Annotated in this window: 62 protein-coding genes, 1 tRNA gene and 1 pseudogene (1 of these 64 cut by a window edge); 36 read left to right on the forward strand and 28 right to left on the reverse strand. The window is 56.3% G+C overall.

All coding sequences use genetic code 11. The features are described 5' to 3' along the window. Positions 1-116 precede the first annotated feature (116 nt). From EXR70_05655 to EXR70_05665, 3 genes are read right to left on the reverse strand one after another with little or no spacing between them, the layout of a single operon-like run. Complete coding sequence (locus tag EXR70_05655; GenBank protein MSP37958.1) at positions 117-1079, reverse strand: hypothetical protein; 963 nt, start codon at positions 1077-1079, stop codon at positions 117-119. A 10-nt stretch (positions 1080-1089) separates the two neighbouring features. After that, positions 1090-1605: a chemotaxis protein CheD gene (locus EXR70_05660; GenBank protein MSP37959.1), complete on the reverse strand. Its 516-nt coding sequence runs from the start codon at positions 1603-1605 to the stop codon at positions 1090-1092. Between the two features lie 19 nt (positions 1606-1624). Further along, a complete protein-coding gene (locus EXR70_05665; GenBank protein ID MSP37960.1) occupies positions 1625-1996 on the reverse strand; it encodes a response regulator in 372 nt (123 codons plus the stop codon). A 580-nt stretch (positions 1997-2576) separates the two neighbouring features. Between EXR70_05665 and EXR70_05670 the strand changes: the two genes are divergently transcribed. Then, on the forward strand, positions 2577-4448 hold the full coding sequence (locus tag EXR70_05670) for a hypothetical protein (protein ID MSP37961.1): 1872 nt from the start codon (positions 2577-2579) through the stop codon (positions 4446-4448). A 53-nt stretch (positions 4449-4501) separates the two neighbouring features. Next, a complete protein-coding gene (locus EXR70_05675) occupies positions 4502-5185 on the forward strand; it encodes a hypothetical protein (GenBank protein MSP37962.1) in 684 nt (227 codons plus the stop codon). A 14-nt stretch (positions 5186-5199) separates the two neighbouring features. Here EXR70_05675 and EXR70_05680 read toward each other — a convergent pair whose 3' ends face one another. The 5 genes from EXR70_05680 to EXR70_05700 all read right to left on the reverse strand — a co-directional run bounded on the left by EXR70_05680 (position 5200) and on the right by EXR70_05700 (position 10065). Beyond that, positions 5200-5538: a YbjQ family protein gene (locus tag EXR70_05680; GenBank protein MSP37963.1), complete on the reverse strand. Its 339-nt coding sequence runs from the start codon at positions 5536-5538 to the stop codon at positions 5200-5202. 38 nt (positions 5539-5576) lie between these two features. After that, a complete protein-coding gene (locus tag EXR70_05685; GenBank protein MSP37964.1) occupies positions 5577-6635 on the reverse strand; it encodes a hypothetical protein in 1059 nt (352 codons plus the stop codon). Positions 6636-6719: 84 nt separating this feature from the next. Next, positions 6720-7169, reverse strand: coding sequence for an RNA-binding protein (locus tag EXR70_05690; protein ID MSP37965.1), 450 nt, complete (start codon positions 7167-7169; stop codon positions 6720-6722). Beyond that, positions 7135-7884 carry a 5'/3'-nucleotidase SurE gene (gene surE, locus EXR70_05695; protein MSP37966.1) on the reverse strand — a complete coding sequence of 250 codons (750 nt, stop codon included), beginning with the start codon at positions 7882-7884 and terminating at the stop codon, positions 7135-7137. Before surE ends, EXR70_05690 begins: the two co-directional genes overlap by 35 nt. 135 nt (positions 7885-8019) lie before the next feature. Beyond that, on the reverse strand, positions 8020-10065 hold the full coding sequence (locus EXR70_05700) for a tRNA guanosine(34) transglycosylase Tgt (protein ID MSP37967.1): 2046 nt from the start codon (positions 10063-10065) through the stop codon (positions 8020-8022). Between the two features lie 150 nt (positions 10066-10215). On the opposite strand from EXR70_05700, the gene EXR70_05705 reads away from it, so the two are divergent. Further along, the gene (locus tag EXR70_05705; GenBank protein ID MSP37968.1) at positions 10216-11466 is read left to right on the forward strand and encodes a CinA family nicotinamide mononucleotide deamidase-related protein; all 1251 of its coding nucleotides are present in this window, start codon (positions 10216-10218) and stop codon (positions 11464-11466) included. A 16-nt stretch (positions 11467-11482) separates the two neighbouring features. Here EXR70_05705 and EXR70_05710 read toward each other — a convergent pair whose 3' ends face one another. The 10 genes from EXR70_05710 to EXR70_05755 form a co-directional block, all read right to left on the reverse strand. Further along, complete coding sequence (locus EXR70_05710) at positions 11483-13285, reverse strand: hypothetical protein (protein ID MSP37969.1); 1803 nt, start codon at positions 13283-13285, stop codon at positions 11483-11485. A gap of 58 nt (positions 13286-13343) precedes the next feature. Further along, complete coding sequence (locus EXR70_05715) at positions 13344-14321, reverse strand: ornithine cyclodeaminase family protein (protein ID MSP37970.1); 978 nt, start codon at positions 14319-14321, stop codon at positions 13344-13346. A gap of 286 nt (positions 14322-14607) precedes the next feature. Next, a complete protein-coding gene (locus EXR70_05720) occupies positions 14608-14811 on the reverse strand; it encodes a hypothetical protein (protein ID MSP37971.1) in 204 nt (67 codons plus the stop codon). Next, positions 14808-15422 carry a threonylcarbamoyl-AMP synthase gene (locus tag EXR70_05725; GenBank protein MSP37972.1) on the reverse strand — a complete coding sequence of 205 codons (615 nt, stop codon included), beginning with the start codon at positions 15420-15422 and terminating at the stop codon, positions 14808-14810. Before EXR70_05725 ends, EXR70_05720 begins: the two co-directional genes overlap by 4 nt. 103 nt (positions 15423-15525) lie before the next feature. Beyond that, on the reverse strand, positions 15526-16041 hold the full coding sequence (gene purE / locus EXR70_05730) for a 5-(carboxyamino)imidazole ribonucleotide mutase (protein MSP37973.1): 516 nt from the start codon (positions 16039-16041) through the stop codon (positions 15526-15528). Positions 16042-16087: 46 nt separating this feature from the next. Beyond that, complete coding sequence (purD, locus tag EXR70_05735) at positions 16088-17356, reverse strand: phosphoribosylamine--glycine ligase (protein MSP37974.1); 1269 nt, start codon at positions 17354-17356, stop codon at positions 16088-16090. A gap of 82 nt (positions 17357-17438) precedes the next feature. Beyond that, positions 17439-19013: a bifunctional phosphoribosylaminoimidazolecarboxamide formyltransferase/IMP cyclohydrolase gene (gene purH, locus EXR70_05740; GenBank protein ID MSP37975.1), complete on the reverse strand. Its 1575-nt coding sequence runs from the start codon at positions 19011-19013 to the stop codon at positions 17439-17441. 14 nt (positions 19014-19027) lie between these two features. Next, on the reverse strand, positions 19028-20161 hold the full coding sequence (alr, locus tag EXR70_05745) for an alanine racemase (protein MSP37976.1): 1134 nt from the start codon (positions 20159-20161) through the stop codon (positions 19028-19030). 31 nt (positions 20162-20192) lie between these two features. Further along, complete coding sequence (metG, locus tag EXR70_05750; GenBank protein MSP37977.1) at positions 20193-20537, reverse strand: methionine--tRNA ligase subunit beta; 345 nt, start codon at positions 20535-20537, stop codon at positions 20193-20195. 311 nt (positions 20538-20848) lie between these two features. Further along, the gene (locus EXR70_05755) at positions 20849-22072 is read right to left on the reverse strand and encodes a class I SAM-dependent methyltransferase (protein ID MSP37978.1); all 1224 of its coding nucleotides are present in this window, start codon (positions 22070-22072) and stop codon (positions 20849-20851) included. A gap of 1621 nt (positions 22073-23693) precedes the next feature. On the opposite strand from EXR70_05755, the gene EXR70_05760 reads away from it, so the two are divergent. From EXR70_05760 to EXR70_05785, 6 genes are all read left to right on the forward strand, one after another. Beyond that, positions 23694-24119 (forward strand): rubrerythrin, encoded by a 426-nt coding sequence (locus EXR70_05760; protein MSP37979.1) that lies wholly within the window; start codon positions 23694-23696, stop codon positions 24117-24119. Continuing rightward, entirely contained in the window at positions 24016-24777 is a 762-nt protein-coding gene (locus EXR70_05765; GenBank protein ID MSP37980.1) for a DUF3501 family protein, read from the forward strand. The genes EXR70_05760 and EXR70_05765 overlap by 104 nt, the downstream gene beginning before the upstream one ends. A gap of 131 nt (positions 24778-24908) precedes the next feature. Next, positions 24909-25718, forward strand: a complete 810-nt coding sequence (locus EXR70_05770; GenBank protein MSP37981.1) for a hypothetical protein — start codon at positions 24909-24911, stop codon at positions 25716-25718. A 107-nt stretch (positions 25719-25825) separates the two neighbouring features. Further along, positions 25826-26191, forward strand: a complete 366-nt coding sequence (gene dksA / locus EXR70_05775; GenBank protein MSP37982.1) for an RNA polymerase-binding protein DksA — start codon at positions 25826-25828, stop codon at positions 26189-26191. A gap of 18 nt (positions 26192-26209) precedes the next feature. Next, a complete protein-coding gene (gene galU / locus EXR70_05780) occupies positions 26210-27085 on the forward strand; it encodes a UTP--glucose-1-phosphate uridylyltransferase GalU (protein MSP37983.1) in 876 nt (291 codons plus the stop codon). Further along, positions 27076-27151: transfer RNA gene (locus EXR70_05785), tRNA-Ala, on the forward strand. Before galU ends, EXR70_05785 begins: the two co-directional genes overlap by 10 nt. A gap of 263 nt (positions 27152-27414) precedes the next feature. On the opposite strand, the gene EXR70_05790 is transcribed toward EXR70_05785, so the two are convergent. Genes EXR70_05790 through EXR70_05800 form a run of 3 tightly spaced genes read right to left on the reverse strand, consistent with a single transcriptional unit; the run spans position 27415 to position 28414 of the window. Then, on the reverse strand, positions 27415-27633 hold the full coding sequence (locus EXR70_05790; protein MSP37984.1) for a hypothetical protein: 219 nt from the start codon (positions 27631-27633) through the stop codon (positions 27415-27417). A 32-nt stretch (positions 27634-27665) separates the two neighbouring features. Further along, on the reverse strand, positions 27666-27950 hold the full coding sequence (locus EXR70_05795) for a PqqD family protein (GenBank protein ID MSP37985.1): 285 nt from the start codon (positions 27948-27950) through the stop codon (positions 27666-27668). After that, a complete protein-coding gene (locus tag EXR70_05800; GenBank protein MSP37986.1) occupies positions 27950-28414 on the reverse strand; it encodes a lasso peptide biosynthesis B2 protein in 465 nt (154 codons plus the stop codon). The genes EXR70_05795 and EXR70_05800 overlap by 1 nt, the downstream gene beginning before the upstream one ends. Positions 28415-28692: 278 nt before the next feature. Here EXR70_05800 and EXR70_05805 point away from each other — a divergent pair, with 278 nt between their 5' ends. Together EXR70_05805 and EXR70_05810 are read left to right on the forward strand one after the other, a co-directional pair. Next, positions 28693-28941 (forward strand): hypothetical protein, encoded by a 249-nt coding sequence (locus EXR70_05805; protein MSP37987.1) that lies wholly within the window; start codon positions 28693-28695, stop codon positions 28939-28941. 28 nt (positions 28942-28969) lie between these two features. Beyond that, positions 28970-29287 (forward strand): DUF1232 domain-containing protein, encoded by a 318-nt coding sequence (locus EXR70_05810; protein ID MSP37988.1) that lies wholly within the window; start codon positions 28970-28972, stop codon positions 29285-29287. Here EXR70_05810 and EXR70_05815 read toward each other — a convergent pair. Beyond that, the gene (locus tag EXR70_05815) at positions 29284-29496 is read right to left on the reverse strand and encodes a hypothetical protein (protein ID MSP37989.1); all 213 of its coding nucleotides are present in this window, start codon (positions 29494-29496) and stop codon (positions 29284-29286) included. The genes EXR70_05810 and EXR70_05815 overlap by 4 nt on opposite strands. A 180-nt stretch (positions 29497-29676) precedes the next feature. On the opposite strand from EXR70_05815, the gene EXR70_05820 reads away from it, so the two are divergent. The 6 genes and pseudogenes from EXR70_05820 (at position 29677) to EXR70_05845 (ending at position 35241) form a co-directional block, all read left to right on the forward strand. Then, on the forward strand, positions 29677-30276 hold the full coding sequence (locus EXR70_05820; protein MSP37990.1) for a glutathione S-transferase family protein: 600 nt from the start codon (positions 29677-29679) through the stop codon (positions 30274-30276). A gap of 9 nt (positions 30277-30285) precedes the next feature. Beyond that, entirely contained in the window at positions 30286-30528 is a 243-nt protein-coding gene (locus EXR70_05825; protein ID MSP37991.1) for a hypothetical protein, read from the forward strand. 124 nt (positions 30529-30652) lie between these two features. Continuing rightward, positions 30653-32434 carry a hypothetical protein gene (locus EXR70_05830; protein MSP37992.1) on the forward strand — a complete coding sequence of 594 codons (1782 nt, stop codon included), beginning with the start codon at positions 30653-30655 and terminating at the stop codon, positions 32432-32434. Further along, positions 32427-33313, forward strand: a pseudogene (locus EXR70_05835) (glycosyltransferase family 2 protein). The gene EXR70_05830 and the pseudogene EXR70_05835 overlap by 8 nt, the downstream one beginning before the upstream one ends. 45 nt (positions 33314-33358) lie before the next feature. Further along, positions 33359-34084 (forward strand): class I SAM-dependent methyltransferase, encoded by a 726-nt coding sequence (locus EXR70_05840; GenBank protein ID MSP37993.1) that lies wholly within the window; start codon positions 33359-33361, stop codon positions 34082-34084. Beyond that, positions 33964-35241 carry a glycosyltransferase family 1 protein gene (locus EXR70_05845; protein ID MSP37994.1) on the forward strand — a complete coding sequence of 426 codons (1278 nt, stop codon included), beginning with the start codon at positions 33964-33966 and terminating at the stop codon, positions 35239-35241. The genes EXR70_05840 and EXR70_05845 overlap by 121 nt, the downstream gene beginning before the upstream one ends. A 73-nt stretch (positions 35242-35314) precedes the next feature. On the opposite strand, the gene EXR70_05850 is transcribed toward EXR70_05845, so the two are convergent. After that, positions 35315-35599, reverse strand: coding sequence for a hypothetical protein (locus EXR70_05850; GenBank protein ID MSP37995.1), 285 nt, complete (start codon positions 35597-35599; stop codon positions 35315-35317). Between EXR70_05850 and EXR70_05855 the strand changes: the two genes are divergently transcribed. The 9 genes from EXR70_05855 to EXR70_05895 all read left to right on the forward strand — a co-directional run bounded on the left by EXR70_05855 (position 35591) and on the right by EXR70_05895 (position 43684). Continuing rightward, complete coding sequence (locus EXR70_05855; protein MSP37996.1) at positions 35591-36436, forward strand: glycosyltransferase family 1 protein; 846 nt, start codon at positions 35591-35593, stop codon at positions 36434-36436. The two genes, EXR70_05850 and EXR70_05855, sit on opposite strands and share 9 nt — an antisense overlap. Positions 36437-36604: 168 nt before the next feature. Further along, entirely contained in the window at positions 36605-37435 is an 831-nt protein-coding gene (locus tag EXR70_05860; protein MSP37997.1) for an ABC transporter permease, read from the forward strand. Positions 37436-37438: 3 nt separating this feature from the next. After that, entirely contained in the window at positions 37439-38746 is a 1308-nt protein-coding gene (locus EXR70_05865) for an ABC transporter ATP-binding protein (GenBank protein ID MSP37998.1), read from the forward strand. A 63-nt stretch (positions 38747-38809) separates the two neighbouring features. Next, positions 38810-39967, forward strand: a complete 1158-nt coding sequence (locus tag EXR70_05870; GenBank protein MSP37999.1) for a glycosyltransferase family 1 protein — start codon at positions 38810-38812, stop codon at positions 39965-39967. Positions 39968-39999: 32 nt separating this feature from the next. Further along, on the forward strand, positions 40000-40791 hold the full coding sequence (locus EXR70_05875) for a prepilin peptidase (GenBank protein ID MSP38000.1): 792 nt from the start codon (positions 40000-40002) through the stop codon (positions 40789-40791). Between the two features lie 211 nt (positions 40792-41002). Continuing rightward, positions 41003-41449 (forward strand): type II secretion system protein, encoded by a 447-nt coding sequence (locus EXR70_05880; GenBank protein MSP38001.1) that lies wholly within the window; start codon positions 41003-41005, stop codon positions 41447-41449. An 11-nt stretch (positions 41450-41460) separates the two neighbouring features. Continuing rightward, positions 41461-41865, forward strand: coding sequence for a prepilin-type N-terminal cleavage/methylation domain-containing protein (locus EXR70_05885; GenBank protein MSP38002.1), 405 nt, complete (start codon positions 41461-41463; stop codon positions 41863-41865). A gap of 5 nt (positions 41866-41870) precedes the next feature. Next, complete coding sequence (locus tag EXR70_05890; GenBank protein ID MSP38003.1) at positions 41871-42476, forward strand: prepilin-type N-terminal cleavage/methylation domain-containing protein; 606 nt, start codon at positions 41871-41873, stop codon at positions 42474-42476. Positions 42477-42493: 17 nt separating this feature from the next. Further along, the gene (locus EXR70_05895) at positions 42494-43684 is read left to right on the forward strand and encodes a hypothetical protein (GenBank protein ID MSP38004.1); all 1191 of its coding nucleotides are present in this window, start codon (positions 42494-42496) and stop codon (positions 43682-43684) included. On the opposite strand, the gene EXR70_05900 is transcribed toward EXR70_05895, so the two are convergent. Next, positions 43681-44238: a hypothetical protein gene (locus EXR70_05900; protein MSP38005.1), complete on the reverse strand. Its 558-nt coding sequence runs from the start codon at positions 44236-44238 to the stop codon at positions 43681-43683. The genes EXR70_05895 and EXR70_05900 overlap by 4 nt on opposite strands. 118 nt (positions 44239-44356) lie before the next feature. Here EXR70_05900 and EXR70_05905 point away from each other — a divergent pair, with 118 nt between their 5' ends. The 9 genes from EXR70_05905 to EXR70_05945 all read left to right on the forward strand — a co-directional run bounded on the left by EXR70_05905 (position 44357) and on the right by EXR70_05945 (position 51667). Further along, positions 44357-44833, forward strand: a complete 477-nt coding sequence (locus tag EXR70_05905; protein ID MSP38006.1) for a prepilin-type N-terminal cleavage/methylation domain-containing protein — start codon at positions 44357-44359, stop codon at positions 44831-44833. A 68-nt stretch (positions 44834-44901) separates the two neighbouring features. Then, positions 44902-45246, forward strand: coding sequence for a hypothetical protein (locus tag EXR70_05910; protein MSP38007.1), 345 nt, complete (start codon positions 44902-44904; stop codon positions 45244-45246). 38 nt (positions 45247-45284) lie between these two features. Next, positions 45285-45899, forward strand: a complete 615-nt coding sequence (locus tag EXR70_05915; protein MSP38008.1) for a hypothetical protein — start codon at positions 45285-45287, stop codon at positions 45897-45899. Between the two features lie 11 nt (positions 45900-45910). Then, the gene (locus tag EXR70_05920) at positions 45911-47077 is read left to right on the forward strand and encodes a hypothetical protein (GenBank protein ID MSP38009.1); all 1167 of its coding nucleotides are present in this window, start codon (positions 45911-45913) and stop codon (positions 47075-47077) included. A gap of 169 nt (positions 47078-47246) precedes the next feature. After that, positions 47247-47633, forward strand: coding sequence for a response regulator (locus EXR70_05925; protein MSP38010.1), 387 nt, complete (start codon positions 47247-47249; stop codon positions 47631-47633). 92 nt (positions 47634-47725) lie between these two features. Continuing rightward, positions 47726-48361: a dTMP kinase gene (locus EXR70_05930; GenBank protein MSP38011.1), complete on the forward strand. Its 636-nt coding sequence runs from the start codon at positions 47726-47728 to the stop codon at positions 48359-48361. After that, on the forward strand, positions 48361-49347 hold the full coding sequence (gene holB / locus EXR70_05935) for a DNA polymerase III subunit delta' (GenBank protein MSP38012.1): 987 nt from the start codon (positions 48361-48363) through the stop codon (positions 49345-49347). Before EXR70_05930 ends, holB begins: the two co-directional genes overlap by 1 nt. After that, on the forward strand, positions 49347-50879 hold the full coding sequence (metG, locus tag EXR70_05940; GenBank protein MSP38013.1) for a methionine--tRNA ligase: 1533 nt from the start codon (positions 49347-49349) through the stop codon (positions 50877-50879). Before holB ends, metG (EXR70_05940) begins: the two co-directional genes overlap by 1 nt. A gap of 14 nt (positions 50880-50893) precedes the next feature. Next, positions 50894-51667 carry a TatD family deoxyribonuclease gene (locus EXR70_05945; protein ID MSP38014.1) on the forward strand — a complete coding sequence of 258 codons (774 nt, stop codon included), beginning with the start codon at positions 50894-50896 and terminating at the stop codon, positions 51665-51667. Here the strand turns inward: EXR70_05945 and EXR70_05950 are convergent. From EXR70_05950 to EXR70_05960, 3 genes are all read right to left on the reverse strand, one after another. Next, positions 51660-52349 (reverse strand): DUF4198 domain-containing protein, encoded by a 690-nt coding sequence (locus tag EXR70_05950; GenBank protein MSP38015.1) that lies wholly within the window; start codon positions 52347-52349, stop codon positions 51660-51662. The genes EXR70_05945 and EXR70_05950 overlap by 8 nt on opposite strands. A 132-nt stretch (positions 52350-52481) precedes the next feature. Beyond that, the gene (locus EXR70_05955) at positions 52482-52673 is read right to left on the reverse strand and encodes a hypothetical protein (protein ID MSP38016.1); all 192 of its coding nucleotides are present in this window, start codon (positions 52671-52673) and stop codon (positions 52482-52484) included. A gap of 1 nt (position 52674) precedes the next feature. Continuing rightward, positions 52675-54654, reverse strand: coding sequence for a c-type cytochrome (locus EXR70_05960; protein MSP38017.1), 1980 nt, complete (start codon positions 54652-54654; stop codon positions 52675-52677). A 197-nt stretch (positions 54655-54851) separates the two neighbouring features. Between EXR70_05960 and EXR70_05965 the strand changes: the two genes are divergently transcribed. Beyond that, positions 54852-55517, forward strand: a complete 666-nt coding sequence (locus EXR70_05965) for a metal-dependent transcriptional regulator (GenBank protein ID MSP38018.1) — start codon at positions 54852-54854, stop codon at positions 55515-55517. Between the two features lie 23 nt (positions 55518-55540). On the opposite strand, the gene EXR70_05970 is transcribed toward EXR70_05965, so the two are convergent. Then, positions 55541-55600: the 3' end of a hypothetical protein gene (locus tag EXR70_05970; GenBank protein ID MSP38019.1), read on the reverse strand. 216 nt of this gene lie beyond the right edge of the window; only the last 60 of its 276 coding nucleotides appear in the window; its start codon lies beyond the right edge, outside the window — the gene reads right to left on this strand; it ends in the stop codon at positions 55541-55543.

Genomic DNA, 55600 nt, shown 5'->3' on the forward strand with positions numbered 1-55600 from the left:
CATAAAGCTCCACTGTGAACATCCTTCCAGCCTCCCGATGCCATTCAATAACATCGAGACAGCCTACAGGACCGGTACACTTTTGACCCGCCATTTTCTGCCAGATCTTTGCCGGTTCAGTGGTACACTTTACGCCCGCGATTTATAACTTCAATGACGATGCTGCCGCCTTCGTGGCGCGCCTGGAGCTTTAATACGCCGCAGGGATTTTTGCCGCGAGCTTGCCGCGCCTGCGGCGTTTCGATGCCGTGATCCAGGGCGTTTCGGATCATGTGCGTGAGCGGGTCTTTTAGGTGCTCGATGATGCTCATGTCGACTTCGACGTCGTCGCCCTGGGTTTCCAAACGCACGAGTTTCTTTTCGCCCTGCGCCAGGTCGCGGACCTTGCGCAGGTACTGGCGGAACGTCGGCCCCACCGGCACCATGCGCACGCGCATGATTTGTTCTTGCAGTTCTAGGGACAGACGCTCGACTTGGTCATGGGCTTCGAGGGCTTCGCTGGTGCTCTGGCCGCGCGCCGTCAGCGTTTGGCGCAAACGGCCCTGGGCGATGGCGATTTCGCCGGCGAGATTGAGCATGCGATTGAGCTTTTCGGTATCGACGCGGATGGTTGTGGCGTAATCGACGACGGCGTCGGCGACGGCGCCGCGCTTAGTTGGAACCGGCGCGGGATTCGGATTCTCCATCGGCTCAGCGGCGTCGCCGTCGGTCAGTTGTTGCTGGAGCTTTACATGCTCGGGCTTTACTTCCTCGGCGCCGGCCACTTCCGCGGCAATCATTTCGCGCAGCGCGTCCAACGAGCGCAGCAATAGGGTGATGCGCTGCGAGGTCACCGGGATGGAATGATTGCGAAAACGTTGTAACAGATCCTCGAAAGCATGAGCGAAGCCGGCGACTTTGGGAAAGCCCAAACTACCGGCGTTGCCCTTGATGGTATGCGCGCCGCGAAAGATCGCTTCTAAAAAACCGTCGTTGTGAGGATCGGCTTCCAAGGTGACCAGGGCTTCTTCCATGGCGGCGAGGCGCTCGTCGCATTCGGCGATGTAGGTTTTGAGAATCGCTTCGAAGTCGATTTCCATGTCTTAGGCCCTATAACCGCTTCACCCACGCCGAACCGTCGTCGGTGTGGAAAATTAATTTACGGCCTTTGTCGCCGCCAATATCTTGGCCGATGACCGGGATATCTTCGCGCTCGAGGATTTTTTCGGCGGTCTGGACATTTTCCCAGCCGAGGTGGGTGGCGCGGTTGCGAAACGCGGCGATCACACAGGCGCCGCCGAAGAGCTTCGCTTGCAGATCCCGTTTGCGGCAGCCGAGCGCCGTCAGTTGTTCGATCAGTTCGGCGATGGCGACGTTGCCAAAGCGCGGCGAAGCGACGCCGTCGCCGGTGAAAGCCGGTAGCAGATAGTGGTTGATGCCGCCGATCTTTTTCACCGCGTCCCACAGGCAGACCGCGACGCAGGAGCCGAGAATGGTCGTCACGGCATGGCTTTGGCGCGAGGCAAACAGCTGCCCCGGATGGAGATAAAGTTTTTCATGGGCGGCGTTCTTGACCTCAAGAACGGCCTCGCTCTGGTTTGGGTTTGGCTTTGCCGCTGAATGCATCGCTACACAATTTCTAATTTCAATCGCCGAGCAGGTTTCTTACCTTGGTGATGAGCTCCAGACTGTCGATCGGTTTAATGACGTAATCGTTGCAGCCGCTCTCGTAGCCGCATTCCATCGCGGTGGCTTCCGATTTGGTGGTCACCATGACGATCGGCACCTCGCGGGTCAGGGCATTTTCCCGCAGCCGTTTCACGGCGGCGAAACCGTCCATCTTGGGCATCACGACGTCCATCAGGATCAGATCGGGTAGGGTGGCCAACGCCTTCGCTACGCCTTCTTCGCCATCCCGGGCGATCATCAGCTCGTAGCTATCGCGCTGGAGAATCATTTGCTCCATTTGCAAAATGGTTTCGGAATTGTCGACCAGCAGGATTTTTCGCGATGCCACAGGTTTGAATCCTTTCTTCTGGTTTGCCCGTCCGTGCGACGCGTCAATTATCGCAGCTTGCTGCCGTCGGCCCGGACTCAAATGGATTTACTCAAAGCAAGACACCGGCCATTCGTAATCATTTAGAAACTGCCAATACATTCCGAAAAATTGACAAATCGCGTCGGCCGTTCACAAATTTGTGCAGAAAACCCTAGAAAGTTGACCGAGAGCGAACGAACGGAGGGCGTGAGCGCTGAAGCAAATTTTTGGGGTTCAAGCGCCGATAAGAATTTAATCGCCAGTAGTTTTTCTCTTTGTTCTCAATCGCTGCTCAAACGTCGCGAGTGAAAAATTCGTTTGCGGCGGCCGATGATGACGCATCATTACCAAGAGTGGAGCGTTCCCACCTTTAACTGTCCAACCCTGTTCAATAAGGGCCATAACTGACCAATCGGTGCGCTGAGGTTTTTGCTAACGTTGGGTTTTCCTGCAAGTTTGTCTAGCCGACAAGATGGCACATAATTGGCTTTACATGGTGGAGTTAATATCTTGTCTGGCGCGAAACTTCGGCCGAGTTTGAAACCAAGGAGTGATTGCAGTGGCACTACCCGACGAATCAAATGAGATTACCGCACCTCAGAGTGCGACCCATCTCGGCCCCGGGACCGATGTCTTGTATGGCTGGCTCGTCGACCGAGCGGCGGCGGATCTTGGCTTGGCGCAAACCTTGGCGGCCAACGAGGCGCAGCGCCGCGAACAGATCAAAGCCCTCGAGGAGAGTTTCCAGGCGCAGATTCGCGAACTGCGTGAGCGTTCAGTCGTCAGCGGCGTTGAGCCGAGCGGTACGACAGCGATCGAGCCGCTCAAGCAGGAGCTGGAACGATTCGGCGCACACCAAGCGCAGATCGAAGCCGCGTTTAACAGCAAACTCGGCGAGTTCGCTTCACAGTTACAACAGCAAACAGCAACTAGCTCTTCTGCTAATAGCGAAGATATAAAATTCGAAGTCAAACTTATAGCTGACCGCATTGCCCGGGTAGAATTTGCCAGCCAGCGGGCGCAAGCCCAGGCGCTGAGCGAAAGCCAACGGCTTGAAAATACGCTCGTCGAGCGGGTTCAGGCTTTGGTCGCGAACGAAGCGGCAAGCAACAAAGTCCAACTACTTGCCGAACTCCAAGCTCATGGCGCGGTAGCTGAAGTTTCAAACCAATGGCAAGAACAGCTCAGCGATCTAACGCAGCGAATCGGCGGTCTGGAAAATTCCTCTAGTGCGCTGACCGAACAGCAGCAGCGTTGGAGTGATGGCGCGGACAGGCGCATGAGCGCGCTGGTGGACGAGGTCGGCGCGCAGCTGCGAGTTCTGGGCAGCGCCAATGTCGATCATGAAACTCATGAAGCGGCGCGGGCGGCGCTGATCGCGCGGCTCGGCCGATTGGAACAGAGCGCGTCACTCGGTGTCGCGGAACTCAAAGCCGAGATCGGTGCAATTAAATTTCGCCTCGACGAGCCGTTACGTGCGGCACCGATCGACGACGTCGCCGTGCAGCGTTTGGACGAAATCCTCAGCGCTCGAATCGCCGAGCTCCAGGAAAAATTGGCCACAGCCTTGAACCTTGCCGCTCAGCGCGATGGCGAGCTAGTGGCGCTCCAAGGACGCATGAGCGCTTTGTCCGTTAACCTCACGGCGCTATCCGAGCGCGTCGTCGATCACGATCAAATCGCCGCGCTCAAAGCGGAACTCGGCCATGGTGAAGCACAAGCAATGCAGACGGCGCGATCATTGATGCGCCAAGTCGAAGCCAACCTCGGTGCCAAACTGAACCAACTCGAAAGCGAACTCGGCGGCGCACTGGAACGGAGCCAGAGCCGCGACGGCGGGTTCGACGAGATACGCGGGGAGATCGAGCAGCTGGCGCAACGTTGGCTACAGAGCGAGAGCAACACCCAGCAGACCCACGGTTTGATCGCCAATGAACTGGCTCATGCCGCGCAACTGCGCGACGGCGTGATTGGCGAACTGAGCGCGTTGCAAAGTCAGTTCAGCGAACGCCAGGAGCGCGATCAGCGCATCGACAATCTCGCTGCCGATCTCAACGCCCGCTTGTTCGATGTCCAGAACCAGCTCAGTCAGAATTTGTCTTTACTGGTCAGCCGCGACGCGGAAATCTCGGCGCTCAAGCTGCAAGTCGAACATTTGATCCAAATGGCCGCGGCGAAACCTGTCATGCCGCCGCTGGCGCCGACCCGATTGCACACGGCGGCCGCGCTCGGCGGCTTGAAACCGCTGTCTGAAGCGCAGCCGGTGTTGAAGCCGGCGGCGGCGCAAGAGCCGGCGAGCTTGTTGCAGAGTTATGATGCCGATCCTGCTGCTGGGGCGAAACAGGATAAAAGACAATTGCAGGAAAAGATTTCCGCCGACATCGAGCGGGTCAGAGCGGAGCTGAGAAAACGCGCCGGAGTCAGCCGTTAAGTGGCGCAGGCGGATTATTTATCGCGATTGCGGCGGCAACGATTTGACGATTTATGAGCGGTAAACGAATTCCCACCGGCATTCCCGAGCTCGACGCGCTGCTTGAAGGCGGCCTGCGGGAAGGCAAAACCTATCTTGTGGTGGGACAGCCCGGCACTGGCAAGTTGGTCTTCAGCTTGCAGTTTCTCGTCCGCGGCTTGCTCGAAAAAGAAAAATGTCTGTACGTCGCCATCGACGAGAAACCCGCCGATGTCATCGAGCAGGCGACTTCGCTGGGGTGGGATTTGGCGCCGTTCATCGAGTCCAAAGAGTTTCTCATTCTCGATGCCTCAGCCTATTTCGGCGGGCGCGCCGGCGATCCCGCCAAGGGCGTCGACGTGCAGCAGGTGGCCGCCGATCTCAATAATTATATCGTGCGCATGGGCGCGGTCCGAGTGGTGATCGATCCGGTGGGGCCGCTGCTGTCGGCGCGCAACTCGGAGCAGGCGCGGCTGTTGATCTACGCGCTCCAGGCGAACACCAACACGACCCATTTGCTCACGACTTACGCCGCCGAAAAGCCGCCGCGCGGCGTGGAAGAATATTTAGTCGCGGGAACCATCGTCCTGGAAATGAATCGAGTCGAAGGCCGCTATCAACGCAAATTGACCATTGAAAAAATGCGCGCCACGGCGTTGGAACCGGCGCAGTACGACTTCAACATCGTCGCCGACCGCGGCATCGTGTTCAAAACCTAATTGCCCTTTCCCATCTAGCCGCGAAAAACTTCAGCGTTGACCGCCGTGCCGTAGGCCAGCACTTCGGTGACGCCGGCGGCGATTTCCGTCGCGTCGTAGCGCACGCCGATGATGGCGTTGGCGCCGAGCTGGCCGGCATGCTCGATCATCAAACGATGGGCGTCGTCGCGCGCCCGCTCGCAAAGTTCGGTGTAGATGGTGATGTTGCCGCCAAACAGCGTCTGCAAGCTGGCACCGATGTTACCGAGGAGGCTGCGCGAACGGACGATAATGCCGCGCACGACGCCTACGTTTCGCGCAATCCGGTAGCCGGGGATTTCCTGCGCCGTGGTGATGAGCTTGCTGTCAATCATGGGCAATTCTTTCTCCTTTGGGTTTACCGCATCCGCAATCAACGCGCTGGCAGCGGGTCGGCGCCGGCGATTCTGTTGAAAAGTGAGATCACTTCGGTGTCGCGCGGAATGTCTTTGATCGCTTTGTCCTGGGCCTCCGGGGTCAGCGGCGTGGCGTCGTCGGCGGACAGCCGTTTGAAGTCTTTGAGAAACGCCGGGTCTCTAAAAGTCTTGCGCATCGCCTCGCGCCAGTGATTGACCGCTTCCCCCGGCGTGCCGGGCGGCAGAATGTACGGTGAGCCGACCAGCCGGAAGGTGCGGAACATGGTTAGGATCTTGCGCTCACGATCATTCTTCCCAAACGTTTCTAGCTCCGGCAGCTTGTTGAACGCGGCATGGAGATGACGATCGTCCTTAGGAATCTGGATGATCGCGTGGAAGTTTTGCAACTTTTTCTCGACGAATTCGGGATTGCGCTGCAATACAGTGTCGGGAATATTGGCACGGGCGTCGAGCTCGCCACGCTCCATCGCTACATCGAGCTCAAGTCCGGAATAGCCGGTGACGAATTTTGGTTCTTTCAAACCCAATATCCAGGAAAACAGCCGGCCGTTGATGTAAATGTCATGGCCGACGGTCTGGGCGCCGACGCGAATGCCGGGACGGGCGCGCAGCTTTTCCAAATTGTCCAGGCCGAGTTTAGCCACGGTGCCGAAAACATATTGCGCCGTGCTGTTGGAGGCGCCGAGATAGATGAGCTTATCGATATCGTATTCGACTCCGGTGGAGCCGAGCACGGCGTTGGCGACTAGACCTGAGCCGACATTGCCGAGGGTCAAGCCATCCGGCCTGGCGTTGCGCGCGATGTAATTGGTCGCCTTTCTACCGCCGCCGCCGGGCATGAACTGGGTGACGATGATCGGCTCGCCGGGCAAATATTTTTTGAGAAACGGTATAGCCGCCTGGACGCGCAGGGCGCCGGTGCCGCCGGGCTCGCGGCCTTGGACCAGTAAGATGGTTTTACCCTGGAAGTAGGGTGTGGATTGAGCGAACAGCGGTGCGTTAACCGCGCTTGTGACGCCTGCGATGATAACGGCTAGGATCAAATTTGCCAGCATCAGTTCTCCGTGAAGTTCTCGGTGTTAACTAAATACGTTTGATTGTAATTCCATCAAAGTAGCATGCTGCGCTGGCGCTGCAAGTTACCAACCGCGCTTGGTGAACTTAGCGATATCGCGCCGGTCGCGCTTCGATGGGCGACCCGGCGAATCAAATTCCACGCCGCGCTCGAATTTCATTTGGGCCGCGACGGCTTGCCGTTTGGCGACGCTTTCAGTGGTTTCTTCATAGAGGCCTTGCGCCTGTGGCGCCGGACCGCGCAGGCGGGAAACCGCTTTGACGACGATCGCCCATTCAATAGGGCCGCGGCGAATATTCAGTTTGTCGCCGATCCGAACCACGCGGCTCGGTTTCGCACGGGCGCCGTCGATGTCAATTTTACCGCCACCGATGGCTTCGGCGGCAAGCGCGCGGGTCTTGAAAAACCGCGCGGCCCAGAGCCATTTGTCTAGTCTGATCGCTTCGTTGTCTGTGTCGTCGCGTATGTTTCGCTGGTGTTTACGGCCAAGGAAAGTGACCCAGCGGAGCTTCATTCAAAAGCTTGTGGTCGGTAAGATCGACTTGCAACGGAGTGACCGAGACGAATCCTTCGTGCACGGCGACGCAATCGGTGCCGTCGTCATGGGCGAAGCCCAAGTCGTCGCCGCCGATCCAGTAATATTTGCCGCCGCGCGGGTCGACGCGCTCGACGATGTTTTCGCTGTAGTGGCGCTTGCCCATGCGCGTCAACTTCCAGCCTTTGAGCTGCGCCTTGGGTAAATTGGGCACGTTGACGTTGAGCAAGGTGCCCGCGGGGATGCCCGGCTGTTGGATGCGCTCGATCAAGGTCGCGGTGAATTCTGCCGCGATGTGAAAATCGAAATTGCTAAACGTGACCAGAGAAACCGCGATGGCGGGAATTCCCAACAGCGTGGCCTCGATGGCGGCGGACACCGTTCCCGAATAAATAATGTCGTCGCCGAGATTGGGCCCTTTGTTGATTCCGGAGACGACCAGATCGGGTTTGACCGGCAACAGTCCGGTAAGCGCGAGCTTGACGCAATCCACCGGCGTGCCGTCCACTGACAGGCGCCGCGGGCCGATTTCGTGCACGCGCAGCGGCCGGTGCAGCGTCAAGGCGTGGCTCATGGAACTCTGCGCCCGGTCCGGCGCCACGGTGTAGATCTCGCCAAGTTTTGCCAAGCTCTTTTCTAGTGCCGTCAGTCCTTCGGATTGAATGCCGTCGTCGTTGGAAAGCAGGATGATCATGGGCGTATTGTCGCAAAGAAGATGGCGGTGGACAAGTGCGCGGTTAAGAGGAATTCACCACAGAGAACACAGAGTTCGGAAGAGATTTGCAGTAATAAATTTTTACGCTGCGCCGCGCTGGAAAAGGCGCAATTCTCACAAGCCAGCGGAAAATTGCCGGTGGTTTTCGATCATTGCGGCAAACTGCGGTTTGTCGTTTTCATGGACCGTCGCGGGAAACTTGGCCTCGCTGCGGCGCCAGCGCGCCAGCCATTTGTGATCGAGCAGTTGCGGCGCCAGGGGATGGCGCGTCACGCTTTTGGCTTGGGTGAAGGCCAGCGTGGTTTCGATTTTCGGTCCGCTGCCAATCCCTTGGGCGACAAAAAAGCCGGCGCTCAAGAGCGCCACGCGCACGGCGGTGGACGCCGAATAGGTGTAGAGTTCCGCCGGTTTGCCCGCGCAGCGGCGAAAAATCCGCGCGAAGATTTCGCCGGTCCACAGTTCAATATCGATTTTGAACGAGAAGGGGTCGTAAAAAATTAGCTCGGGAGTTGGCGCCGCATCGAGGTGAACGCGAAAGTCGCCGTTGAGCAGTTGCCAATGGAGCAGTCCCGACGGGTGCTGCCAGTTGCCAGTGGCGAGAATCTTTGTTGGCGCGCCGTGGCGCAGGTGCGGCAACTCGCCGGGATATTTGGCGGCGAGGATGAGCGGGTCGAGGTCGCGCTCGAAGCTGATCACGCGCAGGGGCCGCAGCGCGTTGTTAAACGCGTAGCATTTCTCGAAGCAGTGAATCGCCGTCATGGCATTGGTGGCGGCGCCGAGGCCGACGTCCCAGATCACCAACTCGTTGCTGTTACTTTGATTCAATCGTTCGGCGAGGGCCGATTGTTCGATGTAAAGTTTGTTGGCTTCCTCAATGGGCGCGATTACCGAGTGCATGATTTCGCCGGAACTGATTTGGCGAATGCTCGAGAAACCTTGAGCAGAACGGAAAATCTCGTAATCGCCCAAACGGGCGGGCTGGCTCGACTTCGCCTTACGTGGTGCGTGGGACGGATGATCTTCGTCGCTGCGCGCCAATTCGATTCGTTTCTCGCGATAGTAAGCGGCGAATCTGCCGGCTAAAATCTGCTCGCGCATTTCGAGCATCAGTCGATGATAGAAGGCCAGATTGTGCATGCCCAAGAGATGCCAACCCAACACCTCGCCTGATTTGATCAAATGATGCAGATAGGCGCGCGAGTATTGCCGGCAACATTGGCAGTCGCAAGCGGTGTCCACTGCGTCGTCATTCAATTTATAGGCGGTGCGGCGCAATTGTAGTTTACCCAGCGAGGTAAACACCACGCCGCGTTGCGCCAATTGGGTCGGAATGATGCAATCGAACATGTCGACGCCGCGATGGACCGCTTCGAGAATATCGATCGGTGTGCCTACTCCCATCAGATAACGCGGCAGATTTATCGGCAACAGCTCGGTGACCAGTTCGGTGAGATCGTAGCGTTCGGCGTGGGTTTCGCCGACTGCGAGACCGCCGATGGCCAAGCCGTCGAAGGGCAGTTCGCGCAAGAATACCACGCTCTGCTTACGCAGTTCAGTATGGGCGGCGCCCTGGACGATACCGAACAACGCAGCCGCGGAATCGCCGTGGGCAGCGATCGCACGTAGCGCCCAGCGGTGGGTGAGTTCCATCGCTTCACGGGCTTCATCGTAAGCGGCGGTGGACGGGATGCACTGATCGAGCACCATCCTGATGTCGCTGCCGATGGCCTGCTGCATTTCGATGCTCGATTCCGGTGAAAGCAAAAATGTCTTGCCGTCGACGTAGCTATTGAAGCGCGCGCCGCTTTCGTTTATCGCCCGCGAATGCGGCAGCGAAAAAATCTGAAACCCGCCGGAGTCGGTGAGCACCGGGCCGTCCCAGTTCATGAAGCGGTGAATGCCTGAGAATTTTTTGAAAACTTCCGGCCCCGGCCGCAGCAATAGATGATAGGTATTGGCCAACAACAGCCGCGCGCCGGTGGCGCGCAAACTTTCCGCGCTCTGCGCCTTGACAGTCGCTTGGGTGCCGACCGGCATGAAGATCGGCGTTTCCACTGGGCCGTGAAGAGTTTGAAATGTTGTCGCACGGGCGCGGGAACCGTTTGCTTCGGCTTCTAACGTAAACTGCAAGCGACTATTAACGCACGCTGAATCTAGCATTGACCGTCACACTATCATCGCTGGGAGCACTTCGAAACATTAGCGGATCGCTTGGCAGGCGGGGTTGCTACAACAAAGCGTGGTTGCGATCTTGTGTCCACTACGCCGCCTGGGGTATAAATTTTATTCGTTGCAAGGAGAACTTTTCCCATGGCAAACGCGGAAATCGTCGCGATCGGTTCGGAATTACTGCTCGGACAAATCGTCGATACCAATTCGGCTTGGATGGCGCAGCGGCTGACCGCGCTGGGTGTGAATCTCTATTTCAAATCGGTGGTCGGCGATAATCCAGCGCGTATGAAAGAAGTGATCGCGCGGGCGATCGAGCGCGCCGACATCGTCATCACCAGCGGCGGCATCGGCCCGACCCAAGACGATCTGACCCGCGACATCGTCGCCGAAGTTACCGGCCGTAAGCTGATTCAAGACGCCGGCATGTTGGAGCAGGTCGAAAGCCACTTTCGCCGGCGCGGCCGGCCTATGACGCCGAACAATTTGCGACAATCCTATATGCCCGAGGGCGCGATCCCGGTGAAAAATCCCAACGGCACCGCGCCGTCGTTTGTCGTCGAAGACCCGCGTGGAATTATCTTCTCCTTGCCCGGCGTGCCGGTGGAGATGAAGTGGCTGTTCGAAAACGAAGTCGAACCCTACCTGATCAAGAAATTCAATCTCGCCGAAGTGATTCACTACCGCGTGCTCAAGATCGTCGGCATCGGTGAGAGCGCGGTGGACGACAAGGTCGGCCACTTGATCGCCAACTCGAGCAATCCCACCGTCGGCGTCTTGGCGCTGCCCGGACAGGTCGACGTACGCATTGCCGCTAAGGCGGCCAACCGCGATGAGGCGATGAAGATGATCGCGCCGGTGGAAGCGGAGGTGCGCGGCTTGCTCGGCACGGCGATCTTCGCCGCCGACGATGAAACCATGGAGTTGGTCACGGGCAAACTGCTGCGTGAAAAAAAACAGACGGTGGCGGCGTGCGAAGATTTAACCTGCGGCCAGCTGGCGGAAAGGTTGCAGACCGCGAGCAACGAAAATTTCGGCGCCGGTTTTATCTGCAATGGCGAGGCGGCGCTTCGCTCATTGCTAAAAAATTCTCAAGCCGCGAGCCGGATCGATGAAGTTCTCAAGGATCCACTGGCGTTGACCGATGCCATGGCCCAGGCGGCGCGCCAGCAGTCGGGCTGCGACTTTGGCCTGGCGCTCCACGCCGTCGCCGATCCCAACAGCAAGATTCAAAATCTCGCCGGCGGCGAGACTTATGTGTCGCTCACCGACGGCAAAACCTTTTTGCGCCGCGAAAGCACCAGCGCCGGGCGCGGCGCCTATGACCGCTCGCGCATGACGCTCAACGCGATTGATTTGCTCAGGACGGCGTTGTTGGAGGGGATGAATTGAAAATAGTTTTTAGTGTTTAGTTTTGAGTTTTTAGTTTCGCAAGTAGCGCCTGCAATTGGCTGAGCGGCGCTTCCAAGCTGCGGATCGCTTCACTCCAGAATTCGGTTTTCTCGATATCTCTGCCGATGGTTTGTTTGACGACGTTTTCCGCCGTGTCGCTGCCGGCGCGGCGCAGGAACTCTTCGTACTTGGGCAGGAATGAATTGCCTTCGGCTTTGAACATGGCGTAGAGCGCGCGGCTCAAAAGATAGCCGAAGGTGTAAGGGAAGTTATAAAAAGTGATGCCGGTGATATAAAAATGCAGCTTCGATGCCCAGAAGTAGGGATCCTCGCCGCCCGGTTCTAGAACGTCGCCGATAATTCTTCGCTGAGTTTCGACCATCAATTCTTTCAAACGGCTGACGCTCAACGGTCCCTTCATTCGTTCTTCATAAAAAGATTTTTCAAATTCGTAGCGCACTGGGATGTCCAAGAGATAGACCGCGCCGTGGCCGATCTCGATGTCGAGAATCATCGCCTTTTGCCGGTCGCTGACTTGCGGGTCGTCGAGGATGCCGTTCATCAAGACGTTCTCGCCGAATGTCGACGCGGTTTCGGCCAAGGTCATTGGATAGCCGCGCGCGTAGGGACGCATGTCGCGCATCATGGCGCCGTGATAGGCGTGGCCGGATTCATGGGCGAGGGTGAGCATGTCGCCCAGGGATTCGTTGTAGGTCATGAAAATGCGCGACTCTTTGCTGAGCATGGAACTGGTGCAGTAACCGCCGGGCCGCTTGCCGGCGCGGGGCTCCCAGTCGACCCAGTTCTTGGCGATCACTTGGCGCTCGAAAAAACTTCCCAGCGCGGGATAAGCATGATTGAACGATGTGGCGATCATCGTTCGCGCACTGTTCCAGGAAAGTTTTTCTTGATCGGCTAAATCGAGGGGCGCGCCGAGGTCGAACCAAGCGGCTTGATCACGTCCCATTAGTTTGGCTTTGAGTTGGAGAGCGCGCCGGGGCATTTCCAAGTTCGCCAAGAGCGCTTCGAGCATGGCGTCGAGAGTTTTGCCCGTGATCGCGGCTTGAAACAGCGCGATGTCGAGAAAGTGATCGACGCCACGATGGCGGTTCAAGGTCAGCCGCGTGCCGGCGATGGCGTTGAGCGCCGCGGCGGCGCTGTCTTCGATGCTCTGCCAAGCGGCGTTGCCACCCTCGAAGGCGGCCTGGCGCACGCGCCGATCGGGATCGTCCAGCAGAGAGCGGCGCTGGGACGCCGGCAAGCGCATGCGCCGGCCGTCGGGATAGACCATGTCGAACTCAAGTTTCGCCGAAAGCGTATCGTAGAGCCGGCCCCAGGCTTGGATGCCGTCGACGCTCAAATCGGTGGCGAGAATTTCTTTCTCCGCCGTCATGGCGCGGCGCGCTTCCGTGCGCAGGCGCTTTAAATAATTCTCCGCCCCGTTAAGTTTAGGCCGGGCGATGAATGCCGCGAACAGTTCGTCGGAAGCCGCCTTGAAGGCGCGCAGCATTTCGATTCTAACTTTGGCAAGCTCGGCGCGGGTGCGGGTGAGTTCGGCTTCTTCTTTTTGATAGCTTTCGTTGCGCGCGTCGGATGAGGCGAGGCAGCCGATGTAGGAACCGAAGTGGGACATGCGGCGCGACAGGTCTTCGTTGCGCAGTAAAATGTCTTGCCAGTCGTTCGTCGTTGCGCCATCGAGGGCGGGTAGACTCGCCGCGGTTTTTTGCAGCGCGGCGATGTCGGTGGCGATGGCTTGCTTGAATTGAAGCATCGCGGCGCCGTTGAATTCAGGAAAATAATTTGTGAGATCCCAGGTCATGATCTTTCCAAATGAAGGGCGGGTTTGAAACCCGCCCCTACGCTATCCGGTTCTCGTGCTAAATCTCCACATTCGTGCCGACGTTTTGTGCCAATGCTTTGCGATAGACAAGCTGCGCGGCGGCGACATCTTGGATCGCGATGCCCACCGACTTGTAAAGTGTGATTTCGTCACCGTTGATTCTCCCGGCTTTGGTGCCGGCGAGGACTTCGCCGATCTCGCCGTGGATATTCGCTTCGGTGATGGACTTTTCTTTGAGCGCGAGCAATATGTCGCCGCATTCGGCCATGATCGCTGGGCGCGAATCGACGACGACTTTGGCGCGTTTCAATGTCGCGCTATCGATCTCGCGCTGGTCGGGGCGATGGGAACCGACGGCGTTGATATGGACACCGGGTTTTAGCCACTCGGCTATGACGATCGGCTCTTTGGCGGTGGTGACGGTTACCAACAGATCGCTGCCACGCACGACTTCTTCGGCATTCCGGCAAATCTGGATCGGAATGCCAATTTGCTTTTCCATTTCGTTCTTGATCGTCGTCGCGCTTTTGCCGGACGGGCTGTAGAGTTTAATGCGGCTCAATTTGCGTACTCGATTCAGCGCTTGAATATGCGCCCGCGCTTGAACGCCGGCGCCCAAGATTCCAAGAACCGGCGTATCTGGATTCGCCAACGCTTGGGTCGCCAATGCTGAAGCGCAAGCGGTGCGGATCGCGGTGATGTAACCGCCGTCCATGACGGCGATCATCTTGCCGGTCGCGCTGCTGAACAGCATGATGGTGGCGAGTATCGCCGGCAGATTTTGTTTAGGATTATCTTGAAAGTAAGTCACGACTTTCATGCCGAGGGCTTTATCGTCACACAAATAACCCGGCATGCTGGTGATTCTGCCGTCAATTTGCGGCAGCGGCACGACCAGACGCACCGGCATGACCGCTTTGCCCGTCGAATATTGAACATGGGCGCGCTCCAGCGCGGCGATCAATTCATCGATGTCGATTAAACTTTGGACTTGGGTTTCCGACAGCGCTAGCATTGTCTAATTTGATAGCATAAAGGCGCGGTTCGTTGGTAGGGTCGCGAACATAATCATCGGAAGTGTTGATCGAGGCGTTAGAGATTTTCTGTTTCCCCTCTTTGGAAAAGAGGGGATAGGGGAGATTTTTTTGCACTCATGCGGCTGCGTCGATTCAAAGCGGAGCCCAATTGCGACAATGAAACCGCTCCGCCGCACAACCAAATCCCCCGTGGTCCCCCTTTTCCAAAGGGGGAAAATCTCCCATTGCGATTGTTCATTGAAAAGCTAGGTAGGATGTTTGAGTTTACTTATTTTCTTTGTCGGCTTGTTCGAGGGCGGCTTTTTGTTTGTCTTCGCTTTGGCGTAGCGAATCCTTGGCGGCGTCGAGAGTGTTGAAGGGTTGGGTGACGACTTCTTTGACCGCCTCGCGACTTTGGCTGACGGTTTCGTTTTTAGAATCGCAGGCCGACGCCATCAATAGTAACACTGCTAATAAGAAATACTTCATTCGATTTCGATTCCCTGTCCGAGCGCTTTTTGTAATTTTTCTCTGCCGATTTCGCCGGCGCGGATGATTTTGATCTTGTTCTCCGCCACCGCGGCGACGGTGGAGCCGGTCTTTGAATTCAACTCGCCGCCGTCGACGAAGAGTTCTATCTTGCCGAAAAAATAATTTCGCGCTTGCTCGAGTGTCTGCGCGCCGGGTCGGCCTGAGGGATTAGCGCTGGTGGCGGTGAGCGGCCGGCCGAGCATACGGACAATCTCATTGGCAATGGGCTGGCTGGAGATGCGTACGCCGATGCCGCCCGTCGAATTCACCAGCGGCGGCGCAATGTCTTTTCGCGCCGGCAGTACCAGCGTCAATGGGCCGGGCCAAAAGCCTGCGATCAATTTTTCCGCCAATGGCGAAACCTCCGCTACCAATTTGTTTAACATGGCGCGATCGGACACCAGCACAGGAAATGGATTGTTAGGATCGCGGCCTTTGAGTTGAAAAACTTTTTCGACGGCAGCGAAGTTGAGCGCGTCGGCGCCGAGGCCGTAGAGCGTTTCGGTGGGAAAGACGATTACGTCGCCACGAGCAAGTGCCGCTACGGCGTCGGCAATGTTATCGGTCATGGAGAAAATCCCCCTTGGTCCCCCTTTTTCAAAGGGGGAAGGTCGATTAAGTTCCCCTCTTTGAAAAAGAGGGGCTAGGGGAGATTTAAAAATTGCTGGACACTCAGCTTTTGTTTCGTTCACTCTGAAGTTTGCGGTCGCGTTCTTCGACGCCGGCGGCCATTTCTTTTTTGAACTGAACTAATTTTGCCGCAACTGTGGCATCGGTGCGGCCGACGATCTGGGCGGCGAAGATGCCGGCGTTGGCGGCGCCGGCTTTGCCGATCGCCATCGTAGCCACGGGAATGCCTGCCGGCATTTGCACCGTCGCGAGCAACGCGTCCAAGCCTTTCAAACTCGAGGAGTCGATGGGAATGCCGATCACCGGCAAGGTCGTGCTGGCGGCGATGGCGCCGGCCAAGTGGGCCGCGGCGCCGGCGCCGCAGATGATCGCTTGCAAGCCGCGCTGCTCGGCGCTGGCGGCGTATTTAGCGGCGATCTCCGGTGTGCGGTGCGCCGACATGATGTGGGTCTCATAAGCGATGCCGAAGGAATCGAGGCGCTTTTCGGCTTCGCGCATGACCTCGAGATCGGAGTCGCTGCCCATGAGGATGCCGACTTTGGGTTGTGCGGTTGCCATGTTTGGTTCCTCCCAAGGTAATTCGTCTGGACTCTTGATGCTAGACTTATTTCAACGCTTTTTGCCCAATGTCTTTGCGATAATGCATGCCGTCCCAGGAAATTTTTCTGACGGCGCCGTAAACATTGTCGACGGCGCTGGCGATATTTTTGCCACGGGCGGTGACCCCGAGGACGCGGCCGCCGGTGGTTAGCCAACGATCTTTATCTTTCGCCGTGCCGGCGTGAAAGACGAAGCCGTCGGACCAACTCTTTAAACTATCGAGGCCGTGAATTTCTTTGCCTTTGTCGTAGGCGCCAGGATAACCATTGGCGGTTAAGACCACGCAGACCGCCGGCTCGTCGTGCCACTCGGCTGTTACTTGGTTGAGTTTCCCGTCGATGGTCGCTTCGAGTAGGGGAATCAAATCACTTTTCAGCCGCATCATGATCGGTTGGCATTCGGGATCGCCGAAGCGGGCGTTGAATTCTATCACCTTCGGGCCATCTTTGGTGATCATCAAGCCGACGTAAAGCAGACCGCGGTAAAGAATGTTTTTTTGCTTCAAGCCAATGAGCAGCGGCGTCAAGACTTCGCGCAAAACTCGGTCATGGATTGCAGCCGTTACCACCGGTGCGGGCGAGTAGGCGCCCATGCCGCCGGTGTTAGATCCTTGGTCGTTGTCGAAGATTCGTTTGTGATCTTGCGACGTCGCTAATGGCAGAACATTGTCACCGTCTGTGAGCACCATGAACGAAGCCTCTTCACCGTCGAGAAATTCTTCGATGACGACTTTGTCGCCGGCATTGCCGAAGACTTTGCCGACGAGCATCTCATCGATGGCTGCTTCCGCTTCTTGTTTCATCGCACAGATCAGCACACCTTTGCCGGCGGCTAGGCCGTCGGCTTTGATCACGTAGGGGGATTTTTGCCGCGCTAAATATTGCTTCGCTGAAACCGCGTCGGTGAAAGTGCCGAAAGCGGCGGTGGGAATTCCGTTGACGCGGAGGATCTCTTTAGTGAACGCCTTGCTGCCTTCCAACTGCGCCGCGGCTTGGTTCGGTCCAAAAATTCTCAAGCCGCGCGATTCGAAAAGATCGACGATGCCGAGGGTGAGCGGCAACTCTGGGCCGACCACCGTGAGATCGATTTTTTCTCTTTCGGCGAAGTCGGCGAGCTGGTCGATTTGCTCAGGATTGATGGCGACGCATTCGGCAAGTTCGCCGATGGCCGCGCTGCCCGGCGCGCAGTAGATTTTCGTTACGCGCGGGCTTTGGCTCAACTTCCAGGCCAATGCATGTTCGCGGCCGCCGCCGCCGATGACGAGGATTTTCATGGCAAATAGGTGTCAGTTGTCAGTCGTCGGTTGTCAGAAAAAAAAGAAACTGGGAACTGACAACTAATAACTGGCAACTTTTTTAATGTCTGAAATGCCTCATGCCGGTAAAGATCATGGCTATACCATGCTCATTCGCGGCCGCGATGACTTCGTCGTCTTTGATCGATCCGCCGGGTTGGATGATCGACTTGGCGCCGGCGTTGGCGGCTTCGTCGAGTCCGTCGCGGAACGGATAGAAGGCGTCCGACGCCACCGCCGAACCTTTGAGATCTAAACCGTGGGTGGCGGCGCGCAAGACTGCGATCTTGGTCGAATCGATGCGGCTCATCTGGCCGGCGCCGACGCCGAGCACTTGATCCGGCGCGGCGAAGACGATGGTGTTCGATTTTACGTGGCGGCAAACCCGCCAGGCGAATTCAAGAGCACGATATTCGTCTGGCGTCGGCTTTCTCTCGGTGACGACTTTGCAGGCGCGCACGTCGACGTTACCGGTATCCCAATCTTGGATCAGCATGCCGCCGCGCACGCGGCGCAGATCGTAGCCGCCGGTTTGCGGCTGGCTCATGTCCAATTCTAAAAGCCGGATGTTGAGCAAGCGCTTGGCCGACGCCAATACGGCTTTCGCTTCCGGTGTGAAGCTCGGCGCAATGACGATTTCGAGAAAGATGTCTTTCAACTCTTTGGCGGTTTCTTCGTCCACCGGACGGTTGAAGGCGATGACGCCGCCGAAGATCGACACCGGATCGCAGGCTTTGGCTTTGCGAAACGAATCGGCCAGCGATTTGTTCGATAAGGCGACGCCGCAGGGATTGTTATGCTTGATCGCCACGGTGGCGATATCGGAGAATTCCAACACCGTGTTGAGGGCCGCGTCGGCGTCGAGAATATTATTGAACGAGAGTTCCTTGCCTTGAAACTGTTTGGCGCGCGAGATCGACGGGCCGTTGTCGCCCTTGGTGCCGTAGAACGCCGCGCTCTGGTGTGGGTTCTCGCCGTAGCGCATGTCTTGCAGCTTGCTGACTTGGATGTTGACGGTCTCGCCCCAGCGCTGCGGTTTCTTTTCTTGGTCCAACGACGAAAAGTAGTTGGAGATGGCGCCGTCATAGTGCGCGGTATGCTGGAACGCTTTGCAGAACAGCCGAAAATGGGTCGCTTGCGACAGCGAACCGCTGTTGGTTTTCAATTCGTTCACGATGGTATCGTAATCCACCGGATCGACGACCACGCCGACATGCTGATGATTCTTGGCCGCGGCGCGCACCATGCTCGGGCCGCCGATGTCGATGTTCTCGACCACTTCTTCGAAGCTGGCGCCGCGCGCGACTGTCGCCTCAAATGGATAAAGATTGACAACCACCAAGTCGATCGGCTTGATGCCGTGCTCTTTCATCTTCGCGACATGTTCGGGATTGTCGCGCAGCGCGAGGATGCCGCCGTGAATTTTCGGATGCAAAGTTTTCACCCGGCCGTCCATCATTTCCGGAAAGCCGGTGAGCTCGGAGACGTCTTTAACGGGAATTTTATTGTCGCGCAAAAGCGATGCGGTGCCGCCGGTGGAAACCAGTTCGATGCCCATTTGCGCCAAAGCGCGGGAAAACTCGACAATGCCTTGCTTGTCGGAAACGCTGATCAGCGCTCTTTCGATTCTACCCACTGCTGGTACTCCTTCTACTGATTGATGTGAATTCGGGGAACTCGAGCACCGATGGAAGTGAAGATCTCGTACGAGATTGTGTCTGCCCAAGCGGCCATCTCGTCGGCGGAAATTTCTCCGCCGCCTTGACGGCCAAGGAGAACGACCTCATCTCCCTGTTGGACATTTCGTATATCGGTTACATCGACGGTAGTCAAATCCATGCTCACGCGGCCGACTACTGGAACGCGTTTGCCGCGCACCAACACTTGGGCGCGATTGGATAACAATCGCCGATAGCCGTCGGCATATCCGACAGGCAAGGTTGCGATCAGGCTATTTCGTTTGGTCACGAACGTTCGGCCATAGCCGATGCTCGTGCCAATCGGCGCGCGCTTCAACTGAATGATGCGCGTCTTCCAGGCGAGCACCGGCTTCAAGCTGATCTGTTTTTTCAAATTCGCCGCCGGATACATGCCGTAAAGAATCAGGCCCGGCCGAACCATGGAAAAATTTGCCGCGGGCGTGGTGATCAGGGCGGCGCTCTTCGACATGTGGGCTGGCGCTTGCACGATACCGACCTCGTTCAGCCGGTCGAGCACGCGCTGAAAAGTTTTCAATTGCTTCGCTGCGTATTTTTCGTTGGCGCTTTCGGCTTCGGAGAAATGGGAAAAGACGCCGGCGAGCTTTAACGCTTTCAGTTTCGCGAGCGTCGTTAACCAGGCCTCGATTTCAGCGCTGGGAAAACCGATGCGCCCCATGCCGGTGTCGACTTCAAGTTGGAAGTTGAGCTTAATTTTGCGCCGCCTGGCCTTGCGCTCGAAGGCTGTGAGTGTGGCGCTATCGTGCAGTACCGGCGTAAGTTTGTATTCTAACAATTCGTCGAGCTGTTCGACGTAGGCGCCGGCGAGTACCAAGATCGGCTGCTTGATGCGGCTATCTCGCAGCTCGATGCCTTCTTCGACGGTGGCGACCCCGAAAGCATCGCTTCCCGATTTGGCTAGAGTTCGCGCCACTGCGACCGCGCCATGGCCATAGGCGTTGGCCTTCACCATGGAGAGAATTTTTACCCGTGGGCCGATCTTTTTTTGGATCTGGCGCAGATTCCAGCGCAGCGCCGCGTGGTCGATGTCGCTGCGAGTCGGGCGGCCTTTAAGAAACTTGGTCATTAAAAAACTGCGACGAAAGATATTTGAATTGCTATTTGACTTGGGCGCCGGCCTGCACCGACTTTTCCGGCGTCATGATAATCACGCGGCCGTCGTCGGAGGCCGCCAGCAGCATGCCTTGGCTTTCCATGCCGCGCAGTTTAGCGGTTTCCAGATTGGTGACGACGACGATCTGCTTGCCGACCAGCTCTTCCGGCGTGTAGCTGTTGCGGATGCCGGCGCAGATCTGGCGCTGCTCGCCGCCGAGATCGATCTGCAGGACCATCAAGCGATCGGCGTTCGGATGGGGCTCCGCCGCTTTGATGGTCGCGACCTTGAGGGCGATCTTGCGAAAGTCGTCGATGGAGATTTTTGCCGGGATTGCTTCAGCTTCCATGCCGTAGAAATATCAGAACTGCCGCGGCAAAAAAAGCCGCAGGAAGGCGAGCGCGAGATTTTCCACTTGTCAGTTTTCTTGGTGAATTGCCGAAGTGGCTGCTTTATGGGGAAAGAGTTTTTCACCACGAAGGACGCGGAGGTAGGAGCGACCCGTAGGATGTGGTGAGTCCGCGAACCGCATCGGGGTGCTGACCAACGATGCGGTTCCCTTTGGTCACCGCATCCTACAAAGCCAAGCCCCATATTTTCGTCCGAGAGTATTGTAGGTTTTTGTAGGGGCGAAAAATTTTTCGCCGCTCTTTCGTTCGGTCACGGTTCGTTGGCAGTGAGGCGCCACAGCGAAGTGACTTCGGCGGCGCGGGCGAAGTGCAGCGGATCATTTATATCCGCCGCCTTGGGATGGCGCGGTTTGATGTCGCTGCGACCGACGACTTTCAAGCCGGCGGTTGCGAACGCGGCCAGCAATTCACCTCGCGAACGTAAACCGAGATGCTCCGCCAAGTCAGACAAGATCAACCAAGCCTCACCGTTCGGTACGAGGTGTGCTAACACGCCATTCAAGAATCCAAGCAACATGCGGCTGTCCTCGTCGTAAACGTTGGCGTCGATGGGCGAACTTGGGCGCGCCGGCAGCCACGGTGGGTTGCACAGGATCAATGAGGCGCGTCCATCGGGAAAAAGATTTGCGTGTTCTACTTGCACATGGTTGGTGACGCCGAGCCTGGCAAAATTTTCGCGCGCGCAGGCGAGAGCGCGCGGGTCGCGATCGGTGGCGATTATTTTTTCAATGTGTCGACGCACAAGCACGGCGGCGAGCACGCCAGTGCCCGTGCCAATGTCGAAGGCGATAAATGGCTCCTGTCCGGTGCGCGGTATCGGGGCCGTGGCGACAAGGCTCACGTATTCCCCGCGAAGCGGCGAGAAGACCCCATAGTGCGGATGAATGCAGTGGTTCGGTGCGGCGCCAAGCTCGGCAATCTCGACGCCGTTCTTGCGCCATTCGCTGGCGCTGATCATTCCCAGTAGGTCGCGCAAGGACGCCAACGAATCGCCCAGAGCTTCGTTCGCTGCGCCCCACGCTTCGGCGCAGGCTTGACGCGCATCGGGAGCACGGCGGAGCGCGATAGAATAGTCTGGGTTGAACGGAATCAGCAGCGAGCCCAACAACCGCGCCCGCTGCGACTGGGCCAGACGATGGTGGTGAAACATTTCAGCAGGGGAAAGCGCGTCGGTCGATTGCTTGCTGGTTTTTCGCTGCTTGCGCGCGGGCGTTTTGTCGATGCGCCGCACTAGCGCTTGCAGCAGCAACTTGGCGTTGTGAAAATCGCCGCGCCAGAGCAACGCCGTGCCTTCACAGGCGAGCCGATAAGCAGCGTCCGCGGTGGTGCCGTCGTCAGCCAACGCGACCCGCTTGGGCGGTGGCGCACCGCGCTCCGAGCGCCACAGCGCTGAACAGTTCTTGCCGGCTTCCGTCCAATGGATGAGCGGTAGTGGGCTGGCGATGTTTTCGTTACTGACTTGGCAAGGTGACATTGGCATCGGCTTGTTAAGTTGGATCAGGCGATCAGGTCACTTTTGAGTATCGACTATTTCACTCACTCGCGAAATAGCTGCTGTTCCAATTGTTCCGATCTACTTCGCACGGCGATCCGCCGTAAAGGTGCAACGTTTATCTCCCGAATGGCTTTTCAGATTGTTGCGCCGGAAAACTTGAACAAGCGACATTAAAAATTAGTATGGTATGCCCGGAATCCCGGCGCGGTCAGTACAGTGGCGAAGTCCCTGGGGCGCGTTCAGGCGAATATTGGGACGATGCTGTCTCGGTTCTCGGCGCGGCGGACGGGGAGAAGAAGTTTATAGATTGTAAAGATTGTGATGTCTGACCCCATTGCTACTACTTGCAAATGGAAATTTGAAGGAACTATATCAGCGAAGGACGGTGGTGATTGGTTTAATTTTAACGAGGGTGACAGAGTTTGGTACAAAGAATGGACTGTCACGGCGCTCCGAAATATACCTTGGGCACAGCCGTACTGGGTTTGGATAGTTGGGTCTAGGAGTGTTAGCGATAGTGGGACATGGTGAGGTGATTAGTGATTGTGAAGCGTGATGCTATCAAAACCGCGGTCCAGTTATCTTCTTTGCTTGTCTTCCTGACCGCGTTAGCAGGCTGCCAGGACAAGGGGACGGCACCCTGGCGGCTAGATGCAAAGTACTCACATTACCTTACTTCGTTTGCGTCAACCTATAAGACCATCACGGGACACGGCAGTGCTAGTACGGTTGACGGCATGCTAATCTATAAGATTGTAGATGAGCACAATAGAATGTTTAGTCTTGATGATCTTTTTGATCGTGACATTCTGTATGAGAGCCGTGACTAAGGAATTCATCCGGAAGTTTTTGGAAGCTACACAAGACGATGTCAAGCCTATTCCTTATGAAGCATGCCAAATTGATTGGAGCGAAGCCGCATATCACGTGATTCTGCTCGACAATACGTTTATGAGAGCAGGTTACTTCCTATTTAGGACGTGTAAAAACGCGGACTACGGAACTGTGTTTACCATGCGCGACACTAGTTATCGTACGAAGTCGTTACTTCCATTGATTAGGGCAATCGACCCAGTGTTGCATCACGCCCCGCCGCCGCCAGCCGCACGTTAGCTGGCAGGTCAATGAGGCCAGAGCGCCCCCTTTCTTTTTCTCGCCCAGGCGGTGATCTTTCGGTAGCGCGCCCCGGTTTTCGTTTCATTCGGGGATTGGGGTCTGGCCTGAGTATTGACTTATTTCACTTCAGCAACGGATCTTACGGATTGAGAGACTAGAAAGTTTAGGAACTCGAATGCGATTTTTATTACTCGACAACAAAACTTTTTAAAAAAAATGCCACACGATCAGGAGGTAGCAATCATGTTCGCTAACCACAACACCGAAGCCCGCAGCGCGTTCATCGCCGTAACCATCGCCGCGCTGCTCATCGCCTTCTCCCCCAACCTCCACGCCCAGTCCCCGCTCACCGTCCAGCCGTCGACCGGCAGAGTGGGAGTCGGACCCGCCGGTGCTAACTCGCCCGGCAGTAAAAAATAATTTCCTTTCTTGACACGATCTTGGTGGTCTCATATTACTAACCATTATTAATAAGGAGGGGCTTATGGCAAAGAGTTTAGCGGGCACACAGAGTCATGAAAATTTAAAGGGCGCATTTGCTGGCGAGTCGCAGGCGAACCGGCGTTACCTTTATTTCGCACGTGTGGCGGATATCGAAGGTTATCCCGATGTCGGCGGTTTGTTCCGCGATACTTCGGAAGCGGAGACCGGCCACGCCTTCGGTCATCTCGACTTTCTCAAAGAGGTCGGCGATCCGTGCACCGGCGTGGCGATCGGCACCACGGCGAAAAATTTAAAATCCGCCGTCGAAGGCGAGACCTACGAATACACGGAAATGTATCCGGGCTTCGCCAAAACCGCGCGGGATGAAGGTCTGCCGGAATTGGCCGAATGGTTCGAAACGCTGGCCAAGGCGGAAAAGTCCCACGCCGGCAGATTCGCCAAGGGACTCGATACCCTCGGCAGCTGATCCGACGTTCACTTCCATCATTAGCCGGCGGAGGAGGCGAGACGGCTCGTCTTTTCCGCCGCGGCGTTTTTGGCGACTGGCAATGAAAAAAATCGTTCTCGACGACATCTTGGGTTTTATCGCCTATGAAAAGGTGCGCCAAGAATTTCGCCAGGAGATCATCGAAAAGAAAAAACTTCGGCGGGTGGCGGTGGGCGATAAAGTGTCGTTGGTTTTCGAAAACCGCGACACGGTGATTTTTCAGATCCAAGAAATGTTGCGCGCCGAGCGGATCGGCGACTTGGACAAGATTCGCGAGGAGATCGCGGTTTACAATGAACTTATTCCCAAACCCGGCGAACTCAGCGCGACGATGTTTTTGGAGATCGAGGATCAATCTCATTTGCGCGACGATTTGCTAAAATTTTTGGGCATCGACGAAGCGCTGAGTCTGCTTGTCGGTGCGCATTCCATTGCCGGCCAATTCGAAGAGGGGCGGAGCAAGGAAGACAAGATCAGCGCCGTACAGTATGTGCGCTTTCCGTTTAGCGCCGAGGCGAAGCAAGAATTCATCCGCGGTGGGCGCGCCGAGTTAGCTATCGATCTGGCCGCCTATCGAGCGCGCGTTGCGCTCAGCGCCGCTACCCAAGCATCATTGGCGGAAGATTTAGCAGACTAAGGCCGCCCCTCTTCAATTCGAGATCGTCGCCATCTGCGACGACTCCATTCTAGCTCCCAGCGATTGTTGTAATCGCGCCAGGGCGGCGTTAAGCTCGGGCCAATTTCGCCGTCGGTGAGCGAGGAGGCAAGATGCAGCGGCGCAGCTTTGTCGGCATGATTGTCAGTCTGTTGCTTTGGCCATTCCGTAGTGTGGTCGAAGCGTTTTGTAATCCCTCGCTAGTGCATCTTTTTCACCAGGGGCGCCAGTTGGTGCAAGCGCGCGGCGGCAAGAGCCCAACATTGGGATCGTATTTTCTCCAATGGTACGGCCACTCGAGCTTTCTGATTCAATCGGGGAGCCAAACCAAGGTGGTGGCCGATCCTAACTTCAACGTCACCCCAGGCATCCAGGCTGACGCCATCACGATCAGCAACGATCACTTCACCCATAACAATACCGGTGCGGTGACCGGCAACCCGATCATCCTGCGCGGCATCACGTTCAAGCAAACCTGGCAGCCGGTGCGCACCAGCGTCAAAGATATCACCATCGTCAATATTCCGAGCCAGCGCAGCGCCAGTTGGGGCGCCATCGCCAACTCGATTTTCATCTACGAGATGAGCAGCCTGTGCATCGCCCATCTGGGCAACATCGGTCATCTCTTGACTGACGAGCAGGTGAAAGTTTTGCAACGGATCGACATCATGATGATCCCCATCGATGCCATGACCAATCTGGGCTTCGACGACATCATCAAAGTCGTCGGTCAAGTGAAGCCGCCCATCGTGATTCCGATGCACTACGACGTGGCGCGCCAAGCCGAGCTGTTTGCCGCCTTCGCCAAGGAACATTATCCGGTCAAGCGGATTTCACAGTCGCAACTGACATTGAATCGCTCCATGCTGCCGAAAGCTACCGAGATCTACGTGCTCGCTTACCCCCGTTCGCTGGGCGACTGAAGCGGTCTTCGCTCGATCGTCGCCTTTTGTTCAGCGCGGCGCAAAAACGATTGATGTTTTGCGCCATTCACTTATAATGCTGAAGTGATCAGCGATGCAGGCGGCCTGTGAAAAAAAAAGACCTTGAAATTTTTCGTACTCTGCTCAATCAACGGATTGAAGAGCTGCGTTCGAAAGCCGGGAAGACAGTGGAAACGATGGATGACGACGCCAACTTTCCCGATCCCTCCGACCGCGCCACCATGGAATCGAACCGCAATTCTATGCTGCTGATCCGCGACCGCGAGCGTAAACTGATTTTCAAAATTCAAGAAACCATCCAGCGTCTCGACGCCGGCGATTTTGGCATCTGCGAGGAGTGCGGCGAAGAGATCGGTATCGAACGGCTCAAGGCGCGGCCGGTCACGACGCTTTGCATCGACTGCAAATCGAACCAAGAAGTCACCGAACGCAAAGCTAGACGGCTGGTCTAGCGCCATCGGAATCCAATCATGAAAGTAAAAAAAGCCGTGATCCCGGTGGCCGGGTTGGGAACGCGATTTCTCCCCGCGACCAAAACTGTTCCTAAAGAGCTGTTGCCGATCGTCGACATCCCGTCGATCCAGTACGTCGTCCAAGAGGCGGTGGATGCCGGCATCGATGAGATTATTTTCGTCACCGGCCGGGGCAAGGACGGCATCGAGGATCATTTCGACGAAGCGCCGGAGCTGGAGCAGATCCTGACCAATCGCGGCAACACCGAGATGGTAAAAACTTTGCGCCGTATCGCCGAGATGATCGAAGTGGTTTCAGTGCGGCAAAAAGTGCCCCTCGGTTTGGGCCACGCGGTGCTGTGCGCGCGCGACTTGGTCGGCAATGAACCGTTCGCAGTCATGCTGGCGGATGATCTAGTCGACAGCGTGGTGCCCTGCGTTCGGCAGTTGGTCGATATTTTCAATCGCGACGAAGAGTCGGTCATCGCTTTGATGGAAGTTCCGCTCGAGGAAGTTCATCAATATGGCGTGATCAAAGGCCAAGAAATCGAACCACGGCTTTACCGCATCGACGGGACGGTGGAGAAGCCGATGTCGAGCGAAGCGCCGTCGCGCATGGCGATCATCGGCCGCTACGTGCTGCGCCCGGAAATTTTCGACATCTTGCAAAAACAGCCGGCCGGACGGGGCGGCGAGATTCAATTGACCGACGGCCTGGCGCAATTGGCGCGGCAGCGCAAAATGTACGGCTGCGTCTTTACCGGCGATCGCTACGACATCGGCGACAAGTTCGGTTTTGTCCGCGCCACCGTCGCCTACGCATTGAAAAGAGCCGATCTAAAAGATAAAGTGCTCGCGTACATGAAGTCCACCCTGGAATCAGTGGGGCTGTAGCTCAGTTGGGAGAGCGCTAGATTCGCAATTTAGAGGTCGTGGGTTCAATTCCCATCAGCTCCACCAAATTTTCCCTCGCATCGCATTTAAATTTTCACGCTCGTTGTCAATCAACCATTCCATCGGGAAGTTGGTCGATGCAGCTTCCACGCTGTTGGCAATTCCGCGCCAAAAATAATTCTCGATCGATATTAGTGAGCCGTGGGGTTACGCTAAATGCGCCGGCTCAGTTTGCCCCATGGGTGTGTGGATGTTTGCCGGCGTGAACAGGCGGGGGAGAAAGCTCAGCAAACGCGGCTGGGTGAACGCGAGCTTGAAGGCCAGCGCGGTCAATTCATCGCGATTGTGATGGCCCAGCAGCCGAACCGTGGATGCGTCGATGGCGTGCAGCAGTTGGTCGTAATCGCCGGGACGAAACCGACATGGCCGTCGAGCCAAGTTTGCTGTCGGTCGGGGCCGCGGTAGGCCATCGAACCGGTGAGTTTTTGCAGTAACGCGGGATCGACCGGCGCGCCGTCAAGATTAATAATACCGACTATGCCGCTCATCGAAACGCGCCTTGGTAGACTGGCGGCGGCGACTAACTGTCGTCGAACTTGATGAGCCCATACTCGGCGAGGCGGGTGACTAAATTTTCCAGATCGCTTTTGAGCAGGGCGGCGTCGGCGTCATAGAGCGCCGTCAGTTGGGCCAAGGCTTGGGCGATGGAAGCCGACGTCGTGAGCGCTTTCCACATGTCGGTGCCGACATCGTCCAAGCCGAAATAGCGTCCGCCGTCGAGGTTGAGCAACACCGACTCGCCGGCGATCTCGTTGATCAAGACATCGGCCGGCACCGAGACGCGCTTTGAGAGAAGCTCTTTCATTAAGATTGCTCGGAACCCGCCGCGTGCCAGCCCTGCTCCGTCCAAACTAGTAGAGGCGTATAAAGATTTTCCTCAGCCGCGCCGAGAATAATTTCTCCCTGATGCTCGACCCAGGCGTGGGCTTTGAGAGTGCCGTCAATTTCTTTTGCCGTGCCGATTTTCAGTGTGACCGGATAGCCGGCTGATATCGCCAGTCGAAGCACAGATAGACTTTGCACCAGGCAAGTCGCGCCAGGCACGAAGCGCGCCGCCGACTGCGCGGCCCAGATAATTTGCCGAAGGGTCGGCGCGCCAGGGCCGGGCACGACGGAACCCTCACGCCAGCGCGACGCAAGCGCATCTCTTAAAACTCTCAGCGGCAGCAGTGCCAACGCTGGGCGCATGACGGCCAGCAGGCAAGCGGTTTTGATCCATAAAGATCGCTCCGCCGGTGTGAGTCGGGAGAATTTTTTTAGTCGACCCATATCGTTGGTGATGCGCTGGCTAATAATCGTACAAAAGATAACACCCTGGGTAGTTGGGCACAATCAAGCGCGGCTTGCTGTCGCTGCCGGCTCCGGCAAGTCGAAAGATTTCTTACGACCATCGATTTCGGCATTGACATGGCCATTCGTTTTTCGCTATCAATCGGTCGCGGTGCTTGTTATGAAGAAGGGAGTTTCTTGCTGTTGATACCATGAAGTTTCTGACGGATCCAGAATTTTCGGCGCGCTGGTTGGGTATTGTCGTTCTTGACTAGAGTTTGGCCGGTGACAATGCCTTGGTCATCGCCATGGCGGCCAGGACACTGCCAAAGCGCGAGCAATTTTACGGCCGGGTCGGCGGTACCATCGGCGCAGTGGCTCTGCGCTTTCTGTTTATCGCGTTCGTTTCTCAACTCTTGAGCCTTTCCATCGTCGAAGCGCTCGGCGGCCTAGTTCTGATCTGGATTGCGATCAAATTGCTGCGCCAAGCGGCGGTGCGGAAAATTTTCACAACCGTAAAATTTTAACGTGATCGTCCATCGATTAGAACGACAAATGGTATTCCGTCCGAAAGCAATAGCGCAACAGCTTGGCTGGGGCAAATTTTTTCAGCTGCTGATGCACCTGCCGAGCTTCTATAAGTTATTTTCCGGCTTGGTCAAAGATGCGCGGGTCGGCGCCGGCGCTAAACTGCTGGTGGCGGGAATTCTCGCCTACGTGATTGTGCCCACCGATTTGTTGCCGGATTTTCTCATCGGCATCGGCCAGCTCGACGATCTGGCGGTGATTATTGGCGGGCTGAAACTGTTTTTGCGTTTATGCCCGCCGGAGGTTGTCCGCGAGCACTTGGAGCTGCTGGCGCCGCGCGGTTAAAGTTTGGCCGCGGCTTTTTCTTCTTTGATATTGTCGTGGATCATGCGCGGTACGCCGCCGCAGCTAAAGCAGCGTGGCGGTTCGTGTTTGGTGATGCCGCCTTCGGGATAGCGCATAAAACGTTTGTAAAAAGGTTTTTCGGTGCCGACAAAGTCGTCGTAGTAAAACGCCAGCTTGCCGCACTCACTGCATTGAAGATACTTCGCCATGATTTTCCTCTTCGGGTTGATGACTTCAACCTGGGTCGCAGAATACGCACGAACTCCGGCAAGGTCAACAACGTTGTCTGCCGGCGGGGTTGAGAATTCCGCGAATTTGTTGCATGGCTTAGGGGTCAGAGACGGGATTCGATCCGATTACAATTTAACAAAGCTCAGGAGGCTAAGGATATGGCGATCAAATTATTCAATTCGCAAACTTCGATGTTCTGCGAAAAAGTCCGCGTGGTTTTCGCGATGAAAAACGTGCCCTACGAAGTCGTCGACGTGCGCAAGGACGAACGCAAGTCGCTGCTAGAATATACCAACCAACGCAAAGTGCCGACGCTCAACTACAACGGCGAATGCGTCATCGACTCGACTGTGATCTCGGCTCGGTTGGAAAAAGACTACCCGCAAAATAGCATCTATCCCGACGGCACGGTGAACAAAGGCTTGTGTTTGGCGTTGGAAGATTGGTCGGACGAAGTTTTGGTCCATGCCAATCACTCCATGCGCCGGGCCGATACCCCGGAGTTGAAGCAGAAGGCTGAGGCCGAATGGGATGCCCACTTCAACACCCTGGACCAGGTGTATTCGGGCAAGAAATTTGTCTTCGAGCGCATGTCCATCGCCGACATCTCGATCTTCACCCAACTGCACTACCTAGTGGCGGCGGTGAAGTCGGAAATCCCGGCGAAATACAAAAATGTCAACGGCTTCATGGAAAACATGGGCCAGACGCTCAAGCTCAAATCCCTCGCCGACAGTTTCGATGCGCCGTCGCTCTAGGCCAGATTCATGGGCAAAGACGTGATCATTCCGCGCTTGGGATCGAGCGACGAGAGCGACGAGGTGCGCATCCTGCGCTGGATCAAGGCGCCGGGCGAGAACGTGAAAAAGGGTGACGCGCTGCTCGAAGTCGAGACCGATAAAGTCAACGTCGAGGTCGAAGCGCTGGACGACGGCACCCTCAATCAAGTGAGCGCCAAGGAAGGTGACTTTGTCAAATTCGGCGCGGTGGTCGCGGTGATAGAAAAGTAGCCGGCCAGTGCCGGGGATTTTCTCCGAGCGAAGCGTTTGTCATCTCACCTATGATAATTTCCCGCCCGCTAGCGCCTGATACGCCGGCGGGCGGGTTCCCGGCCGACGAAAACCGCCAAAGCTGATGGAACAGCGCTACACCCGGTTGCTCGGGCAAACCTGCGGTCTCGGGGTTTTTCTCGGCGCCGTGGCGACGGTTTATTTTCTCTTCGGTCTCGCCGGCTATGTTGGCGCACCGTTATTAGATTTCACCGTCGCCGCCGCTCTTGGCGCTGGGTTGATTTTTTTCCTGTACCATTTCGCCGGTGCGGCGCGGGGCTCGGGCTGGCTCGGTTGGTCGATTTGGTCGTTGCTACTAATCATCCTTTTAGTCGAAGCCGTGCTCGGTTTGTTGCCGCCGATCAGCCGCGATGAATTGACCCATCATTTAGCCATACCTAAACTCTACGCTAAGGCCGGCCGCGTCATCGAAGTGCCGATGGCGCACTACTCTTACTACCCGATGTTGGTCGACATGTTGTTCACGCCTTGGGTTCATTGGGGTTTGGATTTCGTGCCCAAGTGGATTCACTCGCTGTTCGGCGCGCTCACCGGACTGTTGCTTTACGCTTATCTGGCGCGGCGCATGAGCGCGCTCTACGGTTTGCTCGGCTGGTTTTTTTTTCAATCGACGCCGGTGATTCTGCGCCTCAGCCACTGGGGTTATATCGATCTTGGCGTTACGTTTTACGCCACCGCGTCCTTGCTGTGCTTGCTCTATTGGTGCGAGTCGCGCCAGTCCCTCGGCTGGTTGGCATTGTCTGCGCTGTCGCTCGGTTTTGCTTTAGCGACGAAACCCAACGGTTTGGTGATCGCGCTAGTGATTACCGTGCTGTTTTTTCTCGCCCTCGCTAAGCTGCCACGCAAAAACATCCCGGCGCTCTGCCGTGAAACGGTTTGTTTCGGCGCACTCACGCTGTCGCCGTTTTTGCCCTGGCTGATGAAAAACTGGTGGCAAACCGGCAATCCGCTCTTCCCATTTTTCGCCGGTCTGTTCGCGACCACCGCCGCAGGCGGCCAAGCAGGGGCGGGTTTCGCCGGCATCGGTATTTTCGAAAAACGTCAGTTGCTGTTCGGCGAAAACGTTTGGCAGATCGTCGCCCTGCCGCTGCGCTTGTTTATCTCCGGCCAGGACGACAACCCGCAATATTTCGACGGCGTGCTGACGCCAATCCTGATTCTCTTTCTGCCTTGGGCGTTTCAGGGTAAGTGGCTCGACGATAAACGGCGGCTGGCGAGTTTCTCGCTGTTATTATTGCTCTACGGAATTTTTCTCGTCGACATGCGAATTCGCTACATCCTCGCCATCGTGCCGCTGTTGGCGATTCTCACGACCTTCGCTGTCTTCAATATTTATTTGCGCATCAAACGGCCGGCGATTTTGTTTGCCGGCTTGCTCGGCTTCGCCGTGTGGCATGGCACTTACTTGTGGAGATACGTCGGCGCGGCGCAGCCGTTCGGCTATCTCTCAGGCGCCGTGAGCCGGAGCGAATATCTCACCCGTATGCTTCCCGACTACGCCGTCTTCGATTACATCAACCGCGAAACCGCGGCGACGGCGAAGATTTATCTTCTCTTTGTCGGACGGAGAGCGTATTATTGCCAGCGAGATTATTTCCATGACGGCGGCGACTTGCCGGAGTTTTTACTGGAGGCGATTCGCGCCGCCAAAACCCTCGAGCAAATCGCCCAGTCGCTGAAGCAAAAAAAAATTACTCATCTAATGGCGCGTGCGGACTTGCTGGCGGAGTTTCTCTCGAACAATCTGACGCCCGATCAAGCGCGGCTGTGGAATGAATTCGCTAATCGCGGCTTGGCGCTGAGCTTTGACGCCCGTGGCTACGCGGTCTATCGATTGAATGGCTAACCCACCCGATATTTCTATCGTCATTCCGGCCTTCAACGAAGCCAAGTGCTTGGCCGGGGTGTTGGAATAAATTTTCGCCCTGAAACTGTCCCAGGCCGAGATCATCGTCGTCGACGACGGCTCCACTGACGGCACGGCCGAAGTGGCGATGAAGGCCGGCGCCAACGTGGTGCGTCATCCTTACAATATCGGCAACGGCGCGGCGGTGAAGAGCGGCATGCGTGCGGCGCAGGGAAGATTAATTGTCTTGATGGACGGCGACGGCCAACATCCGCCCGAAGATATTCCCAAGTTGCTCGCCGAAGCGGCCAACTATCACATGGTGGTGGGCGCCCGCGCCAAGGGCTCGAAGCTGCGCTTTCACCGCTACGTCGCCAACTTGGTTTACAATCTGTTGGCATCCTACGTGACGCGCTTCAACGTGCGCGATCTGACTTCCGGCTTTCGCGTGCTGTCGCGGCGCGAGGCGTTGCGTTTCATCGATCTGCTGCCGAACACGTTTTCTTATCCGACGACGCTGACTTTGGCTTTCCTGCGCTCCGGCTTGACGGTCAAGTATGTGCCGATCCAGACGCTCTACCGGTCGGGCCAGAGTAAGATCAGCTTGATCACCGACGGCGTTCGCTTCTTTTTGATCATTACCAAGATCGCCACGTTGTTTTCGCCGCTGCGGGTGTTTCTGCCGGTGAGCCTGTTTTTTTCCTCGCCGGGATGGGAAACTATGCCTACACTTTTTTCACTCAGGGGCGTTTCACTAATATGTCGGTTTTCGCGCTGACGACTTCGGTGATCATTTTCATGCTCGGCTTGATCTCCGAGCAAATCGCGCTCTTGCGCATGGAACGGCAGCAAGCCGGAAGGCGGCATGACGATGGGTAAATTTTACCTGCGTGAAGGGCGCCATTTGCTGACTCTCCCTAGTTTATGAATCCACAACCCAAGACTCAAGAAAAGCCGGATGCGACGGCGGTACGCGATTTTTACGATCGGGTTTATTACGCCAATGCCACCGTGGCTGCTAACCTCCCTGCGCATTACCGCCGGCTCGCCAGGAAATTTCAACCTTGGAAGGGACGGCGGTTGCTCGACGTTGCCTGCGGTATTGGTGACTGGCTCACGGCGGCGGCGGCGCTCGGCGCTATTCCCACGGGAGTGGATATCTCGCAGAGGGCTTTGGCTCTTTGCCAGCAACGGTTGCCCGACGCCGATCTTCATTGTGGTCCGGCCGAGCAGTTGCCGTTTGCCGACCGGCAGTTCGACGTCATTTCAAGCTTGGGCGCGTTGGAACATTTTTTAGATCCGCAAGCGGCACTGCGCGAGATGGTGCGGGTGGCGAAACCCGGCGCGATATTCATTCTGCTAGTGCCGAATTCTGGATTTTTGCCGCTGCGCTTCGGACTGCATTCCGGAACACAGCAAGCCGATGTTCGCGAAGAGGTACGGTCACTGTCGGCGTGGCGCCAACTTTTCGAAGGCGCGGGCCTGAGAGTGAGCTACCGTTGGCGCGATCTCCATGTTGTCTCGCCGTCATGGATTTTTCGCGGCCCATGGTATGCTTGGCCGGTGCGTACCGCGCAAGCGTTTATGTTACCTTTCTGGCCGCTGGAATGGCAGTATCAGGTATATCATCTGTGCACGATCAAGAGTTGATTACCGGCGGCGTGGGTATTCTCGTCATCACGTGGAACTACCCGCCGCGGCAGGGTGGTATTGAGCAGCTGCTCGCCAGCGTCTGCGCTGGACTGAGCAAGAATCATCGGGTGGCGGTTATCACAGCTCACGCCACAGAATCGATCGCCGTTGCGGATGAAATAATATTTCGTCCCACTTCTCCCGGCCTAATCCGGTATTTTCTTTTCGCTGTCGCTAAAGGAATCGCGATACTTCGCGGCAATCGCAATATCCACGTTATTTTCGCTGGCAGCGTGTTAGCGACGCCGATTGTATTGTTGCTCGCGCGCTTGCTTCGTCGTAAGGCCGTTGTTCAGGCGCATGGTTTAGATTTGGTTTACCGCAATTCGGTGTATCAATTTTTAATCGTTCGCTGGCTTCGTTATGTTGATCGCGTCATCGCCAACAGCCGTCACACGGCGGAGCTGGCTCAGCAAAAAGGCGCCCGTGAGCAAGCCATCGCGGTCATCCCTCCGGGCGTCGACTGGCAGCGCTTCCAGAGCGCGGATAGTGCCGACGCCCTTAAGCAGGTATGGGGATTGGCGAACCGTAAAGTTATTCTTTTCGTCGGCCGGCTGGCGAGGCGCAAGGGCGTAAAAGAATTCATCGAGCGCTCACTGGTTGATATCGTTAAGCAAGTGCCGGACGTGTGTTTTGTCATCGCCGGCGACAATCCGAGGGAGTCGTTGACGCACCACGACGATGTTGCCGGCGAGATTCGCCAAGCCATCGCGCGCCATGATCTTTCCGAGCACGTGCGCTGGCTCGGGGCTGTCAATGACGCCGAGTTGGTTCAGGTGTACGCACTTTGCGACGTTCTTGTATTGCCGGTTTTGGCTCTTGATTACGACGTGGAGGGCTTCGGCATGGTCGCTTTGGAAGCCGCGGCCGCCGGTAAACCAGTGGTTGCGGTTTGTTGCGGCGGCGTTTCCGACGCAGTCGAAGACGGCGTCACCGGCATATTGGTAGCGCCGGCCGACTACTTTACGCTGAGTGATGCAATCGTTCGCTTGCTCGACGATCCCGCCGCGCGTTTCTCAATGGGGGAAGCTGGCAGACAGCGGGCGTTGGCCGAGTTCACATGGGCGAAGATCGTGATGCGCTACGAGGGGGCCTTTTTCGATCTATCTGCGTGAGCACGCAGGATTGAATATGGCTATTTTCGCGCTAGTACGAAACGACATTATTTGGCGTCGCGCTGGTCAATTATCAACCGTCGAATTTAGTGTTACGATTTGACAAAGGCTGCGCGCGAGCATCGCGATGAGCCAAACCTGATCCGACTTCGATTAAATTGATTTGAAAGTACTCGTACCCATATCGGACACTCGCTCCGGTCACAGTGTTTACTTCGATCAGCTCAAACAGGCCGTTGCCGGCCATGGCATTTCGTTGGACCTTATCCGTTTCGCGCGTCATTTCGAGATCGCGCCGGCACTGGTCAGCGCTCGTCTTCGTGCCCGGTCGCGCCAAGGTGATTACGACTTGATGCATGGCAACGCCGACTACGGCAGCGCCTTCAGTCGCTCCGATAAGCCGTCCGTCGTGACCGTACTGCACAATGTTTTCGAGGACAACTATCAACGATATACCACGCTCAGCCAGAAGGCGTTTCACTTCGGTTGGTTGAAACGGCGCATCGCCCAAGCGCTGCGTGATGCGGATCGAGTGGTCGCGATCAGTCACAGCACCAAGGCCTCCATCGAAAGAACTTTCGGCGCGCGCAACATCGAGGTGATTTATAACGGCATCGATAGCGAGATCTTCAAGCCGCTTGAAACGGGCGCCAACAACGAATTTCCCGGCAAAATTCGTCTGCTCTTCGTCGGTAACTTGACCAAGCGCAAAGGCGCCGATCTGTTGCCGGCGATCATGAAAAAGTTGGGTGACGATTATGTTTTGGTGCATCCATCGGGCCTGCGCACCGGCGCCGATTTCGGCGCGGTGAATATCGTCAAGCGTACCGCGCCGTCGACGCAGGAATTAGTCGAACTCTACAACGGCTGCGATATTTTCCTTTTTCCCTCTCGGCTCGAAGGTTTCGGCTACGCCGTCGGCGAGGCGATGGCGTGCGGCAAGCCGGTGATTTGCACTGACGCGTCGTCATTGCCGGAGTTGGTGGTCGACCAACAAGGCGGCTTTCTCTGCGGCCTCGACGATGTTGACGCGTTTGTCGAGCGCATTCGCTTTCTCGGCGCCCGTGCGGCCCTGCGCCAAACCATGGGCGCCTTCAATTGCCAGCGGATCGAAAAGAATTTCACCGTGGCGCAGATGGGCCGTGCCTATGCCGAGCTCTATCGAAACCTGTTAACGGCCAAGCCGAGACGCTGAATTTGGGCGGGAAAGCGCCATTAGGCGGCTGTGGCGTAAGAATTGCGTTTAATAGCCATCTGGTCGTGGCGCCTATTCTAAATTTCTCAGAAATGCCATGGACGGTCCAATAAGGCTCGTAGTATCTTGGCAACGGTGGTGAAACACGTGCAGTTTCGGGACGAAGTCTTGCAAAGACCGCCAATCATCATTCGCCCGTCAGCGGGCTGGGTTCCGCTCAAGCTCGACGATCTGTGGGCGCACCGCGAGTTGGTGTTATTCTTGGCCTGGCGCGATCTCAAAGTGCGCTACAAACAAACCACCCTGGGAATTATCTGGGTGGTGCTGCAACCGCTGCTGATGACCTTGGTTTTCACGGTGGTCTTCGGCCGCTTCGTCGCGCCGATGAATAGTAGCGTCGCGCTGCCCTATCCGCTGTTCGCTTTCTGCGGTCTTTTGCCGTGGCAATTTTTCGCCTACGTGCTGAACAACTCTAGTAACAGTTTGATCGCCAGTCAGCAGCTGATCACCAAAGTTTATTTTCCCAGATTGGTGATTCCACTTTCCGGCGTGCTCTCGGGGTTGGTCGACTTCGCGGTGGCTTTCACGGTTTTGCTCGGCATCGTGGTTTATTACCAGGTGACGCCGTCAGCGGCGCTCTGGTTGCTGCCCGTTTTTGTGTTGCTCTCGATCGCTTGCGCCGTCGGCGTCGGCCTTTGGCTCGCGACCCTTACGGTTCAATACCGCGACGTGCGCCATATGATTCCGTTCGTTACTCAAGTGTGGTTTTTCATGTGCCCGGTTGCTTATCCGATCACTTTGGTGCCGGAAAATTGGCGCTGGCTTTACGCACTCAATCCCATGGCCGGGATAATTCATGGCCTTCGCTGGTCGCTGGTTGGCGGCGGCGATCCGCTTGGCGCTTGGGTTTGGCTATCCGTGCTGGTCACGGTGCTGCTGTTGGTGAGCGGGCTTTATTATTTTCGCGGTGTCGAAAAAACCTTCGCCGATGTGGTGTAATAGATGAGCGACATTGCCCTGCGCGCCGACCGGCTCGGTAAAAAATATCGCCTCGGCCAGCGTGAAAATTATTTCATGCTGCGCGATGTTCTGGCGCGCTCGATGGCTGGGCCATTGCGGCGGCTTTTTCCCAATCGTCAAAATGTACCCGCGCCGCCGGAACCGGCGCGTGTCGAGGACTCGATCTGGGCGCTCAAGGATGTCTCGTTTGAGATCAAGCAGGGCGACGTGGTCGGCATCGTCGGCCGCAACGGCGCCGGCAAAAGCACGCTGTTAAAGATTCTCTCGCGCATCATCGAACCGACCGAAGGCGAGGCGCGCATTTACGGGCGAATCGGGTCGCTGCTGGAAGTCGGTACCGGTTTTCATCCCGAGCTCACCGGACGCGAAAATGTTTATCTCAGCGGCGCGATCTTGGGCATGAGAAAAAGCGAGATCGAAGCCAAGTTCGATGAGATCGTTGCCTTCGCGGAAGTGGAAAAGTTTATCGACATGGTGGTGAAACATTACTCCACCGGCATGTACCTGCGCTTGGGTTTCGCCGTGGCGGCGCATTTGGAACCGGAGATTCTCATCGTCGACGAAGTGCTCGCCGTCGGCGACGCGGCGTTTCAGGAGAAATGTCTCGGCAAGATGGGCGACGTGGCGAAGCATGGCCGGACGGTATTGTTCGTCAGCCACAACATGGCGGCGCTGCAGGTGCTCTGTACCAAAGCTCTGTTGATCGAGTCCGGCACGGTGCAGTTCGAGGGCGACAGTACCCAAGCCATCAGCCGTTACCTGCGCAGCGTCAACGCCGAACTCCCGGCCGCGGCGCCGGCGCTGGGAACGATCCCGCGCCAAAATGGTTCGCGCGCAGTTTTCGTCCAAGGTTCGCTCAATGGGCGGCCGCTCGCCACGGCGCACTGTGCCGGCGCCCGCGAGCGCTTGGATATCGAATTATCCGTCGCTCTCGAACAGCCAGTAAGACAGTGCAGCTTGGAAATTGCTTTTGAAACCGAGGCGGGGCTGCGGGTCTACGCCATCGACTCACGCTGGACGCTCAAACCCATGGACCTGGCGGCGGGCGATCATGAGCTTCATTGCGCCCTTGGCGAAATCCCCTTAGTTCCTGGCCGCTATTTTATTTCCCTGGGATTTGCGGGCGACGGACGGCAAGCCGACTGGCTGTACCGCATCGCTGCCATCGAGATCGCCGCCACCGATGTTTATGGCACCGGCGAGTTGCCGTTGGCGAGCCAGGGATATTTTTTGAGTGAGGCGACATGGCGTATCGGCAAGGCGCGGCTGAGTGGCAAAAAAATTGCGTAATTCAAATTTGATGACTGATTCCAGCGCTGACTTCATCTTTGTAAGATCGTGGCAACCTTGTTGATGAGCAAGCCGCCGAGCATAGCGATCGATATATCGCCGTTGTTGGTGCGCAACACGGGGATCAGTTACTACACGGCGAACCTGGTCAGTCAGCTGCTCGGCTTGAAGCCGGATTTTCGCTGGCGTTATTTTGCCGTGCCGGAAAGAGTTGCCACCGAAGTTAACGTTGAAAATCCAGCGGGAGATTTCAAAACGGTCGTTGCCCCTTGGTTTCTGCCGCCGCGAATCACCTCGCTGTTATTGCAGGCGCCGCTGGCGGGTTTGCTGGCGGCGGAAAAGTTTGCCGGTACCAACGATCTGTTTCACTGGACCAATTTTCTTATCTGCTCGCAAAAACATGGCAAGAAAGTGCTCACCGTGCACGATGTCAGTTTTTTTCTGTTTCCGGAGTTTCATCCATTGAAGCGCCGCTTGACCTTCAAGGCATTCTTTCCGCGCTCCCTCGAACAGGCGGATCATATCATCACCGACTCCGACAGCACGAGGCGCGATCTGGTCGAGCATTTTCATGTTCCCGCAGACAAGATGACGACGATTCATCTCGGTGTCGATCCAAGTTTCGCGCCAGTGAGCGAACCGCAAGCGGCGCCGATCCTGGCCGAGTATGGGCTGCGCTTCGGTGCCTATTTGCTTAACACGGGCACGGTGGAGCCGCGCAAAAACTTGCTGCGCTTGATTCAGGCGTACAATTTATTTCGCTCGAACAATTCAGCAAGCTTGCCCCTGGTGTTGGTCGGCGCCAGCGGCTGGCTCAATCAGGATTTGTTTGAAGAAATCGACAAGTCGCCGTGGAAGAGCGACATAAAATTTCTCGGCTATGTCGCGAAAACCGATCTGCCGTCGCTCTATTCCGGTGCCGTCGCGTTCGTCTATCCATCGATCTATGAAGGCTTCGGCTTGCCGCCGTTGGAAGCTATGGCCTGCGGCACGGCGGTGATTACCGCTAATAATTCGTCTTTGCCTGAGGTCGTGGGCGATGCCGCGATTCTCGTCGATGCTCACAATGTCGACGCTATCGCGAGTGCCATGCTAAAAGTTGCCGGCGATGCAACGGTGCGGGAAAATCTCAAGCAGCGCGGCTTGGCGCGGGCGAAATGTTTCAGTTGGCGGCGCACCGCCGAGCAAACCCTGGCGGTGTACGAGCAGGCGTTAGGTTGATATTCAAGCAAACGAATTACAAGTAGGTATCCATGACTCCATTTCATTTTGTCGCATTTGTTTTCGGCGCTCTGGTCGGCAGTTTTCTCAACGTTTGCATCGGCCGGATTCCCAACGGCGAGTCCATCGTCACACCGGGTTCGCACTGTCCCGGCTGCAAAAAACCCATCGCTTTTTACGATAATGTGCCGCTGCTCAGCTACTTGTTTCTGCGCGGCCGCTGCCGTGCCTGTCATGAAGGTATTTCACTGCGCTATTTTGTTGTCGAGTTGCTGATGGCGCTGTTCGCCATGGCGCTCTGGCACTGGTTTGGTTTGAGCTTTAGCTTTTTTGTCGGCTTTGTCTTTGTCGCCGCGCTGATCGTGATTTCTTTTATCGATCTCGACGTGCGCATTGTGCCCGACGTGATCAGTCTGCCGGGAATTATCCTCGGGTTGGTTTTCTCGTTGTTGGGATACTTTTTCTTTCGCGATGGTTCGGGTGTGATTCCCTCGCCGGTCAGTTCGCTGATCGGGATTCTTACCGGCGGGGTTTTTTTGCTCGTGACGGCATGGGCCTATGAGAAAGTTACCGGCGTCGACGGCATGGGCGGCGGTGACATCAAACTGCTGGCGATGATCGGCGCCTTTCTCGGTTGGCCGTCGATTCCGGTAACTCTCTTCATCGCGTCGTTGCTCGGTTCCGTAGTTGGCATCGCCTGCATGGCGGTCACCGGCGCCGGCCGGCGCTTGGCGTTGCCGTTCGCGCCGTTTCTCTGTTCCGGCGCGCTGCTCTATCTTTATTACGGCAACGAGATCATCGAGTTTTATCTCCCTCCCCAGTGACCTGAAGCTCATTCTAGCGCGACAATCCGGCACTGCGACGAAATTTGTCATTCCCATGGGTTTCGTTCTCAGTACGATGGGGAGGAATTTGGCCAAATCCACCCCAACAGTGACAACTAGATTTGCCTTCTTTAAGTAGTTTTCTGGTCCGCGAATTGCTCTCTCCAGCAGAGGTTATCCTTAGTTCTCAATGGTCGGTGGAGCGGTTTAGATGGCATTGATGGCAAAATTACCACGACGACTCACCAATGGCCGCGGCTTTACGCTGGCGGAGATGCTCGTTGCTGTGGGAATCTTCGGGATTCTCTCGGCCACCGCCGCGCCCTACTTGTTCGCCATGAAAACCCGTTTTCGCTTGGACGGCGCCACGCGCCAGGTGTTCAGCGAAATCATGTCGGCGCGCATGAAAGCGATCAACGAGAACGCCACCTACACGATCACGTTTCCGAACAACCACACGATTCAGATTGTCGGCTCGGCCACCAGAACGGTCGATCTGCAAACGCTCTACGAGAGCGTGACACTTTCGAGTTCCGCGGCGACGATCAATATTTCCTCGCGCGGTACTTCGGATACCGCTTCGACGATCACGGTTTCCAATTCTACCGGAAGCAAAACCGTAACGCTTAAAATCACTGGATCGGCGTTGATTAGTTGAGGCTCGATGACATGAAAGCGAAAATTTTACACCGAGCTTTGAGCGAAAAGGGCTTCACCCTGATCGAGCTGCTGACAGCGATTACGTTGTTAACGATTGGGCTTTTGGGGACGGCGGCACTGACGGCGGGCGTGGTGAAGGGCAATGTCGCTGGGCGAAACGTTTCCACTGCCACGGCGATCGCTCAATCGTGTTTTCAGGAAAATCGGCGAGTGGGATATACCAGTGCCGGAACCACCGGATGTACGACCACCACCACCAACGTTACATTGGGCGGTGTGACATTCTCTCGCGCTCTGTCCATCGATTCGGCTACCACCAACTTGAAAACTCTTACCGTGACGGTCAGCTGGACCGAAGGCACGGCGGGCAGTAAGTCGATTACGATGATGACGACACTCGCATCGGGGACTTGATAGATATGCACCGCCGAGTCAATAAAACTTCAGCCGGTTTCACGCTCATCGAGATGATGGTTTCCATCACCCTCGGGATGATCGTCATTGCCGGCGTCACGGGGACGTTTACCGCCCAAACTCGGCAGAACGCCGCCGAACAGCAGGTGTCGCAGATGCATCAGAACGTGCGCGGTGCGCTCGATATGATTATGCGGGATCTGATGCAGGCTGGCTACAAAGCTCCTAGTGGCAGTGTGACGGGTGTGACGTACAGCACCACCCAACTACTGGTTCAGGCTGATCTCGATGCGAATGGGAGCATAGATACGACTAACACGAGCGTGGAATACATCACTTACGTTTATGATTCGACGAATCAGCAAATCACGCGGAAGCTTGGGAATAGTGGAAATAGCACCACGGAAGTTCTCGCCGAGAACATTACCGCATGCACTTTCACTTTCAAGGATGCAAGTGATACTGCGACTACAACCAGCTCCCTGATCCGCAAACTGAGCATAACGATCACTGGTCAAACGGCAAAGGTCGATCCAAGTTATTCTTCAAATAACGGTAAGCGTTCTTACTCGGTCAGCGCCGACGTTACGCCGCCGAATTTGGCTCTTTAATTAGGGAGACAGATTTTATGCAGTCCACGCGAAAAATTTTCAATTGGTTTGTGAACAAAGTCTGCGGCGGTGAGCAGGGCGTGATTCTGATCGCGGTGCTTACGTTGATGGTGACGCTGATCCTGGTCGGCGCGACGACGTATATCGTGTCGTCGAGCAACGTTAAGATTAGCGCCAACTTCAAATCGAGCGAAACCGCTTTGCAGGTGGCGATGGCGGGTGCCGAAAAGGCCCGTGAAACATTGCGGGCGCTTAACGTGGCTAGCTCGGACAAAACCGTGTTCAGTACCGAGCTTGCTGGGCGTGTTGGCGGCAATAGCGTCCTCAACGGTAATGCTACGGCCACAGATGATTTGGTTTTGGCGACCGGTACATTAGGAAGCTATACTTACAACGCCTATTTGACTAACAACAACGTTAGCGGTGGCGATACATGGAACAGTATAACTGACAACGACGGCATCGCGACGATCACTACTACGGCGACCGGTCCAAACGGCTCAAAAGCTGTGGTCACGACTCTTGTAAAAACGTACACCATACCCAGCGCACCCGGTGCGGTTTACTCAAAAGATAATGTTATCTTGAACGGCAGTTCGTTAACCATCAACGGCAACGACGCCTCGGGCTGCGGTGGAACGAATCAGCCTCCGGTTTACACGGAGAATCCAGCGTACACGTGTTATCCAGGCACGACCGAACCCAGGTGCGGCAATGTCAACAACGCCAACGGCCCCACTTTGACCGGCAGTCCAAACGTGCCGCAGTACGGTACCATTGACATAGATATCAGTACGCTGGTCACTGAGCTTAGCAAATCCGCGACCGATAAAGTTACGGCAGATCAAACCAACGCGACATTTGGCTCGGCCAGTGATTATCGGATCGTTTACGCCGATGCCAGCGCTCTGAACAATCAAGATCTTCGACTGAATAACGTTACCGGCTACGGCATTTTGGTGGTGCTTGGCAATTTGCAACTGGCGGGTAACCTCACGTGGAACGGACCGATTATCGTGACCGGCACTGTGACTTCGAGCGGCGGCGGTAGTAGCCCCAAAAACGTTACCGGTCAAATTATTGCGGGTAGTAGCGCGCTGGGCGACACCACTATCAGCGGCAGCATCGTGGTCAATTACAGCAGTTGCGCCCTACGCGACGCGTATGCGGTGGCTCCTCTAAGAGTCGTTAACTGGAAGCAAAATTAACGTTGGTTTTGCAGCGCCGAATCAACCGCGGCGCCCATCTGTTGGAGATCGTTAAACTCGCGGCCGCGCTCGATAAAGAGTTTGGGATCTTTTTGTATCTTGGTTTTGTAGTCGAAGAGTTCCTTTGACAGCGCGCGAAGATCGTCCGGGAACATGCCGGCGACATTGTCCACTCTATCTTTTAGGCGTGCGACGTCTTTTTTGATCGGATCGTTCTCGTCTTTCACCGGCGCTGGAGCCTCGGTGGCGGGTGTTTCTTGCGCCGGTTCTTTATTGTTCTCGTCAGCAATCACCTGGGTTTTTTCCGACGGATCGTGATCGGCTGTCGTCACCATCTTAATCACTTTGTCCGTCTTCTCGATCTTGTGCACAAACGCTTTGTCGACACCGAATATCCCGCCGTCGGCGTCGAACAAGACTTGCGCGCCCTCTTGCCAGTAGCGGTTGGTGACATATTCGTTGCCGTTCTTGAGCCTGATGACGAAGGCGCCATTGGCGAGGGTCGGCGCGGTGAGGCACAGAGTTAACGCAAGATAGCTGACAGTTTTTCGCATACTCGACTCCCATCCCAGAACATTTGCATTTTACCATCACTTGGCGTGGCCGCCAAAGTTTTCTTTGACAAGTAGAGCAGGTTTTTTCACCCCTTGACACTGGATTTGCGCCGGAAGTATGGTCCCAACATCTTTGGAGGGGACCATGTGTCGCACCACCACTAGGGATGGCTTCTCGACTATTGAGCTGCTTGCCGGCATGGCGGTTATGGGAATCATTGCCGCCATCGCACTGCCCAACTGGCGTGCGCTGTTTCCTAGTTTCGCTCTCAACAACTCAACCCGGCAGATTCAGTCCGAAATGCATCACCTCAAGATGCGCGCGGCGGCTGAGAATATTGGCTTTCAGTTGGCGTATCTTCAAGGCGCTAGCGGCTACACGATCCAACGCGATAGCAAGGCGCTGGTGACCAAGCCGTTGGCTGAGGGAACGACCATCACGAAGACCGGAACGATTTCCTTTACACCACGAGGAACGGCCGACAACGATCGGGTGCGACTGAGCAATGCCGAAGGGAAGTGCCGGCAAATCGTTGTCAGCGGGACAGGTAGAGTGCGAGTTTGCACGCCCAACAACTGCGCTCAGAATTGCTAATCATGACCGTTCACAGAAATATCATCCGACATCAAACGGGTTTTACGTTTAACGAATTGCTGGTTGCCATGAATATCGTTGCCGTGGCCGTGTTGGGATATTCGCTGAGCAGCGCCGATGCCATTCGTCGTCAAACGATTAACGGCAACTCGACGGCGGCCATTCACCTGGCGCAGGACAAGATCGAAGAATTGCAAGCGCGCAAAAATTTGACGGACGGCGATCTTTGTCCCGGCGGCGGCGATCGCGGTCTAGCAGCGAACGGCGGCACGCCGGGGATTTACGATCGCTGCTGGCGCATCGCCGCATCGGCTCTCGGAACCAAGCTTAAGCAGATCGACGTGACGGTGTCGTGGCGCGATCATGTCGATCATCAAGTGACTCTCTCTACGTTGCTCTTTACCGGTGAGTGAGCGTGATGCAACGATTTGACAATCACTGCGGTGCAACTTTGATCGAACAAATGGTCGCGTTGTTACTAGGGTCGGTGATGATCACTTCTCTGTATGGCTATTTTCGTAGCAGTCTCTATCAGTTGCTCTCGATCGAGACGAAGACCGCCACCTTGGAGGATGCGCGCGGCGCATTGGATATCATGCTGCGCGATCTCAAAAACGCCGGTTCGTGGGAGAGCGGCAGCGCGCCGGCCGAAATTGGCGGCGCGGATGATCCAGATAACGACGCCGACGCTGTTTGCAATCGAGTTTACGCAGCGACGGCGAGCATGATCCACGTCCAGATGAGTCTTAATGATAACAACAACTGCGCCGACATCGATCCGCGCGAGAATATTCGCTACGAGCTAACCGGACCGACATCAACTTGCCCCGGCACGAACATCATTCGACGCAACGGAGATTGCCTGGTTGCTAACGTCGTTCTCCCAGTGGCCGGGAAGCTATTTACTTACTTTGACGCTGACGGCACGGATCTAGGCAACACGCCAGCGCGCGATTCGATCAAGCGCGTCAGGATTGCCTTTGCCGTTCAAGTCAAGAATCCCGACCCACGACTCAACGGCAACCTGGCCTCGACGCTGTCGAGCAGCGTTGAATTGCGCAATTAGCGAGTATTTTCATGATTACCAACATAGATCGGCTGCGCAGCGAGCAGGGAATGATTCTCTTCAGTTGCTTGGCGATTCTTTCGATCCTGTTGATGGTCGGCATCGGTAGCCGGGTGATGTTGTACAACGATTATCGAGTGTTGACGAACCTGCGCGGCGGTACGGAAGCCTTTTACGTTTCAGCGGCTGGATTGGAGTGGAGCAAAAATACACTTGCCCAGATCGCGATCTTTCCGCCGGCGCCGGTCAACGGGACGGCAAGCTTTGCCAATGGGCAATTTTCGATTTCGTTTTTTCCGCCCACGGTCGCCGGTTCGCTCAGCGCCAAGATCGTCGTTCGTTCGGTGGGCACGCTCGGAACCTCTTCACAGACGATTCAAGCGCAGCTGACGAAAAGCTACGATCTCGCCGACGCTGCCATCGGTCTTAGGGGCAATGGCGCCCAAGTGATTCTCAACGGCGCCGCGATAGCCGTTTCCGGTCTGGATCACGATCCGCTAACTGGATTACCAATCGCCAAGGCGAAAGCACGGCCAGCGATTTCCGCCGGGGATCAATCTCTCCAAGAGTTAGTGACCGCGGCTTCAAGTAGTTTGCCTCCTGGTAGCCTGGAAAGCGGCGGCGAAATTTCACCAGTCGCGGCCAGCGAATATCTACCCGCTTCATCGGTCAGCCAGCTTGCCAACGATCTATGCGCGCTGGACGGTGCAATCGTCAGCAGCATGCCGACGACCGGTGCGTTAACTATCGAAAACCAAAGCTGGGGAAATCTCGCCAGTCCGCAGATTCGCTGCATCAACGGTTTGTCCGACTCAGGCGACGCGGTCACCTTGGCGGGAGACCTAACTGGCGCCGGGGTGCTGATCGTCCGAAATGCCGACCTGCTGCTCACCGGATCGCTTCGCTGGGATGGTTTGATTATCGTCACGGGCAACGATGTCGGCCTGAAGGTGACCGGCTCTAGCGCCAAAGAGATCTATGGCGGAGTCATCGTTAACGAAGCCGGGACTCCCAGCAGCAAAACTATTCTCGACATTCAAGGCAGCCTGCGGCTCCGCTTTAGCCGGTCGGCATTAGTCCAAGCGGCGCAGGCGATCCCGGCGACCACGTTCACTAACCTCTACGCAGCCCTGCCCTTTCAGGTCAGCCAAGACTACTGGCGCACGGTTTCACCCTAACAATTGCGAGCAAATCTCAATTTACATTGGGGTCGTAAGGTGGTAAATGCCTAAACTACAACGATTTGACCATCCCAATAGCTAAATTTTGTAGACCCCAGGTCGATGCTATAAATAGCGTCGGTATATTGGGTTGATCGATCACGACGTGGTGCGAGAGGGAGAGAGCATGGATACAAAGAAGACCATAATGGTGGTTGACGACAACCCGGACATAATCACGATCGTCAAAACCATTCTGGAAGGGCGGGGATACACCGTCTTTAGCGCTTCGAGCGGTCCCGAGCTGCTGAGCATTCTACCGAATCACAAGCCCGATCTGATTATCTTGGATATCATGATGCCCGAGATGGACGGCCTCGAAGTGTTGACCCGGCTCAAAGCCAAGACCGAAACCGCCACCACGCCGGTTATCTTGCTCACCGCCAAAGTGCAGTATGAGGACGTGCTCGGCGGCTACAAACTTGGCGCCGACTATTATATTACCAAACCTTTCACCAGCACCCAGCTGGTCAATGGCATCAATCTGCTGCTCGGCGAAGGTAAGCCGCAATAGGTTTGCTCCTCGCTTTGCTCATTGGCAGCGCCAGTGGCAACTAGCTCTTCCCGGTTTGCAACTTCGGTGCGTTTTCTTCATTCTCCTAGGCGATGGTTCGATTTGTTACCTTCGAAGGCGGCGATGGGTCGGGTAAGACCACGCAAATCCGCGCCCTTGAGCGTTATTTAACTCAACGGGGCCGCGCTTGCCTGGTTACCCGGGAGCCGGGCGACAACTCGTTAGGTAAACCGATTCGGCAAATCTTACTGGAAGTCGCCGATCATGAAGTCGCGCAGGCGACGGAACTGTTTCTCTATCTCGCCGACCGGGCTCAGCATGTGGCGGAATTAATCAGCCCAGCGATCGCCGCCGGCAAGATCGTTCTCTGCGATCGCTTCACCGATTCGACCTTGGCCTATCAGGGCTATGGCCGCGGCATCGATCTCAAGTTGCTGCGTCAGTTAAACGACCTGGCCGACGCCGGTGAGCAGCCGGATCTGACGTTTTTGCTCGATTGTCCCGTGGCTGTTGGCCTGGCCCGCACAAGCCGGCGTCAAAGCGAAGTCGGCCAGCCGCGCGAGGACCGCTTCGAGCGCGAGAAGGTTGAGTTCCACGAAAAAATTCGCGCCGGCTTTCTCGAAATGGCCGACGCCGAGCCGGCGCGCTTTCGGATAATCGACGCGGCACAATCGGTGGAAGCGGTTTGGCGTGACATTCAAGCGATTGTCGAACGAGAAAATTTCTAATGAGTTTCGCGGAAATCATCGGCCAGCAAAAACCGTTGACAATCCTCCGTTCGGCATTGGCTAACGGCCGGCTGCACCATGCCTATTTGTTTCTTGGCCTTGAGGGTGTCGGCAAACATACCGTCGCCATGGCGTTCGCCAAAGCGATTCACTGCGGCGAGAGCGACCACGATTATTGCGGCGGCTGCGTCAATTGCGCGCGCATCGCCGCCGGCAACCATCCCGATGTGCGCGTGATCGAGCCGCTGTCCGGCAAGAAAGAAATCAGCATCGCGCAGATCCGCGAGCTGGAGCGGGAACTCAGCTATCGCTCGTTTACCGGCAAACGCAAGATCGCGATCATCGACCCGGCGACATTGCTGAACTTGTCGTCGCAGAATGCTTTATTGAAAACCCTCGAAGAGCCGCCGCAGGATTGTTTGATTATTTTAATCGCCGCCAACGGCGGCGCTCTGCTGCCGACGTTGCGTTCGCGTTGTTTGCGGATTTCCTTTGCCCCGCTGGCGCGCCAAGACGTCGCGGCGATCGTCAAAACCCGCCAGGGTTTGAGCGACGGCGATGCGGCGTTTGTCGCGGCGCTCAGCATGGGCAGCATCGGCGCGGCGTTGGCACTGGAGAAGGATGAATGGATCGAGAAGCGGCGAATTTGGAGCGGTATGTTGGGCGCGCTCAAAACCCGCGACTACCAAGGGGCGATGGCCGGCGCCGAAGCGCTGGCGAGCAATAAAGACGACGCGCTCAAATTTCTCAAATGGACGGAAAGTTGGTATCGAGATTTAATGCTTTATCAAGTGAGCGATGACGTGAACGAGCTGGTCAATTTAGATATGCAGGAGCAAATCAGTCAGCAAGCCAAGGTACACGACGTGGAGCACACGCTGCGCGCCATCGGTCAAGTGGCCGGCGCGGCGGCGCGCATCCAGCGCAATCTCAACCGACGCATGGTTTTAGAAAAACTGCTCTTCGGTGTGGTGGGAAGGCGTTAATGGAACCGATTTATATCACCACGCCGCTTTATTACGTCAACGCCGAACCGCACCTCGGCCATACCTACACCACCGTGGTGGCCGACACGCTCAAACGCTACTACCAGTCGATCGGTTACAACGCTTTCTTGCTCACCGGTACCGATGAGCATGGCGATAAGATCGCCCAAGCGGCGGCGGCCAACGGCACCGAGCCCAAAGCTTATGCCGATCGGGTGAGCGACCTGTTCCGTTCGACCTGGGATACTTGCGGCATCGTCTACGATCACTTCATCCGCACCACCGACGACTATCATAAACAGTTCGTCCAGAGCGTGCTGCAGAAGATTTTCGACAACGGCGATATTTATTTCGGCGAGTACGGCGGCTTTTACTGTTACGGCTGCGAGCGTTTCTATACCGAAAAAGAACTGGTCGACGGTAAATGTCCGGATCACCAAAAAGCGCCGGATTTTATCAGCGAGAAAAATTATTTTTTCCGCATGGGCAAATATCAGCAGCCATTGATCGACGCGCTCAACGCCAAGCCCGAGCTGATTCGGCCGGAGCGCTATCGCACAGAGGTTTTGGCTTTTTTACGCGAACCCCTCGAAGATTTGTGCATTTCGCGCCCCACCAGCCGTTTGCAGTGGGGCATTCCGCTGCCCTTCGATGCCAACTACGTCACCTATGTTTGGTTCGATGCCTTGCTCAATTACGTCAGCGCTTTGGAACACCGCGGCGGCGATTCGCTGACCGCGCTTTGGCCCAAGGCGAATCATCTGATCGCCAAGGACATTCTCAAGCCGCATGGAATTTTCTGGCCGACTATGTTGATGGCCGCGGGCTTGCCGCTTTACGATCAATTGAACGTGCACGGCTACTGGAACATGGACTCCGGCAAAATGTCGAAAAGTTTGGGCAACGTGATTCGACCGTTGGAAATGAAAGCGCGCTTCGGCATGGACGCCTTTCGCTATTTTCTTTTGCGCGAAATGGCCTTCGGCCAAGACGCGAAGTTTTCCGAGGAAGCGCTGGTGACGCGCATCAATGCCGACCTGGCGAACAATCTTGGCAACTTCGTCAGCCGTGCCATGGCGATGCAGCACAAATATTTTGCCGGTGTCGTGCAACCGTTAAGCGCTGACTGGGCGAAGGACGACCTCGAACTGCGCGACAAATTCGTGGCGGCTGAGGTTGAACTTAAAAGCCAGATGGAGGAGTTGCAGTTTCATCGCGGCTTGGAAGCGATTTGGTCGGCCCTCGATCACGCCAACCGCTACGTCGTGCAAATGGCGCCGTTCACGATGATCAAAGATGAGGCGAAGAAAGGCCGCGTCGGCGAAGTGCTGCACCATCTGCTCGAAGCGGTGCGCACGCTGGCGCGGGTGTTGGCGCCGTTCATGCCTGAGACCGCGGTCGAATTACGCGCACTGCTGGCGATTGGCGAGGATCGACTGAATGAGCCTTGGGGTCAAGGCTTCGCCGCTGGTCATAAGATCAACCCGCCGAAAGTCTTGTTCCCGCGCATCGAGACTGACGCGAAAAAATAAATTCTCTGCCAAAAATGTTGATCGACAGCCATGCCCATATCCAGGGCAAAGAATACGCCGGCGAAGCCGAAGCGGTGATCGCGCGGGCGCGCGACGCTGGGGTCGAGACGATTATCGCCGTCGGCGGTGCCGGCGATATGTCGAGCAACACCGAGGCGATCTCATTAGCCGCGAATTTCGCCAACGTCTTCGCGACGGTCGGCATGCATCCGCATGACGCCAAGGATGTCGGCGCCGACGAACTGGAAACTCTAAAAAGCTTGGCAGGGAATGCGAAAGTCGTCGCCATCGGCGAGACCGGTCTGGATTATTACTACAGCCACTCGCCCCATGATGTGCAGCGCCGGGTGTTCGGACACTTCATCCAGATGGCGCGCCAGACCCAATTGCCGATCGTCGTTCATGAACGCGACGCCGCTCAAGATGCCGTCGAATTGTTGCGCCAGGAAGGCGGCGGTGAACTGCGCGGCGTGATTCACTGCTTCACCGGCAACTACGAAGCGGCCTGCGCCTATCTCGACTTAGGATTCTACCTGTCGTTCACCGGCATCGTCACGTTCAAAAACGCCCAACCGCTGCGCGAAGTGGTGCGCAAAGTGCCGCTCGAAAGAATGTTCGTCGAAACCGATTCACCTTATCTCACGCCGGTGCCGCACCGCGGCAAACGCAACGAACCGGCCTACGTCCGCTTCGTCGCCGAGACCATCGCGAATGTAAAAGGCGTCACGGTCGATGAAGTGGAACGCGTGACAACGCACAACGTCCGCGAATTGTTCGACCTCATTTGAGAGTTGGCCGCCAAGCGATGCCGCTGTTGGTGGTAAACGACACCGTGCTGATGTGGCGGGCGCGGTCGTATTTTGCTTCGCCATCGCTGCCGGGTTTGTTTTCGAAATAAATGATTTCGATGACGTAGCGCCCCTGCCAAGGGGTTGGCACGGTAATCCTGCCTTGATCGTCGGTGGTGAGTTTCTTTTCCCATTTGGGCGGTCCGTAAACGGTGATTTCAATTTTTGCCAGGGGCGCTTCACGCAGTAGTAATTTGAAATCGTTGCCGTTGGCTTTGGCCGGTACCAATTCAAGATCCATCTTTGCCGTCGATTCAGTTCGGCCCGCCTTGGCGTAATAGATCGTTTTGGTCGTGCCGCCTTTCTCGTTGTCCGGACGTGGCGCGATTGAGTCGTCGATCATGCGCAGATCGCCGGCGCCTTGGACTTGGATGTCGAAACCGTCGTTGCGCTTGGCGATCGGCAACGATTCGGTCGACCCGCCGAGATACACGCGCGGTTTGTTGAAGCGGTCGAGTATGCCGCCGGCTTTTTCGTGTAAGTCGTCGACCCATTCGCCGAAGTAGGCTTTCGCCGACCCTTGGCCGTCGCGCTCGAGCCAAAGATAGTGCGCGTAAGTGTCGCTTGTGCAGGTAATCAGCGCGAATGCCGTGGCAAAGATGATCGACTTCGTTTTCAACATGATTTTCCCCTCCTGGTTTTTGATTCCGACAAATAAAAAAAGCCCAGTGTCATCGCTCTCGATGACGCCCTGGGCTCTGGGTTCACGACCGCGGGCCGCAATATTTTTCTCGCCGTTAAATTTTTGCGCGCTTTACATTTGAATCCGTACTCCAGAGCGGGTGTCGAACGGGATGATCACTTGCCGTTTACACCTGCGACATTTTAGTTCGACGCCCTCGGCGACCACGCGGGCGAGCAGGTTGCCGCAACCGCAACGGAGCGACTTTTCCGCTTTGGCGCTGAGGGTCACAGGGTTGCGATTTAATAACTCGTTGGGACGCATATTAAGCCGCCTGTTTGCGTTGCTGCGCCAACCAAAACGAAGTGGCGACGAACGCGGCGAGCATCAACCCTTGGGCCGCCAAGGTTTCCACGGTCGGATAGATTCCCAACGTCGGTATTGCCGTCGGCGCGTTCAGCGGTGTGGTCGGCACCCACTGGGATGCTTGCAGCGCTTTGATGCCGTTGCCGGCGAAGATGAACGCGACTAGATAGAGTAATGTCCCGGTGGCGCTGAAAAAATATTTGAGCGGCAGTTTGAGGCCGAGTTTTAAGATCGCGAAGCTGGCCAGAATCAACATGCCCAGTCCCGCCGCGAGGCCCCAGAGCACGGGCACGTGATTGCTTTCGTTCTGCATCCACAGCGCTTGATAAAACAGCACGACTTCGAAGGCTTCGCGATAAACGGCGAAGAATGAAATGCCGATGAGGCCAAAGATCCGTCGATTGGAAATTCCCGATTTAACTTTTTCTTCGATGAAGGCGCGCCAGCGCCGCGCTTCCGATCGGGTATGGAGCCAATAGCCAACGTAGAACAGCGCCAGGGCGGCGAAGACGCCGATGAAGCCCTCCATGCTTTCGCGGTTGCGGCCGCTCAGGGTCAGGAAAGTTTCAGTCGCCAGCCAAGTGAGGCCGCCGCAGATCAAAGCGAGAATCCAGCCGAGATGAATGTAGCGAATCACTTCCGGCGCGCCCATCACCCGCAGCATGGCGATGATGGCGGCGAGAATCAGGGCTGCTTCCAGTCCTTCGCGCAGAATGATCAAGGCCGAGTTAGCGAAGGCGTAGTAGCCGGAAAAATTGTCTTCCCTGGCTATCACACGGGCGGCTTGGTCGAGACCGACTTCGATCTCCAGATGGCGTTTCTGAATCTCTTCGACGGACACGCCTTGCTTGATGGCGTTGCGTAGCTGGCCGAACAAACTTTCGATGTGGTTGCCGAGCTGGGAATCTTTCGCTTTCAACGTCGGCTCGGCCAGTTCGTAGCCGTCGAGATAGGCTTCCACGGCTTTTTGATAGGCGGCGTCTTTGTCGCCCTTGGCGTAGATCGTCACCGCTTCGCGGATCAGGCCGCGGGCGATCGCCAGCGGTTCGCGTGTCTGCGCCGTGAGAATGCCGTAGCGCAGATGGGCGAGGAGTTTTAACGCGTCGCTTTCTTGGGTCGCGTAGGGTGTGAGTTTTTCGAGCAGCTGTTCGTCGGAGTGGGTCGCCAACAGTGCGCTGGTGGTGAATTCTCCCGGCAAGTTTTTCGTTTGGAACAATGCCGCGCCCGCTTTGGCCGCGTCCGGTGAAAAGCGCAGAGTGAATACATAAAAGGCCACCTGCCAACGCTGTTCGTCACTCAGCGCCGCGAAGGAGGCCATCGCCGTGCCCTGAATGCCGAAGCTTGCCGCGTTGAACGCTTTGAACGGCGACAGGCCGCCAATACGCTCTGGATCGGTGAAGTTGGCTGGCGGCGGCGTTTTCGGATTCATCGAGTTGCGCCCATCGCCGTCGCCTTTGCCGCTGGCGCCATGGCATTGGGCGCAGTTTTCATCGTAAAGCTTCTTGCCGTCGGCCAACGCCGGGAGGCGGCGCGGATAGGGAACGATTTGATAGGCGGTGAGCAGTTTGTCCTTGGCACTCTTGGCAAGCTCGGCGACGGTTTTCGGATCGGCTTTGCGCTCGATCAGATCCGCCAGCGATTTTACCTCGGCTTCGACGCCGGCCTTGTCGCCCTGGTCGAGTTGTTTCAATTGATCGACTAGCTCAGCACCGCGTTTGGCGAACTCCTGCATCTCGGCGTATTCGTCTTTGCTCAGCACTTTGCCGTCTTTGACCGAGTTCTTGTAGTCGCTGCCGAGATAGTCGAGCAGGGCGACCAGTTTTTTGGCGTGATCTTGAGCGTGAGCTGGCAAACCGATCAGCAAGAAGATCGCTAGGCTCATCCAACGCAAGCGGAGCGCAGATGGTTTCGATGGGATGCCGCGGTTGCGATGGTTCATGGGAGTCCAAACCGGTGTAAGCTCATGGTGCAGGCAATTTTTTTGGCGCCGACTGCTACTTTTCTTCCTTGATCTAGTTCGACAAATTTAATATAAGTTGGTAAATAAAAACTAGTTTAGATATCAATCATTTCGTTCATTAGCTTAGCGCAATAATAATTGTTCGTATACTCGAACTTTAAAAGTTTGTCAATTGTATGGCCGAGCCCAAAATAACCCATGTGCTAGAGGATTACCTCAAAGCGATCTATGTGCTGACGGAAGAATCTCAGCCGGTGATCGCCGCCCGCATGGCGGCCGAGACTGGCGTGTCGGCGTCGACCATCTTCGCAACCCTGCGGCGTTTGGAAAAAGATGGTTATGTGACGGTTAACAAGCGCAAAGAGATTCATCTGACGGCTGACGGCAGGAAGATCGCCGAGAAGATTGTCCGGCGCCATTTCTTGACTGAACGATTTTTGACGGACTTGCTCGGTTTAGATTGGGTAAAGGCCCACCAAGAAGCGCATCGTTTGGAACATGCGATTTCTCAGGAAGTCGAAGAACGGCTGGCCAAGCTGCTCAACAACCCGACGACTTGTCCCCATGGCAATCCGATTCCAGGCGCGAGTCAGGGCGCCTTGACCAAAACCATTCCGCTCAATGAAGCGATTGACGATCAGATGGTGGAGCTGGACTATATTACTGAAGGCGGCGAGCGCGACGTGCGTTTATTGGCATTTCTCCAAGATCACGGCTTGGTGCCTGGCGCTCGGGTTCAGGTGATCGATGTCGCGCCGTCGTTGGGTATGATGACGCTCAAAGTGGCGGACGACCAATTCTCTCTGGGAATCGAGGCAGCAAAAAAGATCCGCGTGCATTAGCCGGGATCGGCCGCAATTAAAACTTAAACCGCGCTAACCGACGGTTCCACTTCGCTGACGGCGCCGGCTTGCGCGCGCCGTTG

Source organism: Deltaproteobacteria bacterium (genome assembly GCA_009692615.1).
Classification (GTDB): Bacteria; Desulfobacterota; Binatia; order UBA9968; family UBA9968; genus DP-20.

Bases quoted from the DNA above. Each gene is read 5' to 3' on its own strand.
- EXR70_05880 (MSP38001.1), top strand. From the start codon at position 41,003: ATGGCATTGATGGCAAAATTACCACGACGACTCACCAATGGCCGCGGC.
- EXR70_05825 (MSP37991.1), top strand. From the start codon at position 30,286: ATGGGCAAAGACGTGATCATTCCGCGCTTGGGATCGAGCGACGAGAGC.
- EXR70_05765 (MSP37980.1), top strand. From the start codon at position 24,016: ATGAAGGTCTGCCGGAATTGGCCGAATGGTTCGAAACGCTGGCCAAGG.
- EXR70_05705 (MSP37968.1), top strand. From the start codon at position 10,216: ATGGCAAACGCGGAAATCGTCGCGATCGGTTCGGAATTACTGCTCGGA.
- EXR70_05930 (MSP38011.1), top strand. From the start codon at position 47,726: ATGGTTCGATTTGTTACCTTCGAAGGCGGCGATGGGTCGGGTAAGACC.
- EXR70_05845 (MSP37994.1), top strand. From the start codon at position 33,964: ATGGATTTTTCGCGGCCCATGGTATGCTTGGCCGGTGCGTACCGCGCA.
- EXR70_05715 (MSP37970.1), bottom strand. From the start codon at position 14,321: ATGCTAGCGCTGTCGGAAACCCAAGTCCAAAGTTTAATCGACATCGAT.
- EXR70_05680 (MSP37963.1), bottom strand. From the start codon at position 5,538: ATGATTGACAGCAAGCTCATCACCACGGCGCAGGAAATCCCCGGCTAC.
- alr (MSP37976.1), bottom strand. From the start codon at position 20,161: ATGACCAAGTTTCTTAAAGGCCGCCCGACTCGCAGCGACATCGACCAC.
- EXR70_05920 (MSP38009.1), top strand. From the start codon at position 45,911: ATGATTACCAACATAGATCGGCTGCGCAGCGAGCAGGGAATGATTCTC.
- EXR70_05790 (MSP37984.1), bottom strand. From the start codon at position 27,633: ATGAGCGGCATAGTCGGTATTATTAATCTTGACGGCGCGCCGGTCGAT.
- EXR70_05885 (MSP38002.1), top strand. From the start codon at position 41,461: ATGAAAGCGAAAATTTTACACCGAGCTTTGAGCGAAAAGGGCTTCACC.
- galU (MSP37983.1), top strand. From the start codon at position 26,210: ATGAAAGTAAAAAAAGCCGTGATCCCGGTGGCCGGGTTGGGAACGCGA.
- EXR70_05830 (MSP37992.1), top strand. From the start codon at position 30,653: ATGGAACAGCGCTACACCCGGTTGCTCGGGCAAACCTGCGGTCTCGGG.
- EXR70_05655 (MSP37958.1), bottom strand. From the start codon at position 1,079: ATGGAAATCGACTTCGAAGCGATTCTCAAAACCTACATCGCCGAATGC.
- EXR70_05910 (MSP38007.1), top strand. From the start codon at position 44,902: ATGAATATCGTTGCCGTGGCCGTGTTGGGATATTCGCTGAGCAGCGCC.
- EXR70_05685 (MSP37964.1), bottom strand. From the start codon at position 6,635: ATGCTGGCAAATTTGATCCTAGCCGTTATCATCGCAGGCGTCACAAGC.
- EXR70_05820 (MSP37990.1), top strand. From the start codon at position 29,677: ATGGCGATCAAATTATTCAATTCGCAAACTTCGATGTTCTGCGAAAAA.
- EXR70_05770 (MSP37981.1), top strand. From the start codon at position 24,909: ATGCAGCGGCGCAGCTTTGTCGGCATGATTGTCAGTCTGTTGCTTTGG.
- metG (MSP37977.1), bottom strand. From the start codon at position 20,537: ATGGAAGCTGAAGCAATCCCGGCAAAAATCTCCATCGACGACTTTCGC.
- EXR70_05925 (MSP38010.1), top strand. From the start codon at position 47,247: ATGGATACAAAGAAGACCATAATGGTGGTTGACGACAACCCGGACATA.
- EXR70_05800 (MSP37986.1), bottom strand. From the start codon at position 28,414: ATGGGTCGACTAAAAAAATTCTCCCGACTCACACCGGCGGAGCGATCT.
- EXR70_05810 (MSP37988.1), top strand. From the start codon at position 28,970: ATGGTATTCCGTCCGAAAGCAATAGCGCAACAGCTTGGCTGGGGCAAA.
- EXR70_05690 (MSP37965.1), bottom strand. From the start codon at position 7,169: ATGAAGCTCCGCTGGGTCACTTTCCTTGGCCGTAAACACCAGCGAAAC.
- EXR70_05760 (MSP37979.1), top strand. From the start codon at position 23,694: ATGGCAAAGAGTTTAGCGGGCACACAGAGTCATGAAAATTTAAAGGGC.
- EXR70_05875 (MSP38000.1), top strand. From the start codon at position 40,000: ATGACTCCATTTCATTTTGTCGCATTTGTTTTCGGCGCTCTGGTCGGC.
- EXR70_05960 (MSP38017.1), bottom strand. From the start codon at position 54,654: ATGAACCATCGCAACCGCGGCATCCCATCGAAACCATCTGCGCTCCGC.
- EXR70_05900 (MSP38005.1), bottom strand. From the start codon at position 44,238: ATGCGAAAAACTGTCAGCTATCTTGCGTTAACTCTGTGCCTCACCGCG.
- EXR70_05815 (MSP37989.1), bottom strand. From the start codon at position 29,496: ATGGCGAAGTATCTTCAATGCAGTGAGTGCGGCAAGCTGGCGTTTTAC.
- purD (MSP37974.1), bottom strand. From the start codon at position 17,356: ATGAAAATCCTCGTCATCGGCGGCGGCGGCCGCGAACATGCATTGGCC.
- EXR70_05905 (MSP38006.1), top strand. From the start codon at position 44,357: ATGGTCCCAACATCTTTGGAGGGGACCATGTGTCGCACCACCACTAGG.
- EXR70_05700 (MSP37967.1), bottom strand. From the start codon at position 10,065: ATGCTAGATTCAGCGTGCGTTAATAGTCGCTTGCAGTTTACGTTAGAA.
- purE (MSP37973.1), bottom strand. From the start codon at position 16,041: ATGGCAACCGCACAACCCAAAGTCGGCATCCTCATGGGCAGCGACTCC.
- EXR70_05850 (MSP37995.1), bottom strand. From the start codon at position 35,599: ATGCATCAAGTCGTAATCACCTTGGCGCGACCGGGCACGAAGACGAGC.
- EXR70_05870 (MSP37999.1), top strand. From the start codon at position 38,810: ATGAGCAAGCCGCCGAGCATAGCGATCGATATATCGCCGTTGTTGGTG.
- EXR70_05840 (MSP37993.1), top strand. From the start codon at position 33,359: ATGAATCCACAACCCAAGACTCAAGAAAAGCCGGATGCGACGGCGGTA.
- EXR70_05965 (MSP38018.1), top strand. From the start codon at position 54,852: ATGGCCGAGCCCAAAATAACCCATGTGCTAGAGGATTACCTCAAAGCG.
- holB (MSP38012.1), top strand. From the start codon at position 48,361: ATGAGTTTCGCGGAAATCATCGGCCAGCAAAAACCGTTGACAATCCTC.
- EXR70_05890 (MSP38003.1), top strand. From the start codon at position 41,871: ATGCACCGCCGAGTCAATAAAACTTCAGCCGGTTTCACGCTCATCGAG.
- EXR70_05955 (MSP38016.1), bottom strand. From the start codon at position 52,673: ATGCGTCCCAACGAGTTATTAAATCGCAACCCTGTGACCCTCAGCGCC.
- EXR70_05720 (MSP37971.1), bottom strand. From the start codon at position 14,811: ATGAAGTATTTCTTATTAGCAGTGTTACTATTGATGGCGTCGGCCTGC.
- EXR70_05895 (MSP38004.1), top strand. From the start codon at position 42,494: ATGCAGTCCACGCGAAAAATTTTCAATTGGTTTGTGAACAAAGTCTGC.
- metG (MSP38013.1), top strand. From the start codon at position 49,347: ATGGAACCGATTTATATCACCACGCCGCTTTATTACGTCAACGCCGAA.
- EXR70_05710 (MSP37969.1), bottom strand. From the start codon at position 13,285: ATGACCTGGGATCTCACAAATTATTTTCCTGAATTCAACGGCGCCGCG.
- surE (MSP37966.1), bottom strand. From the start codon at position 7,884: ATGATCATCCTGCTTTCCAACGACGACGGCATTCAATCCGAAGGACTG.
- EXR70_05755 (MSP37978.1), bottom strand. From the start codon at position 22,072: ATGTCACCTTGCCAAGTCAGTAACGAAAACATCGCCAGCCCACTACCG.
- EXR70_05865 (MSP37998.1), top strand. From the start codon at position 37,439: ATGAGCGACATTGCCCTGCGCGCCGACCGGCTCGGTAAAAAATATCGC.
- EXR70_05660 (MSP37959.1), bottom strand. From the start codon at position 1,605: ATGCATTCAGCGGCAAAGCCAAACCCAAACCAGAGCGAGGCCGTTCTT.
- EXR70_05945 (MSP38014.1), top strand. From the start codon at position 50,894: ATGTTGATCGACAGCCATGCCCATATCCAGGGCAAAGAATACGCCGGC.
- EXR70_05795 (MSP37985.1), bottom strand. From the start codon at position 27,950: ATGAAAGAGCTTCTCTCAAAGCGCGTCTCGGTGCCGGCCGATGTCTTG.
- EXR70_05950 (MSP38015.1), bottom strand. From the start codon at position 52,349: ATGTTGAAAACGAAGTCGATCATCTTTGCCACGGCATTCGCGCTGATT.
- EXR70_05675 (MSP37962.1), top strand. From the start codon at position 4,502: ATGAGCGGTAAACGAATTCCCACCGGCATTCCCGAGCTCGACGCGCTG.
- EXR70_05725 (MSP37972.1), bottom strand. From the start codon at position 15,422: ATGACCGATAACATTGCCGACGCCGTAGCGGCACTTGCTCGTGGCGAC.